The sequence below is a fragment of the Pseudomonas sp. CCC4.1 genome (genome assembly GCF_035019225.1).
Taxonomy (GTDB): domain Bacteria; phylum Pseudomonadota; class Gammaproteobacteria; order Pseudomonadales; family Pseudomonadaceae; genus Aquipseudomonas; species Aquipseudomonas bubulae.
The window spans coordinates 1-41,811 of sequence record NZ_JASJWL010000039.1; the positions used below are offsets into that span (position 1 = coordinate 1).

The window sequence follows — 41,811 nt, forward strand, 5'->3', positions numbered from 1 at the left end:
CCACACGAATTGCTTGATTCAATTGTTAAAGAGCGGTTGGTCAGCTATTCGCTGTACCGAGGCGCGCATTCTACAGCAGCCTCTGTTGCTGTCAAGCGGTTATTTTAAGATGTTTTCAAAGTTTCCTCTGTAACATCAACCACTTGCGCTTTCGATCTCTCGTTAGCGGGAGGCGAATTCTACAGCGTTACACACTGCTGTCAACACCTCATTTCCTGCTTCGATGACTTGAAGCTGACACCGCCGAAAACCATCCAACTCATTGAAACTCAAGGAGTTTTCCGTTTCGACTGCGCCGGAAGTGGGGCGAATTATAGACAGTTACAAAACTGAGTCAAGGACTAATTGAGCGACTCTATCACTTAATCCAGAAACACCCGTAATACAGCTATATAGAGGGGGCTAACGCCCCCTCTATATAGCTACACAACACCCGACCGCCTTAAAGCCTCCACCGCTGCTGCCTTCAACCCCAGTACCTGCTCCAGCACCTGCCGGGTATGCTCACCCAGCAAAGGAGGAGCATTACGATACTCCACCGGGGTTTTGGACAACCGGATAGGGCTCGCCACTTGGGGTACCAGCCCCGCCAGCGCATGGGGCAACTGCATCGCCAACCCTCTGGCCTGAACCTGAGGATCAGCAAACACCTGCGCCAGGTCATTGATGGGCCCACAAGGCACGCCGACAGCCTCCAACTGTGCAACCCACTGAGCGGTGGTTTTAAACACCGTTGCCTGCCTGATAAGCGGTACCAGCTCCGACCGGTTCGCCACACGCAACTTGTTGGTAGCAAAACGTGGATCATCGACCCACTCGGGTCGGCCAGCTACTTCAGCAAACTTGCGGAATTGACTGTCATTTCCCACAGTAAGAATGAAGTCACCATCTGCCGTCGGAAAATCCTGATAAGGCACGATGTTCGGATGGGCATTACCCAGGCGTTGCGGAGCCACACCTGTAGTCAAATAGTTCATCGCCTGATTAGCCAAACAAGCGACCTGCACGTCCAGCAACGCCATATCTATATGCTGCCCGCCACCATCATGCTGACGATGGGCAAGGGCTGCCAGGATCGCAACCGTCGAGTAGAGCCCGGTCAAAATATCTGTCAGCGCAACACCCACCTTCACCGGCCCCGCACCCTCCTCACCCTCAGGCCGCCCGGTCAGGCTCATCAACCCACCCAGCCCCTGAACCATAAAGTCATAGCCGGCCCGCTTGGCATAAGGGCCAGTCTGACCGAACCCCGTAATCGAGCAGTAGATCAAGTCCGGATTCAATACCTTGAGCGACGCGTAGTCCAAGCCATACGCCTCCAGGCCACCCACCTTGAAGTTCTCGATCAGGATGTCGGATTTGGCTGCCAGCTCGCGAACCAGTTGCTGGCCTTGCGGCTTGGTGAAGTCAATAGTTACCGATTGCTTGTTGCGGTTGGCTGACAAGTAATAGGCAGCCTCCCCCGTACTCTCACCATAAGCATCTTTAAGGAAGGGGGGCCCCCAGGCCCGGGTGTCATCACCATTGCCCGGGCGCTCAACCTTGATTACCTCAGCCCCCAGGTCAGCCAGTATCTGCCCCGCCCACGGTCCCGCCAGCACACGAGACAAATCCAACACCCGCAAATGCGATAAAGCACCCATGAGCCGAGCTCCTGTTAATAGAACGCCTGAAGACCGGTCTGCGCACGCCCAAGAATCAAGGCATGCACATCATGCGTGCCTTCATAGGTGTTCACGACTTCCAGGTTGACCAGATGGCGCGCCACGCCGAACTCATCGGAGATTCCGTTGCCACCCAGCATGTCGCGAGCCATGCGTGCGATATCCAGGGATTTGCCACACGAGTTGCGCTTCATGATCGAAGTGATCTCAACCGCCGCGGTACCCTCATCCTTCATCCGCCCCAGACGCAGGCAACCCTGCAGGGCCAGCGTAATCTCGGTCTGCATGTCAGCCAGCTTTTTCTGGATCAGCTGGGTCGCAGCCAAAGGCCGGCCAAACTGATGACGGTCAAGGGTGTACTGGCGCGCGGTGTGCCAGCAGAACTCGGCTGCGCCCAGCGCCCCCCAGGAGATGCCGTAACGAGCCGAATTAAGACAAGTAAAAGGACCTTTCAGGCCGCGCACATCCGGAAAGATGTTCTCTTGCGGCACAAATACGTTGTCCATGACGATTTCGCCGGTAATGGACGCACGCAAACCGACCTTGCCGTGAATCGCAGGTGTAGTCAGACCCTTCCAGCCTTTTTCAAGAACAAAGCCACGAATGTCGCCTTCATCGTCCTTCGCCCACACTACAAACACATCGGCGATAGGGCTGTTGGTGATCCACATCTTGCTGCCCGTCAGGCTGTAGCCACCCTCTACCGAACGCGCACGGGTAATCATCGCACCAGGGTCAGAGCCGTGGTTTGGCTCAGTCAGACCGAAGCAGCCAATCCACTCGCCAGATGCCAGCTTGGGCAGGTACTTCTGCTTCTGCGCTTCGGTACCGAACTCATTGATCGGCACCATTACCAGGGAGGACTGCACGCTCATCATTGAACGGTAGCCCGAGTCGACACGCTCCACTTCGCGGGCAATCAGGCCGTAGCTGACGTAGTTAAGGCCACTGCCGCCGTACTGCTCAGGGATCATCGCGCCCAGCAAACCGGTCTCACCCATCTCACGGAAAATTGCAGGGTCGGTCTTCTCATTGCGGAAAGCCTCAAGTACACGCGGCGCCAGTTTGTCCCGAGCAAACTGCTCGGCACTGTCGCGCACCATGCGCTCTTCTTCAGTGAGCTGCTGATCCAGCAACAGTGGATCAATCCAGTTGAAGCTTGCTTTACCCGCCATGAGAGAACCCTCGCGTAATAGATCAAATATCGTGCACTGATCCTAGGCTCCCTCTATATAGAAGGACAAACGAGGATTCGACACGATGCTGTGATAATTTCTCACTCCGTGAACCACATGAAAGCCATTTCTGACTGTATTTAGTGAGGAAGCCGTACATGCGCCGCAAGATCCCCAGCACAACCGCCCTGATCAGCTTCGAAGCGGCTGCGCGCCATGAAAGCTTTACCAAGGCCGCACAAGAGCTTTCCATCACTCAAGGGGCTATTTGCCGACAGATCGCCAGCCTGGAAGAGTTTCTGAGTGTAGAACTGTTCCGACGCTCCAAGCGTGGCGTAAAACTGACAGAAGCCGGCATCTCCTACAGTAGGCGCATTGCAATCCAACTGGATGCTGTAGAACGGGACACGCTGTCCGTCATGGGCCAACAAGGCGCCAACGTGATCGAACTGGCCGTGGTGCCCACCTTCGGCACGCAATGGCTGCTGCCCCGGCTCAAGGACTTCCAGCAACAGCACCCGGATGTCACGGTCAACCTGACCAACCGCACACGCCCTTTTCTGTTCGCAGATACCGACTTCGATGCTGCCATCTACTTCGGTGATGCTGACTGGTCCGGCACTTCGTCCTACCGCCTGATGGGAGAAAACCCGGTACCCGTGTGTAGTCCTAACCTGCTGGGCCCGCATAAGAGCCTCTCCCCGCACACCCTCGCCGAACTCCCCCTACTGCAGCAAACCACCCGCCCCTACGCCTGGCGCCAATGGTTCAACGCCCAGGACATAAATGTGCCACGCGACATGAGCGGCCCACGTTATGAGCTCTTTTCAATGCTGGCTCAGGCGGCCATGCATGAAATGGGGGTCGCCCTGATTCCGCCCTTTTTGATTCAGCGCGAATTGGCCGAAAAACGCCTGGTGATTGCCAATGACAGCAGCCTGCCCAGCACCAGGGCTTACTACCTGATGATCCCCGAACGCAAAATTGAGTCGGCTTCATTGCAGGCCTTTCGAGACTGGCTGATCAAGCAGGCCGAGGGCTACAGCCTGATTTAAAGGATCGCATCGTCCGCACGAACTATGTAGCGCAGCATAAAAAGTCACTACATATATAAGTAAATGTCGCGTTTTGACACTCGGGACTTTGGTCTAACTGGACAAACCTGCAGGCCAGTAACCACGCGGCCTACAGGGTATTTCTCAAAGTTATGCAGCGATAACCAAAAGAAATCTGAAAAAAACTCAAAAAAACGTCAAATCTTCTGTAAGCCACGTATTTAAAGGCATGCAGCCGACCATTGCGACATTCGGTCACTGCATGACTTGTAGTTTGTATCTCGTCATCCTCCATAAGTCCTTGAAGGGTAAAAAAATTGCCAGCAGAATGCCCCGCCCCACCCATACTTTTGGTGGGATCGTGCTGATCGGCCGCCCCAGTCGCACCATCCGTAGTGCGCTGGCTTTCTTATAAAAGATCACGCAGGAGATATGACGTGCACATTGGTGTTCCTCTCGAAACCCATACGGGTGAAACGCGGGTTGCTGCAACCCCGGAAACCATCAAGAAGCTGATCGGCCAAGGCCATAAAGTGACTGTTCAAAGCGGCGCCGGCGTTAATGCCAGCGTTATCGACAGTGCTTATGAAGCCGCCGGCGCAACTATTGGCAACGCTACAGATGCTTTCGGCGCAGAGCTGATTCTCAAGGTTGTCGCCCCCAGCGACAGCGAACTGGCCCTGATCAAAACCGGCACCGTGCTGATTGGCATGCTTAACCCGTTCAGCAATGAAACCATTGCCAAACTGGCCGAGCGCGGGATCACCGCCTTCTCTCTCGAAGCTGCTCCACGAACCTCTCGTGCGCAAAGTCTTGATGTGCTGTCATCCCAAGCCAATATCGCCGGCTATAAAGCCGTCCTGATCGCCGCTCACCACTATCCGCGATTTATGCCGATGCTGATGACCGCCGCCGGTACCGTCAAAGCCGCTCGCGTGCTTATTTTGGGTGCCGGTGTTGCAGGTTTGCAGGCCATTGCCACCGCCAAGCGCCTGGGTGCCGTAATCGAAGCCAGCGATGTGCGACCTGCGGTTAAAGAGCAGATCGAATCGCTTGGAGCCAAGTTTGTCGACGTGCCTTATGAGACCGACGAAGAACGCGAGTGCGCCGTTGGCGTAGGCGGCTACGCCCGCCCGATGCCTGCCAGCTGGATGCAGCGCCAGGCACTGGCCGTGCATGAGCGCGCCAAGCAGGCTGACATCGTGATCACCACAGCCCTGATCCCGGGCCGTAAAGCCCCGGTGCTGCTAAGCGCAGAAACCGTAGCCCAGATGAAGCCGGGCTCAGTGGTCATCGATCTGGCTGCAGCCCAGGGCGGTAACTGCCCGCTGACCGTCGCCGATCAGGTCGTGGTTGAACACGGCGTAACCATCGTCGGCCACACCAACCTGCCCGCCATGGTTGCTGCGGACGCCTCGGCACTCTACGCCCGCAACCTGCTGGACTTCCTCAAGCTGGTCTTCACCTCCGAAGGGCAGTTCCAGATCAACCTTGAAGACGACATCGTCGCCGCGTGCCTGATGTGCCGCGACGGTCAAGTCGTGCGCAAAAACGGCTGAGGACAATAATAATGGAAGAGCTCATCTCCCCCGGTATCTACAACCTGATCATCTTCGTGCTGGCCATCTATGTGGGCTATCACGTGGTCTGGAACGTTACACCTGCGCTGCACACCCCGCTGATGGCCGTTACCAACGCCATCTCGGCGATCGTGATTGTAGGCGCCATGCTCGCCGCCGCGCTGACCGTTACCCCCCTGGGTAAAACCATGGGCACCCTGGCAGTCGCGCTGGCTGCCGTAAACGTATTCGGTGGATTTTTGGTCACCCGGCGCATGCTGGAAATGTTCAAGAAGAAAGCACCTAAAGCCAAAGAAGAGGTGCGCAAGCCATGAGCATGAACCTGGTTACTGTTCTGTATCTGGTTGCGTCGATCTGCTTCATTCAGGCCCTCAAAGGCCTGTCGCACCCCACCACCTCTCGTCGCGGGAACCTGTTCGGCATGCTCGGCATGGGTCTGGCGATCATTACCACGGTTGGCCTGATCTACAAGCTGGGCGCCGAGATTGCCACCGCTGGTATCGGCTACGTCATTGTTGGCCTGTTGGTCGGCGGTACAGCAGGCTCGATCATGGCCAAGCGTGTCGAGATGACCAAAATGCCTGAGCTGGTTGCCTTCATGCACAGCATGATCGGCCTCGCGGCGGTATTTATTGCCATTGCAGCCGTGGTCGAACCGCAATCGCTGGGCATCGTCAAACACCTGGGCGACGCCATCCCGGCGGGCAACCGTCTGGAGCTGTTCCTGGGCGCGGCCATTGGTGCAATCACCTTCTCCGGTTCGGTGATCGCTTTCGGCAAACTCTCGGGCAAGTACAAGTTCCGCCTGTTCCAGGGTGCACCGGTACAATTCGGCGGCCAGCACAAGCTCAATCTGGTACTGGGCCTGGCCACGCTGGGCCTGGGCATCACGTTTATGCTGACCGGCAACCTCAATGCTTTCGCGCTGATGCTGGCTCTGGCGTTCGTGCTGGGTGTGCTGATCATTATCCCGATTGGCGGCGCCGACATGCCGGTGGTGGTGTCGATGCTTAATAGCTACTCGGGGTGGGCGGCTGCCGGTATCGGTTTCTCGCTGAACAACTCGATGCTGATCATTGCCGGTTCGCTGGTAGGTTCTTCGGGCGCGATCCTGTCGTACATCATGTGCAAGGCGATGAACCGTTCGTTCTTCAACGTGATCCTCGGCGGCTTTGGCGGTGCAACCGACGTCGGTGGCCCGGCCGGTGCGCAAGAAGCCCGCCCGGTGAAATCCGGCTCGGCGGACGACGCCACCTTCCTGTTGACCAACGCCGACACCGTGATCATCGTCCCGGGTTACGGCCTGGCCGTGGCACGGGCACAACACGCACTTAAAGAGCTGACGGAAAAGCTGACTCACCGCGGCGTGACCGTGAAGTACGCGATTCACCCGGTTGCGGGCCGCATGCCAGGCCATATGAACGTACTGCTGGCCGAGGCCGAAGTGCCTTACGACCAGGTGTTCGAGATGGAAGATATCAACTCCGAGTTCGGCCAGGCCGACGTGGTGCTCGTACTGGGCGCCAACGACGTGGTCAACCCGGCGGCCAAGAACGATCCAAAATCGCCGATTGCCGGCATGCCGATCCTCGAAGCCTATAAAGCCAAGACTGTCATCGTGAACAAGCGCTCAATGGCCAGCGGCTATGCCGGTCTGGATAACGAGTTGTTTTACCTGGATAAAACCATGATGGTCTTCGGTGACGCCAAGAAAGTTATTGAAGATATGGTTAAAGCTGTCGAGTAACATCGCGCACCAACGCAACATCGAGAACCCCGGCGCTCTATTGGCCGGGGTTTTTCTTTTTCCAAGGAACCCGACCAAAGGCTCTAAATCGGCCGCTGGCATTCGACCATGGTAGCGGGACGCAAGGCTCTGAAAATGAATAGACTGCGCCTCTTGCTTCCGTTGCCCGAGATAACAATCCATGTACCGTGAACGTATTCGCCTGAACTCCCTGCACGATAAGGTCATGAGCGCCGAAGAAGCCGCCGCCCTTATCCAAGACGGCATGACTGTCGGCATGAGCGGTTTTACCCGTGCCGGCGAAGCCAAAGCCGTCCCCCAGGCCCTGGCCGAGCGGGCCAAGAAGTCGCCGCTGAAAATCACCCTGATGACCGGCGCCAGCCTGGGCAACGACCTCGACAAGCAACTGACGGAAGCCGGCGTATTGGCCCGGCGCATGCCGTTCCAGGTAGACAGCACTCTGCGCAAGGCGATCAACGCCGGTGAAGTGATGTTTATCGACCAGCATTTGTCCGAAACCGTTGAGCAGTTGCGCAACAATCAGCTCAAGCTGCCGGACATTGCAGTTATTGAAGCAGTGGCCATTACCGAACAAGGTCATATTGTTCCGACGACATCCGTGGGCAACTCCGCCAGCTTCGCGATTTTCGCCAAGCAAGTGATCGTCGAGATCAACCTGGCGCATAACCCGAACCTGGAAGGTCTGCACGACATCTATATTCCGACCTACCGTCCGACGCGCACACCGATCCCGCTGGTGAAGGTCGACGACCGTATCGGCAGCACCGCAATCCCGATCCCGGCGGAAAAAATCGTCGCCATCGTGATCACCAACAAGCCGGACTCGCCATCCACCGTGTCCGAGCCGGACAGCGAAACCGACGGTATCGCCTTTCATCTGATCAACTTCCTTAAAGCCGAAGTTGAAGCCGGGCGCATGACCAACAAGCTCGGCCCGCTGCAAGCCGGTATCGGCAACATCGCCAACGCGGTGATGTGCGGCCTGATTGACTCGCCGTTCGAAGACCTGACCATGTACTCCGAAGTACTGCAGGATTCGACCTTCGACCTGATCGACGCGGGCAAGATGAGCTTCGCTTCGGGCAGCTCCATCACCCTGTCGGAGCGTCGCAACTCGGACGTATTTGGCAATCTGGAGCGCTACAAGGACAAACTGGTCCTGCGCCCGCAGGAGATTTCCAACCACCCTGAAGTGGTTCGTCGCCTGGGTATCATAGGCATCAACACCGCCCTGGAGTTCGACATCTACGGCAACGTCAACTCCACTCACGTGTGCGGCACGCGGATGATGAACGGCATTGGCGGTTCGGGTGACTTTGCCCGCAACGCGCACCTGGCGATCTTCGTGACCAAATCCATTGCCAAGGCGGGTGCGATCTCCAGCGTGGTGCCAATGGTCAGCCACGTTGACCACACCGAACATGACGTCGACATCCTGGTTACCGAACAGGGTCTGGCCGACCTGCGTGGCCTGGCGCCGCGTGAGCGCGCACGGGTCATTATCGACAACTGTGTGCACCCGGACTTCCGTGAAGCTCTCAATGACTACTTCGCCAAGGCCTGTGCGATTGGCGGCCACACCCCGCACATCCTGCGCGAAGCCCTGAGCTGGCATATCAACCTGGAAGAAACCGGGAAAATGCTGCCGTAACCCGCGAGCTAGACAGCCGCTGACGTAAACACTGTTACGTCAGCGGCTTTTTTATGCCTTATATTTCAAAAACTGTACTGCTGTACTGGTCATTTCCCACCCGTAACACTCACTTTGACTCACCTTCGGGCCAATTTCGCACCACTTAGGTGCGGACAGGTACAGTTGAGTCTATTTGTGCCCGTACAGCGTGCATAAACAGTTAACTGGCCCATCGCAATACAGCCGAACTGTATCTAGAGACCCTGGACAAAGAGGAGGATCATTGGCATCAGTTAAACCACTAGCCAATGCCGCCACAAGCGGAAGGATGTCACCATGGAACGTACACTCAGTTCCGAACTGTTCAGCGAAAGCAGCACTGTAAACTCCCAGGCTTCCATGCCTTTGCGCGCACTTGCCAACCTGATGTTGTGGCAGCGCCGCATCTCCAGCCGCCATCAACTGGCTCGCCTGGACTCGCGTCTTCTGGCTGATGCCGGGATTAGCGAAGCACAGCGTTACGAAGAGCTGAGCAAGCCGTTCTGGCGCTGATTAGCGCTCGCTGGCCCTGACCACCGGTCCACCGCCAGCAACCTGAATTGAAAAAACAAAGCCCGTCGCGGATTACCGCTGACGGGTTTTGTCGTTTTAGGGCCGAGTTTTGCCCACTTGCAAAGTGACAAGTACAGTTTTAAATTAATTGAAATACCACAGGTACAGTTTGCTTGATACCTGATTCAGAGCACCCTGATACGCGCTTCGGACAAAACAACCTTTGCCTGAAGCAACCCTGAGCCTACTATTCGGCCCATAACCGTCTATTTTCATTAGTTCATGTTCAGGAGTATTACCATGCCCACTCTTCGCCTACTTAGTGCCGCAGTTCTGCTGGCTGTTGCTGCAAGCGCCAACGCCACGAGCTTCATCGCCACCACCGATGGCATCGTGGGTACGCTCAAAGCCACCACCGACCTGACATCGGATGCTACCGGCTCGTTTCGTGACAACAAGATCGTGCGCGCAGCCCGTGACGACGCTGCCAGCTTTGTGGCCAGCGAAGGCGCCATCCGTGGCGTGAAACTGGAAAGCGCCTTCGATGCCATCCGCCAGCAAGCACCACAGCTGCAGGCCACCGATGCACAGCTGGCCCAGGCGATCCTGACGATCTGATCGGGGTCAGCACTCTGTGAGAGCGGGCTTGCTCGCGATTCAGGCGCCCTGATTTCTCAGGTAAACCGCGCCGATACAATCGCGAGCAAGCCCGCTCCCACATATACCGTGCAGGCATGAAAAAAATTTCAACAACACCCCCACGCTGGCCCTGCCCCGGCCATTACGCTAGCCTTGGCGCTCATTCAAACAGCCTCGAGACCCATGCGTTTTTCCTTATTAGCTCTGCTTGCACTCTGCTGGACTCAATCAGCCAACGCCTTCGACCTGACCACGCAAAATGTGGTGCTCAGTGGTTATGTCACCAGTAAAGTGACGTCCGCGCCTTTTGATCACAAACTGATACGTGCCGCCCAGGATGATGCCGCCGTCTTTATTGCCAGTGATGGCCAGACGCGAGGCGCACAGCTGGAGTCTGCCCTGCGTTATCTGCGCCAGAACCAGCCAAAATTGAGTGCCAGCGACCTTGAACTGGCACAGACAATTCTCGTCCAATAAATACCCGCTTTTTCTGGAGAAAATTCATGCGTAGCCCTTTGATTGTCGCCACTCTTGGCCTTTTGCTGCTTGCCGATGTGGCACAGGCACAGACCGTCGTGCAGACCAGTAACATCATCGTGCGTGCTTTTGGCCGCACCATCGATTTTACGTCCGATACAACTACCTCCATCCGTGACTCTAAAGTAGTGCGCGAAGCCCACGACGACGCCGCCACTTTCGTTGCCAGCCAAGGCGATATTCGCGGCGTACAACTGGAAGCGGCCTTCAGCACCTTGCGCGACCGCGTGCCTGAAGCCCGTAACGCCAGCGATCACGACCTCGCCGAAGCCATACTCGCACTGTGAGGCCGTTAACGCGCTGGCTCGCCGCCTGTGGCCTGCTGCTGATTGCCAGCAGCGCCCAGGCCGCGCTGCATCTGCAACTCAAGACCGAGGGCCTGAGCCCGGCCGAGCAACAGGCCAGCCAAGCCCTGCTTGATGAAGCCATGCAGAGACTGCCACCGCGTTTTATCGAACAACTGGACCGGCAAGTCCTGGTGGGGTGGACCGATGACATGCCCGCCAACGCTTACGGCCAGGCTTCGCTGACCTCCGAGCTGGACCTTAATCGCAAGCTGCTGGCCGGGCTGACCGATGGTTCCGCTGCCCGCCTGCAGACCAACCGCCCCCACGGCACTGTGCGCCGGGAGATGCTCGCCACCGTCTTGCACGAACTGACACACCTATATGACCGTGCCCGCCTCTGGCCCACGGACGAGCGCACGCTGATACGCCGCTGCACCCGCCAAAACAGCAACACGGGGCTGATTGGCCTGCCCGACCAATGCCGCGGGCAAGCCGGACGCCGCTTCACCCTCAGCGATGACCCGCGTCTGCTTGATCTGGCCGGCTGGCAGCAATACGTGGGGCGCCGGGGCGAGCGCGAGCAAGACAATCATCAGGTGGTGCGCAGCCCGGACCTGTACGAAGTCAGCAGCCCCAAGGAATTTGTCGCAGTCAACATGGAGTATTTCCTCCTCGACCCGGCTTACGCCTGCCGCCGCCCGGCACTGTATCGCTACTACCAGCAGCATTTCGGCTGGGCGCCTGCCGCCAGAGACGAATGCCCGAAGGGTTTTGCCTTCCTCAATGCCGGCAACGATTTCGCCAAACAGCCACTGGGTACCGTCGATCCCGAGCGGGTCTACGCCGTCGATTACCTGCTGGCTGAGGCCAATCAGGAATGGGCCAGCCGCTGGGGCCATAGCATGTTGCGCCTGGTGATCTGTGCCCCGGGCCGCCCACGCGGGCCGGACTGCCGACTCGACCTGCAAGAACACTTAGTGTTGTCCTACCGGGCATTCGTCAATGACGTACAGCTCTCAAGCTGGGACGGCCTGACAGGCGCTTACCCATCGCGCCTTTTCGTTTTGCCGCTGGCCCAGGTAATTGACGAATACACCAAGACCGAACTGCGCAGCCTGGCTTCCGTGCCGCTCAAACTGAGCCGCCCTGAAATCGAAGAAGTGGTTGAACACGCCGCCGAGATGCACTGGAGCTATGACGGCGACTACTACTTCATCTCCAATAACTGTGCGGTTGAAACCCTCAAACTGCTGCGCAGCGGCAGCGACAATGCCCGGCTCAAAGGCCTAGACAGCATTGTGCCCAATGGTTTGCTCGAAGTGCTCAAGGCTCGCGGTCTGGCCGATACCAGCGTGCTGGAGGATCCCAAAGAGGCGTTGCGCCTGGGTTATCGCTTCGACTCCTACCGTGATCGCTACCAGGCGATGTTTGATGTTCTCAAAACCCGCTTGCCGATCAAGCAAACCACAGTCGAAGACTGGCTGGCCCTTGATGCAGCAGAACGCCGCCCATGGCTTGAGCAAGCCGATCTGCGCGCCAGTGCGGCATTGTTGCTGCTGGAACAAGCCAGCTTTCGTCGGCAACTGCTGTTGGCACAGGATGAGGTCAAGCAAAAGTACCTGGGCGCACGCCAGCTCAAGGATGGCGGTATGGACAAAGCCAACAAGACCCTGCAGGAAATTCTTGCCAGCAGCGGTTTTCTCAGTCGCCCGGCAGAGTTGCTCGGCAGCGACGGCTACGGCTTGCCGCAAACCAGAGAGTGGGAAAAGCTCGAATCAGAAAGCAGCCAGCGCCAGCAGCAGCTACTGCGTCTGACCACTGATCTGGACAAGGAGGTGCGCAGCCTGCTGGAGCCTGCCCGTGCAGCCGAAATTGCAGCCACCGAAGCCAACGTCAAACTGATCGGCGAACATCTACGGACAATCCACAAGGCATCCGGCGGTTTGCAGCTGCCCTGACCGAACTAAAGTTCGGTTGACAAGCCCTATCATTCTGCCACTATTCCGCGATGGAAAGTGGCACCGCGCCATTATTCGGCACTGATCAATGCCGTTGGCCACACCATCGTTTGAGTCACACCCTCTCATTTGTGAAGTGCTTGCCATAACCCCGGCAGGGACTGGCATGCACCGTTTACAGGTATCGGCAGGATTATATGGAGATAGCCAGAAACGACCGCACCTCTGTCTGGACGCTAGGCGACCAGGAGTGGCTGCAAGCAGATGACGGTACATTCTCTCTGCACCAGGTCGCTGGTACCAAGCCCCCGGCCGAGCTGGTTGATCTGGATTATCTGGTCGGGGCAACACCCGCGCCTGATACCTCTCCCGGCAACTACCTGCCTGCTGCGTTCGCGTTTTGCCCCAGCACAGGCAAAGAACTGCCGAAGGTCGCCTACCAGACAACTACCCGCTGGCTACCGCCTTATGGCGATGGCAGTGGCTCTCGCGTGATCAATGAGCGCTGCAAACTGTCCTCGTCCGAGGAGATCAGCTCGCGCTTGTACAGCCAGTTGCTCGATACCCGCCAGGGTGACCTGAACAGTCGCAAGCTGATTATTGAGTTGCCTCGCAAGAACGGCCTCAACTTCCTCGCCGCCAACCTCGGCGGGCATCGCGAAGCCCTGTACGCACTAAGCCGCGAAGGCAGCTTGTTCCTGTGGCAAAGAGGCTCGGGCAAGTGGCTTGAGTTACTGCCAAAGAGCGAACCCATCGGTCGCTCTCGCCTGGAAAGCTGGGCCTGGTCAGTCGCCCTTCACGTGGACGAAAACCAGCAGCACCTGTTGCTCTCCAGCGATAGCGGAGCGACGTTAGTCAGTGTCGACCCACTCACACTGCGTTACCAAACCTTGCGCGACGACGGCAGCCCGCTGGCCGGCCCTGGCACACTGGAAGGCCAGTCTTATTTGCCTCAGCTCAAGAGCGGCCACGTTTGCATCGTCAACCCTGCCAGCCTCTACGGGTGGGACCGTTGCCTGGTTGAAGGCGCTGACCATGAGCGCATGACCCGGCTCTCGGCGCCGATTCTCGACGCAGCCTCCCGCCGCCTGTTGTGGATCGGTGAACACGGCTACCTCAGCCTGACCCAAGGCAGCGAACTCAAGGCCCAATGGCATCCGTGGCCCAACAACGCCACCGCCCATCCCGAGCAAGGGCCACCGTTTCTGGACGGCAGGGGCCTGTGGCAGCTGATCTTCGATGCCGACGGTCAGCATTACCTGCAACTGGATCCGGGTGCTACCGACCTGCCGATGCCCATCAAGGGGTATCGCCTGAGCACCGGTCATTTGAGCTTTAAATACAACATCCGGCTTGAGTTGCCCTGGGGCGAACACGACGAAAACATCGAGCCCACCACCCGTGAAGTGGTGCAGCCCTTCATCGAATTCGCCACGCAAAAGCGACTTCTCTCAATGCGGGCCCAGCAGTCCAGTACGCTGGAAACCTTTTTCGACAGCCGCCAGCCAATGGACGTTGATTATTGCTTCGAGCAGATTGGTGATCAGCGCTTTTCGATCAGTGCCCGCGCCAGCGAACCCTGGAATGCCCAGTGGTTCTTTTTTGATAACGCAATGTGGCTGTATATCGACTCATGCGGAGCGCTTTACCGATGGAATGCTTGACCTTCTGGCTGCGCCGCTGCCTGTTGCTCTCCCTCGTACTTGCCAGCAGCGTGGCCAGCGCAGAGCCTCTGCGCCAGGTATTCCTGGTACAAAATTCAGGTTGGATGGAGCCGTTCTACAGCGACCCGTCATCGCCGTTCAAGTCGATGGTCACCCAACTGGTGGGCACTGCTGCCGGCAGCGCAGAAGTCGTCATTGGCGGGTTCAACCAGGCTGACAGTCAGCACCCTTCGCCCGAGTGGATCTATCGCGGCCCGGCCAACCACGCTGCACTGCCCAACTACGTCAATGGCTTGAAGCTGGAGCGCAAAGCCAGCGGTGCCTATGCCGACACGGACTTCAAAGAGGCTTTGCTGGCCTCAATCACTACCGGGCTGGAAGGTCGCGAGGGTATTGTCTGGATCATCACCAACAATAAAAACAGCCCGAACAACAGCAGCGAAACCCAGGCCAAAAACCGCGAATTCTACGACCTGTTGCATAGCGAAGCAGCTATCACCCGGATTGCCGCCTTCCCGCAGAAAATGCCGGTCAAAGGCCCCAACTACGAAGCCAACGGGTTGATGATCTACGCTCTGGCCTATGGTCAAAAAGCCGGTGTCGCACTGGAGCAGGTGCTCAATCAGCCTGCCCTCGCCAGCTTGCTTAAAGATGACCGGGTACGGCTAAAGCCGTTGACCCAGGCTGCCGTGCGCTTTATTCCTACCGGTGTTGAAGACACTCAGGACGTGAGTGCCGAACTGGCCCCCGACCAGCAAACGGTCATCCTCAATATCAACGTCGACAGCTCGCCGAAAACGGCAGTGCTGCTGGGCAAATTCGAAAACCAGTTCAACCCTTACCAGATTCATGACGCGAAAATAGGCATGACCCTGGACATGCCGGGCGAAGCCCTGAACTCGAATATATCGCTGGATCGCCTGACAGACCTCGAGCCAGGCGCCCGCTCCGACGAGCTGAAGATCAGCCTGCAACTGCCGCCCCTGCCATCGCAATGGTCCAGCGATGTGATCTTTTCCAGCGGTTACCAACGCGCCGGCAGCATCAGCATCAACCTCAGCGAGCAACAACTGCGTATCTCCCAGGGGTTCATTGCGCGCATGAATGAACTGTTCCCCGGTGACGCCCTGCCTGACGTATTTATCCCCTCCGGTGAAGCCACTACTTCCGAGACCCGTCTGCCGGTTGTGCTGAAAATCAGCTACCCGCTCGGTCCGGTACTCATGCTGCTGGGGCTGTTTGTTCTGCTCTTGATTGGCGCCCTGCTGGCTGCCTTGCTGATTGCAGGCAAAAAGACCCTGACCGTGATCGTCGAAGGTGTGCCCCAGTCTTATCCGCTCAAGCCCTTCAGCAGTGCCGGCGTATACGATTCAAACCAGAACAGGGTCGCGACCCTCAAGCGCGGTCTGTTTGGTGCCCGCCTGGAAAATATCCAGCCCGATACCGCCGTACGACTCAAGTAACCCCACACGCATAGCAAGGAAGTTTTATACATGGCACAGACCAGCACATTGCCAGCACCTATCGAAAGCGAAAGCCCTGCACCTGCGCCGTCGCCCACGACCACGACCACCACTCTGGCCGCGCCGCAACCGCTGGGTCTTGACCTCGGGGCGAAGAAAGTCGACAGCCGCGATGCCCTGATTGGCGTCGCCGTGCTGGTGGTACTGGCCATCCTGTTTTTCGTGATCAAAAACGCCTATGCCAACTGGCGCGTACGTGAGCGTGTCGCACCGAGCCGGGCAAACGCCTCGGGCTGGTTCCTGTTTCTGGGCCTGTTGATGATCGCCATCATGGCCGTGCTCGCCGTACTCAACTCGGGGCAGTTCCTTGCGCCGCTCTACATCGCACCGTTGGGTGGCGTAGCTGCCATCTCGCTGGTGGCATGGCTGATGACGTTTTCGGCCAAACGCTAAACCCTAACGCCGGGGGGAACAACCCGCCCCTGGCCCGCTTTACCTGATTTGTGGATCAACACGCCGAGATCATCGGTTAGCCCCAAGGGCTCATGGAGTTTTAGATGGACAAGAGTGCACAACCTTCCGGCCCGGCAACCCCTCCGGTCAGTGAAAAGATTCACCCCACCTTGTTTATCGCCCTGGGCGGCACCGGCATGAAGGTCAACATCCGCCTGCGCCGGCGCATCCTCAATGCCATTTGGGGAGGAAACAATCAGGTACAGCACATTTCGGATTTTCCGCTGGTGCAGTTCATCAACTTCGACCTCGACTCCGGCGAAGTGACCCAGGATGGCAAATCGGTCAAAACTGACGTACTTGCCGAGCAGGTGGCCTTCACCTCCGAAGAAAAAGTCATTGAACCTCTGCACCTGAGCAAGTACACCCACTCCATTGATGAGCTCAATCGTCACCGTGAGGTGGCCGAGTGGTTCCCGTTGACGCCGGACAAGATCAAATCCCTGGGGATTGACCCTTCCAAAGGGGCCGGACAGATTCGCGCGTTGTCCCGCCTGTATTTTTTCGACAAATACCCCACCATTCGCGACAAATTGCGCGACAAGGTCGGGCGCTTGCTCAACAACATCGGCACTCAGGCTGACAAGCTGAAAAAACTCGGCCTGGAAATTGACCCCGGCAAAATCCGTATCGTCATCACCGGCTCTGCAGCGGGCGGCACAGGTTCAGGGTCATTTCTGGACATGGGCTACCTGGCCAAGGCAATCCTTAAAGAAAACAATATCTCCGGCAAGGTCGACCTGTTTTTTGTTTTGCCAGGCGGCTTCAATGCCTTCAATACCGAGCGGGTACAGGCAAACGGCTACGCCGCCTTGATGGAACTGGAAACCTGCATGCGCGGCAACCCGTTGCTCAAGCACTGGGACGCCACCGACAACCTGTTTATCGAATCACGTCCCTACGATGATGTGTTCATCCTCGACAACGGCAATGTCGCGCAAGCCAGAACCGAAAACCAGGAAGACATCTACGAGATGGTCTCCGATGTGTTGTTCACCGACTTCACCTCGCAAGACTTCGCGAACAAAAAACGCTCGGTGGCCGTCAACCAGAACCAGTTCAAGATCCGTAGCTTTGACGTCAGCCTGCCGCAAGATTACGGCAGCGACACCAAGCTGCGCTTCCCGCGCGCTTACTCCTCCGTAGGGCAGGCGGTGCTCGACACCCAGATCGATGCCCGCCAGAACGTACGCCTTAACCAGCAAGTGCAACACATGCTCAAGGCATTCTTTGGTGTGGCCAACGCGGAAGTCACGGGCAATCGCCCGACCGATAAAGAGCGCGACGAGTTCCTCAAGGAACAGCTGACAATCACTGCGCGCACGTTCACAGATCTACCCGAGTTTCTGTCTCGCGTAGAGCTGACCCAGGCTACGGGTGAGTTCACTCACTACCAGATTGCCGATGACCTGCTACAGGTCGAGGGTGACAACAGCGTCATTGCCCAGATCGAACAAAAGGTCGAGGTCTTGTTCGAGCGCCTGCAGAACGGCGGCGCCGATAAGGATCAATGGCTGACACTGGTACGCGAAATTCAGCAGCAACTGGAACGTGATACCAAAGGCAGTTCCATCGACAGCGCCGAGCGCAACCATGAGGTGCGCATCAAGGAAAACCGGCTCAAGCGTTTCGCTCAATGGACACGTGAAGACAGCTTGCCCGAGCAGCTGTTCCGTCGTCTCGACGACGACGAGCGCGGTGGGCTGGATTACACCCTGGCGCTGGTCGAAATGATCAAGGACCGTCTTGAAAACGATAACGGCATCATTCCCGCACTGGAAAAAAACGCCGGGCGTTTCAAGGAACTGTCTGAAAAGCTCGAGTCGTCAGAGCTTGCCCGGGAATTCGAGCGTCTGAAAGAAACCACGGGCAAAGGCCTGCTGGCCCGCCTGAGCGGTAAAGAAAAACAAGCCGACACCGTGATCAGCCAAGTCAAAGACACACTGCGCGACAGCCTGCTGTTCTATGTGCGCTCGGTCGCTGCCCGCGAGGCTGCACAATTGCTGCGCGACATTTCCGAATGGTTGGGGCGCAAGGAATCGGTCGACAACAACGGCCGCCCACTCTGGAGTGGCTTTGTCGGCCGCCTGCAGGATGGCCGCAACGCAGTCGATAACTTGCTCAAAGGTATCGATGCCAATATCGCCAAAATCAAGGCGAGCATCCACACCCAACACGCCACGCTGATCCCGCTGCAACTGGTGAAAAACGACGACGAACAACCCGTCGACAGCCAGCAAGTACGTGAGTGGGCCAAGGATGCATTCAAGGACTTCGGCGGCTCGAAAACCTTGTTTGGCAAACTGCAGACTCAAGAAGGCCAGGAAGAGTTGCTGCTCAAGCTACGCAACAAGGCCGTACAGCAGTTGCCGAAGAATCTGCCGGGCGTCGACCCGTTGATGACGGCCCTGGCTGCGCTGACCCCGGATGAACAGCGCGAGAAATTCCGCCTGCTGCTGCAGCGGGCCATGCCCTGGGTGCCACTGAACCTCAATGGCGACTTTGATATTCACAAAGACCTTTACACCTGTCTGATTGGCGTACAAAACGCCAGTGAGTTCAGCCGCACTTATGGCGCCCAACTGGCCCAGTGTCTGCCGCAAGGCACGGGGATGACCGCCGGGCAAATTCAGTTTGTGGAGTCCGGTATGCCCGGCAAACTGATTTGCTACACCGAATTAAGCGGTTTCCCGATCCCGGCGTTGACCCAGCTGTCGACTTACCTGGCCAGCTATCGCAAAGAAAGTGCAATCATCCCGTTGCATGTGCACAAACGCATCAGCCAGTTCGTGCAGCCCATCCAGTTCAACCAGGAGCAATACCGCCAGTTTGCCGAAGACTTCAAACTCTTTCTGCACGCTATTGCACTGGGCATCCTGGAGCGTCTGAACAACGGCTTGTACGAGTTCCTCATCGCCAAGGACAACTTCACCATTGGTGATGAGTTCTCCATTCGTCAAAGCGGCTTCCACAGTATTCATCGCACCGACATTACTGCGCAGGTCAAGGAGAAGTCCTTGCGCCTGGATAACGCTCAAGTGGCGGCGCTGGTAGAAGTGTTCGAAGATTTAAGTACCAGCGCCTACAAAGCGCAGAAACGCACGAACGAGAAAGGTGTATCCAGCAATTTTGAAGCATTTCCGTTCAAGATCGCCGAGTTGTTGAAGAACGAATATCTGGCTCGACTGAACCGTCAGGCTCCAGCTGACGCGAAAAATCTGCGTACGCTTGCCGAGCAATACAAAGGGCAATGGGGCCGTCATATCGAAGGCTCCCTGGCTGATGTGTACAAAGAAGAAGTGGATGCCCTCCACGGCGAAAAACTCACCGTGGTTAAAGAGTTCTTTAACGAAGGCTGGCTGGAAAATCTGTTCAACCAGGCCAGTGCAGCCCCGCCAGCAGGTATGGCTCCACCACCGCCAGCAGCAGGTAACGGCGCACCACCACCGTTCGCCGCACCACAGCACAGCTACCACCTGAGTGTCAGCGGGACCAATTACGGCCCTTACAACACCCAGCAATTGCAGCAATATGTGCAATCCGGGCAAATCACCCGCGACAGCCTGCTGTGGCGTGAAGGCATGCCTGCCTGGCAGACGGCCGGGCAAATCATGGAGCTTGCGCACCTGTTTGCGCCAGCCGTGGGCGGCCCTCCTCTGACAGCCCCGGCTCCACCGCCAGCACCTTGAGCGCACACGAGAAGACCATGTCCGCATCGTCAGCCAAAGCCTCTGCATTCCCGACCTCATGCGCCAACAGCGCCTGCGGTCAGGGGCTCTGCGGCCCAGTTAAATACTGCCCGTTCTGCGGCGCCCCGCTTCAGCAGGCGCCCGCAGCGGTTACCCCGGTACCGGCAGCTGAACCCAAGGCTCGGCCAGCCACCCCTGCACCCAAAGCAACCGTCACACCTGCCAGTGCTCCACCACCCCGGGACATACCTGCTGCAGCGCCAACACCTGTACCAGGTCCGGCGGCTCCCCCACCTGCGCCGCCTGCCGCAACACCAGCGCCCACCAACAGAAAACCGGTCCTGATAATGGCAGTTGTAACTCTGGCAGTGGTGGTGGGCGGCTACGTTGCAATCAAGATGATGGCCGGGCAAAGCCAGCAAAAGCTCGATGCTTTTTTGCAAACCGGTCAGAGCTGTTTTGACACCAGGGACTTTGCTTGCGCGCTGGACAATGCCGGGCTCGCCTTGCAACAGGACAGCAATGACCCTCGCGCCTTGAGTCTGCTGCAGCGTGCGCAGGCCGCCCAGGCGCGCCAGCAACAATTGCAGGATGCGGCGCAAAAACAGCAGTTGCTCAAAGCCCAGGCCGCCGAGGCGACGCGACAAGCCGATGCCCTGCGCGAACAGCAAGCTCTTGAGCGCCAACGCCAGGAAGCGGCCGATCGCCAGGTGCGTGACCAACAGCAGCAACAGGCTGCCAAAGCTGTTAATGCCTCCCTGCAACAAGCGCAAAACGCGCTCAATGCCGGGGAGTACCAGTCTGCAATTGCCGTGGCCAGGGTCGTGCTGGGTATGGATCCAAACAATAGTCGGGCGCGCAACATCATCCGCCAGGCTGAACAACAACTCAAAGAAGCACTGAATCGAACCCGGATCGAATAATCAGGGTGTATGAGTTTTCCCCTCTCTTACTTGGAAGTTACTGATGAAATTGCCCTCCAACTCTTTGGATAAACGCTTGCTGGCCTTGGGCCTGGCTTCGCTACTGGGTCTGCAAGGCTGCGCCAATATCGACTCTGCCAGCATCAACCCGACCAACTGGAGTGGCAGCGACTGGATGAAGTGCGGGCTGGCAATTGCAGCAGGTGCGGCAGCGGGTGCTGCTGTGAGCGGTGCCAACGATAAAGGCGCAGGCGTATTGATTGGCGGGGTTGCCGGCATGGCCGCCTGTTTCGCGATCAATGCCAAGTCGGTACAGACCAAAACCGCTCAAGAAGTTGAACAACAATATAAAACTTCGGGCAAGAAACAACCGGCACAGCCAGAACTGGTTAGCTACGACACCAGTATCCAGCCCGGTATGACCATCAAACGGGGTCAACCGATTACCGTGGTTTCCAATATTGTTGCGATCAACGGTGCGACCCAGCCGATCAGCGAAATCAAGGAAGAGATCCGCCTGTTTGCCCCCAACGAGGCCAAGCCGTTGAAAGAAGGCAGCAAGATCGCGAACACCAAAGGCGGCAGTGGCGGTTACGAGAACACCTTCACCATCACCCTCGATGAGCGTGCGCCGCAGGGGATCTACCGGATCGAAACATCGGTGGCCGTCAACGGCAAGCCGGCCAACACCCGAATCAACAATGTGCAGTTGGTGATGATTGATCGCGAGACCTATCAGCTGGCATTTCTGGATCGATAGCTGGCGGGTTGCAATCGCCCTGTAGCCGCTGCCGAAGGAACGAGGCCGCGGCTACACAGGCTCCTGTCATCACGCACCCGGCACAAAATGCTTCTGCGCCGTGCCGTGGGCGATCAGCCGCGAGAGATAGTTCATTTTGTCGGCGTCCTGATCGACAAAGCGAAAGGTCAGTTGCAACCACGCACTGTCCGGTTTTGGCTCGAATGCCACGATGGCATGCAGATAACCGTTCAAACGCGCCACCTCGGCGTTCTCGCCCTGCTCAAGGTCGAGTACGGCACTGTCCAGTACCTGAGGCAGCACTTCGCCACGACGCACCACCAGCAGCGCCTCCTTGAGGCTCAACGCCTTGATCACGCAGGTTTGGGTACCGCTGGGCAAACGCAGTTGCCCCTGACCACGGCTGGTCAGCGCCGGTGCCGCGACAGGTGCCGGCCGTGGTGCCGGGGCAACCGGGGCAGATGTCACCGAAGTCGGGGTCACGACCTGCGCCTTGCCACCGGTCAATGCATTCAGCGAGTCATTGCCAAAGGCCGAATTAACCCGCGTCGGGGTGCTGGCCATCACGGCGCTCAGCAATCCCGCCTTGGTGAACGCCTTCTTCACCTTCGAGAGTAACTGCTCATTGGTGAAGGGTTTGCTGACGAAATCCGAAACTCCGGCCTGAATGGCCTGGATCACGTTCTCTTTGTCACCACGGCTGGTGACCATGATAAAGGGCAGCGTTTTCAGACGGTCTTGCTCGCGGCACCAGGTCAACAGCTCAAGGCCGGACATCTCCGGCATTTCCCAGTCGCACAGCACCAGATCGAAGGCTTCACGGGACAGCAAGGCCTGGGCTTTGCGGCCGTTGACCGCGTCTTCGATCCTGATGCCCGGGAAGTAGTTACGCAGGCAATTTTTAACCAGATCACGAATAAACGACGCGTCATCTACCACCAGCACACTAACCTTGCTCATCGACTGCTCCTTGGATATGAACGCCCGAAAACCAAAACGCCCGGCATTGAGCCGGGCGTTTTTTAGATCGGGCTGCCTTATTTATCGTCAGGCGACGACGCAACATTAGCGTTATCGGCACCCGTGCCCTGAACTTCTTCGCGCATGCGCTTGAGACCCATGTGCCGCACGTCTGTACCGCGTACCAGATAAATCACCAGTTCCGAGATATTGCGGGCGTGGTCGCCGATACGTTCCAGTGAGCGCAGCACCCAGATGATGCTCAACACACGCGTGATCGAACGCGGATCTTCCATCATGTAAGTGGCCAGCTCACGCAGCGCGGTCTTGTACTCACGGTCGATGATTTTGTCGTACTGCGCCACAGACAGGGCAAGATCGGCGTCAAAGCGGGCAAACGCATCCAGTGCATCACGCACCATATTGCGCACCTGGTCACCGATATGGCGCACTTCAACGTATCCGCGCGGCGCCTCACCTTCTTCGCACAACTGAATGGCCCGACGGGCGATCTTGGTCGCTTCGTCACCAATGCGTTCCAGGTCGATCACCGACTTGGAAATGCTGATGATCAATCGCAAGTCAGACGCCGCAGGCTGACGACGGGCCAGAATACGCAGGCACTCCTCGTCGATATTGCGCTCCATCTGGTTGATCTGTTCATCGATCTCACGCACCTGTTGCGCCAGGCCCGAGTCGGCCTCGATCAGTGCGGTCACCGCATCGTTGACCTGCTTCTCGACCAGGCCGCCCATCGCCAGCAGGTGGCTGCGCACGTCTTCGAGTTCCGCGTTGAACTGCGCGGAAATGTGATGGGTGAGGCCATCCTTTGAAATCATGGTTCTGCTCCGCAAAAGCTGTGAGCTGCACGCGGTTAGCGGCCAGCCGAATTATCGTGACATAGAACGGGCAATGCCGCTCAAACTAGCCATAGCGCCCGGTAATGTAGTCTTCGGTCTGCTTTTTGGCCGGGTTGGTGAACAGCGTGTCAGTGTCACCATATTCAACCATCTTGCCCATGTACATGAACGCTGTGTAATCCGAGACACGGGCTGCCTGTTGCATGTTGTGGGTTACGATCACGATGGTGAACTTGGACTTGAGCTCGTAGATCAGTTCTTCGACTTTCAACGTCGAGATCGGGTCGAGTGCCGAGCATGGCTCATCGAGCAGCAACACTTCGGGCTCTACCGCGATGGTACGGGCAATCACCAGACGCTGTTGCTGGCCACCGGACAAACCCAGTGCCGAGTCGTGCAGGCGGTCTTTGACTTCGTCCCACAACGCCGCGCCCTTGAGGGCCCATTCGACGGCTTCATCGAGCACACGCTTTTTATTGATGCCCTGGATGCGCAGGCCGTAAACCACGTTCTCGTAAATGGTTTTGGGGAACGGATTGGGCTTCTGGAATACCATGCCGACGCGGCGACGCAGTTCGGCTACATCCTCACCCTTGCGGTAGATGTTGTTGCCGTACAGGTTGATCTCGCCTTCTACGCGGCAACCGTCCACCAGGTCGTTCATGCGGTTGAAGGTACGCAGCAGCGTCGACTTGCCACAGCCGGACGGGCCGATAAACGCCGTGACCCGTTGTTTCGGGATATTCAGGCTGACGTCGTACAGGGCCTGTTTTTCACCGTAGTAAAGATTCAGGCCCGGGACTTCAATAGCGACTTCTTCGTTTGCCAGGTTCAAGCTTTGTTTGGTGCGACCCAAGGCGGACATGTTGATGCCGTGGGTTGAGGATTCATGCTGCATGGGTTGCTCCATACGCTAAAAATTCGTTTCGGTTTTTCAGTAACCGGGTTTCTTCTGGGGGAGCGGGTTTGCTCGCGATTCAGGCACCTCGGTTTCACGCTGAAACCTTACCGATACCATCGCGGGCAAGCCCGCTCCCACAGGTCATGTGTCTATCAGCTATCCAGCGCCTTGTACTTCTCGCGCAGGTGGTTACGAATCCACACGGCGGACAGGTTCAGGGTCGCGATCACCAGCACCAGCAGCAGCGCCGTGGCGTATACCAGCGGTCGGGCGGCTTCGACGTTCGGGCTCTGGAAGCCGACGTCATAAATATGGAAGCCCAGGTGCATGATCTTCTGGTCAAGGTGCAGGTACGGGTAGTTGCCGTCCAGCGGCAGCGACGGCGCCAGTTTGACCACGCCCACCAGCATCAGCGGTGCCACTTCACCGGCGGCACGGGCCACGGCGAGGATCATGCCGGTCATCATGGCCGGGCTGGCCATCGGCAGCACGATTTTCCACAGGGTTTCCGATTTGGTTGCACCCAGCGCCAGCGAGCCTTCGCGCACTGTACGCGGAATCCGCGCCAGCCCTTCTTCGGTGGCCACGATCACTACCGGCACGGCCAGCAGCGCCAGGGTCAGCGAAGCCCACATCAGGCCAGGTGTACCAAAGGTCGGCGCAGGCAATGCTTCTGCGAAGAACAGGCGGTCAACCGAGCCGCCCAGCACGTACACAAAGAAGCCCAGGCCGAATACGCCGTAAACGATGGCCGGTACGCCTGCCAGGTTGTTCACCGCGATACGGATAATCCGGGTCAGGGTGTTTTGCTTGGCATATTCACGCAGGTAAACCGCCGCCAGTACGCCAAACGGCGTCACAATCACCGCCATGATCAGGGTCATCATTACCGTGCCGAAAATGGCCGGGAAGATCCCGCCCTCGGTGTTGGCTTCACGTGGATCCTGGCTCAGGAATTCCCAGATATTGCTGAAGTACATGGCCAGTTTCTGCCAGCTGTTCATCGCGTTCGGCTGGTACACCTTGACCACCTTGCCGATACCGATTTCCAGCTCTTTGCCGTTGGCATCCCGGGCCGTGAGGCTGTCGCGGTTGAACTGTGCATGCAACTCGCCCAAGCGGTCCTCGATGGCCTTGTAGCGTGCATTCAGCTCGGCGCGCTCGGTTTCCATGTCAGCCTGCGCCTGCGGTGTCAGCTTGCCTTCCAGCTCCAGCTTGCGACCGTGCAGGCGGATGCGCTCCAGACCGTAGTTGATCGCGCCGATATCTTTCTTCTCAAGCTGGCTCAGTTGCGCGGCCAGGTCATTGACACGCTTGACCCGCGCTTGCAGCTCCGGCCAGGCCGCGGCACCTTCTGCCACCACTTTGCCGTTTTCCTTGACGTTAACCAGGTAGCCGTAGAAGTTGCCCCACTCGCGACGCTCGATGGCCATCAACTCGGGCGGCGTGCTCTGGTTCGTCAACCACTCGCCGACCACCCAGGTAAAATCATTGCCGTTCAGGTCACGGTTGCCGACCTTGATCAGCTCCCGGGTCATGAACTCCGGGCCTTGTTCCGGCACCGGCAGGCCCGCACTTTTCAGGCGCTCGCGGGGCACTTCTTCCTTTTGCACCACTTCGCCGATCACCAGGTGATTGGCATCACCCGGCACGTTGTATTCAGCGTGGATCAGGTCGGCCGGCCAGAAGTGGCCCAGGCCACGCACGGCAATCACCGAGAGCAGGCCGATGGTCATGATGACGGCGATGGACACTGCGCCACCGCTGATCCAGACGCCTGGAGCGCCGCTCTTGAACCAGCCTTTGAGGGAGTTCTGTTTCACAGACTTCTACCTTCCTTAAAGCGACGAATATTTCTTGCGCAGACGCTGACGAATCAGTTCGGCAAGAGTGTTCATGATGAAGGTGAACAACAGCAGCACCAGCGCCGAGAGGAACAGCACGCGGTAATGGCTACCGCCCACTTCCGACTCCGGCATTTCCACCGCCACGTTCGCCGCCAGGGTACGCAGGCCTTCGAACAGGTTCATTTCCATGACCGGGGTGTTACCGGTGGCCATCAACACAATCATCGTCTCGCCGACCGCACGGCCCATACCGATCATCAGTGCCGAGAAGATCCCCGGGCTGGCCGTCAGGATGACCACGCGGGTCATGGTTTGCCACGGTGTGGCACCCAGCGCCAGCGAACCCAGGGTCAGACCGCGAGGCACACTGAACACGGCATCTTCAGCAATCGAGTAGATGTTGGGGATCACCGCGAAGCCCATTGCCAGACCCACAACCAGAGCATTGCGCTGGTCGTAAGTAATGCCCAGGTCGTGGGAGATCCACAGGCGCATATCGCCACCGAAGAACCAGGCTTCCATGAACGGGCTCATATACAGCGACAGGCCGCATACAAACAGAATCACCGGGATCAGGATCAGGCTTTCCCAACCGTCAGGCACACGCAGGCGGATCGACTCGGGCAGGCGGCTCCAGGTGAAGCCCGCCACCAGAATGCCGATCGGCATCAGCACCAGCAGGCTGAAAATCCCCGGCAAGTGGCCTTCCACATACGGCGCCAGGAACAGACCGGCGAAGAAACCCAGAATCACCGTCGGCATCGCTTCCATCAGCTCGATCACCGGCTTGACCTTGCGGCGCAGGCTTGGAGCCATGAAGTAAGCGGTGTAGATGGCTGCGGCAACGGCCAGAGGTGCCGCCAGCAACATCGCGTAGAACGCTGCTTTCAAGGTACCGAAGGTCAATGGCGCCAGGCTCATTTTCGGTTCGAAGTCAGTGTTGGCGGCTGTCGATTGCCAGACGTATTTAGGCTCGTCGTAGTTCTCGTACCAGACCTTGCTCCACAGCGCGCTCCAGGACACTTCCGGGTGCGGGTTCTTCAGGGTCAGTGGCAGCAGCTTGCCGCCCTCTTCCACGATGATGCGGTTGGCACGCGGCGACAACGCCATGACGCCCGGACCTTCTGCCACTTTCTCGACCAGCAGGGTGCGATGCGCGGTGCTGTGGAACACACCGATCTCGCCGGCCGCGTCCAGAGCCAGGAAGCCCTTGCGGCGTTGCTCGGCAGTGATTTCAACAATCGGCGACGTGCCCATCTGGAAGCTGCGGATATGTTTGAAGCGCTGCTCGCCATCCGGGTCGCGAGCCATGAACCACTGGCTCAGGCCGCCCTTGGAATCACCAAAAATCAGCGAGATACCGCCCACCAGTTGTGTGCTGGCGGTGATCTCGGTGGTTGCGTCATCCACCAGCTTGTAGCGACCGTTGAGGCTTTTGTCGCGCAGGCTGAAGACATCGGCCTGGGCGCGATCATTGATCACATACAACCACTGCTGACGCGGGTCGATATACAGCGCTTTGACCTTCGCGGTCATCTGCGGCAGGTCGATACGGGTCTCGGTGTTGGTGACCTCGTCGGTCATCATGTTTTCTTCGCGGGCCAGTGACAGCACGTTCAGTTGCGCGCCCGAGGAACCGGCCAGCACCAGCGTTGAATCGTTGACGCTGAGGTTGACGTGATCCAGTGCACCACCCTGCGGGTCGAGGACGATTGGCGTTTCGCCATACGGGTATTCGATTGCCGGGGTGATGGTCTTCTTGCCATCCGGGTAGCTGACTTTATAGCTGTGCCGGAACACCAGCGCCTGACCGTTGGACAGGCCCAGCACCGCCACCGGATTACCCGGCTGGTCTTCACCCAGAGAAGTCACTTGAGTGCCGGCCGGCAACGGCAGGTTGACCCGCGACAGCTCTTCGCCGTTCTTCGCATTGAAGAACAACACCATGCCCTTGTCGGACACCCGCATACCGACCTGATTCTGCTCTTCGATGGAGATCATCAGCGGCTTGCCGGCGTCCTGCATCCACACCGGCGTAATCGCCTGTTTGGCGTTCAGGTCGGCACCCTGGAACAGTGGATAAACCACATAGCCCAGGAAGAAGAAGATCAGAGTGATTGCGCCAAGCACGGCAAGACCGCCGATAAATACATACCAGCGGGTCAGGTGATCTTTAAACGCGCGGATACGGCGCTTGCGTTGCAGTTCAGGCGTATTGAAATCAATGCGCTTGGGAGCGGATGTCGTAGTCATTGGGGAATTGGCCAGATCATTCATGCGCACACCCTAGCGGTCCTGTATGACAGAAAGATGACAAAGCAGTGACGCAAAAAATCCGCCGCCCAACGGTGCTGGCAGCGGAATGGAAAATTTGGTGAAGCGGTTGCGAGGCAGACCTGCAGGAGCGGGCTCGCTCGCGATGGCGTCAACTCAATAGGTCTGATGTACCAAGTTGCCTGCATCGCGAGCAAGCCCGCTCCCACATGGCGTCTGCTTATGCGCCTTCTTTCAGGCCCAGGTCAGCCAATGCTTTGGCAGCGACTTTGGCTGGCAGAGGGATATAGCCATCCTTCACGACCACTTCCTGACCTTGCTTGGACAGGACCAGCTTGATGAACTCGGCTTCCAGCGGGTTCAGCGGCTTGTTCGGCGCCTTGTTCACGTACACGTAGAGGAAACGCGACAGCGGGTATTTGCCGTTCAGTGCGTTTTCTTCGGTATCTTCGACAAACTCGGTGCTGCCTTTTTTAGCCAAAGGCACGGTCTTCACGCTGGCGGTTTTGTAACCGATGCCCGAGTAACCGACGCCGTTCAGCGAGCTGCTGATCGACTGCACAACCGAAGCCGAGCCCGGCTGTTCGTTCACGTTAGGCTTGTAGTCGCCTTTGCACAGGGCTTCTTCCTTGAAGTAGCCGTAAGTGCCGGATACCGAGTTACGACCGAACAGTTGAACCGGCTTGTTGGCCAGGTCGCCGGTCACACCCAGGTCGCCCCAGGTTTTAACGTCGGCTTTGGCGCCGCACAGGCGGGTCGAAGAGAAGATCGCATCAACCTGTTCCATGGTCAGGTGCTTGATCGGGTTGTCCTTGTGCACGAACACGGCCAGGGCATCCACTGCCACCGGGATGGCGGTAGGCTTGTAGCCGTACTTCTGCTCGAAGGCAGCCAGTTCGTTGTCTTTCATTTTGCGGCTCATCGGGCCCAGGTTAGCGGTGCCTTCAGTAATCGCAGGCGGCGCGGTCGAAGAACCGGCAGCTTGAATCTGGATGTTTACGTTCGGGTATTCTTTTTTGTACGCCTCAGCCCACAAGGTCATCAAGTTCGCCAGGGTGTCGGAACCAACGCTGGACAGGTTGCCCGACACACCAGTGGTCTTCACGTAGGGCTGAATAGCCGGGTCAACACCAGCGGCAACCGCATTGGCAGTTGCAACGCCTGCGGCGACAAAAGTCAGGGCCGCCATCACACGCTTCAGTTTCATGCCTTACTCCTAGCAAACGGGGTTAGATGAATCGGGGGCCAGTATCTGCAGGCCATGTGACTACTCTATGAACCGATTGTGACAATTAGATGAAAGGCCATCATTCGTTACAAATGATGGCCTTCGGGGAGAGGCTAGCGAAGTGTCATGGCCACTGAGCGATGTCTCAGCGGCCCTTTTTCCACAAATAAGCACCGACCACCAGGCCCATCGTGCAGATAATGGCCACGTAATACGCCGGCCCCATCGGGCTTTCCTTGAGCAACAGGGTCACGGCCATTGGGGTCAGACCGCCAAAGATGGCGTAGGCCAGGTTGTAGGAAAACGACAGGCCACTGAAACGCACCACTGGCGGAAAAGCTTTAACCATCACATAAGGGACGGCACCGATGGTGCCGACAAACAGACCGCTCAGGGAATACAGCGGGAACAGCCAGTCCGGATGCTGCAGCAGGCTGTGATAGAAGGTCCACGACGTGATCAGCAACCCGGCGCAACCCACCACAAACACCTTGCCCGCACCAAAGCGGTCAGCCAGGGCGCCCGAAGCGATGCAACCCAAACTCAAAAAGACGATCGCCAGGCTATTGGCTTGCAACGAGGTGGTCGCTGAAAAACCATAAATGGTTTGCAGCACCGTGGGCGTCATCAGAATGACCACGATGATCCCGGCAGACAGTAACCAGGTCAGCAGCATCGAGACCACAATCGCCCCGCGATGGTCGCGCAGCACGGTCTTGAGCGGGACTTCCGCAGCCAGCGCCTTGCGCAGCTGCAACTCGGCAAATACCGGTGTCTCGTGCAACCAGCGACGCAGGTACACCGAGAACAGGCCGAACACGCCGCCCATCAGGAATGGAATCCGCCAGGCAAAGTCAGACACTTCAGCCGGCGTATAGATCGTATTGATCGCCGTGGCCATCAGGGAACCCAGCAAGATGCCCGCGGTCAACCCGCAGGTCAGGGTGCCGCAGGCGTAGCCCACATGCCGTGGCGGCACATGCTCGGCCACGAACACCCAGGCCCCGGGCACTTCACCACCAATGGCCGCGCCCTGGATCACGCGCATCAGCAGCAACAGAATCGGTGCCCACATGCCAATCTGCGCATAGGTCGGCAGCAAGCCCATGATCAAAGTCGGTACAGCCATCATGAAGATGCTCAACGTGAACATCTTTTTGCGCCCCAGCAAATCACCAAAGTGCGCCATGACAATGCCGCCCAAAGGACGCGCCAGATAACCCGCAGCGAAAATACCGAAGGTTTGCATCAGACGTAGCCACTCGGGCATGTCCGCCGGAAAGAACAGTTTCCCGACCACGGTGGCAAAAAATACAAAAATAATGAAATCGTAAAACTCCAGCGCACCACCCAAGGCAGACAGCGACAAGGTTTTATAGTCATTACGGGTTAACGGCCGCGAAGGCGGTGCAGCACTGGAAGGCTCTGTGATCATGGGGTATTGCTTCTCTTATTAGGCACGGCAAAAAGCTGCAACTTCGCCGGCAGGGGCTGGGCAGGTTTTGAAAGATAACAAATTGTTTACAAAAGCACAGAGCTAGACGTGCAGCGCACCCAAAAAGCAGAATCAGGAGGTCGTCGGCCAGGCTGTCCCCCGATATACTCATGCTGTAAGAAACACTTGGTAACTTCTGAGGTTGCTGTGCGAAAACGTCCGCTGGCCACTTCAGCCGATTTCGCAGAGTTTCCCCTTGGTGCGGCTTATGAAGAACGTGACGAACGTAGTATGTTCGGGCTGAATCGTTTTTCTAAAGACGCTTTTTCACCCGCAGTACTTATGATGAATCACGGGTCAGAGGCCCTTAGGCATGCTAGAGCTCGAACAAGAAGATCCAATTCCGCAAGGCGATCTGGCCTTGCAAATCACCGCCCTGCCGCGCGAGACCAATGGTTTCGGCGATATTTTTGGCGGCTGGCTGGTCTCTCAAATGGACCTGGCCGGTACCGCAATGGCCAGCAAGGTTGCCGGTGGCCGTGTAGCCACTGTCGCTATTGATCGTATGGCATTTCTGGTACCCGTGGCCGTGGGCGCACAATTGTCGTTCTACACCCAGGCACTTGAGATCGGCCGCAGCTCGATCCAGATGATGGTTGAAGTGTGGAGTGACGACCCGTTGTCCAGCGAATGGCGTAAAGTGACCGAAGCGGTCTTTGTCTTTGTCGCCATCGATGGCAGCGGCCGCACCCGCTCCGTTCCGCCACGTCGTTAAACCTATAAATAGAGAACCTGCCATGCACCACATTGAGTCAGTCACCCTGGATGAACTGGAGTGCTGGCACTTCCAGCATGGCCAGGCCCAACTGCTGGTCGCCAAACAGGGCGCGCAGGTTCTCAGTTATCAGGTAGGTGATGAGCCGCCGATCATCTGGCTCAACGAAAAAGCCCAATTCAAGCAAGGCCATGGCATCCGCACGGGCGTGCCGGTGTGCTGGCCCTGGTTTGGCAACCTGGCACTCAACCCGCAAAGCGTGCAGGCCATGCGCCACAGCGATGAACCCGCCACGGCCCACGGCCTGGTACGTACGCGCGAATGGGAAGTGCTGGAGATCGATGACGCCGGTGAGGCGCTGCATATAGCGCTGGGCTTGCCCCACATCGAAGGCGGCCTGCCCGGCTGGCCCCACGACGTGGCGCTGACCCTGAACATCCGCCTCGACAGCCAACTGCATATCAGCCTCACCAGCCATAACCGCAGCAGCATCCCGGTGAGCATCAGCCAGGCCCTGCACAGCTACTTTGCGGTCAGCGACGTGCGCAAGGTTGAGGTCAAAGGAGTCGACGGCCTGACCTACATCGACACACTCGACGACTGGAAACGTGTTGCGCAAGCGGGCGATTTGACCTTCAGCGGCGAAACCGATCGTATCTACCTCGATACCCCGCAGCAGTTGAGCATCGTCGACCCGGACTGGTCGCGCACGCTCGAGCTGACCAGCCGCGGCTCGCGCTCGGCGGTAATCTGGAATCCCTGGATCGACAAGACCGCCACGCTCGGCGATATGGCCGCAGATGGCTGGCAGCGCATGCTGTGCATCGAAACCGCCAATGTGATGGATGACATCATCACCCTGGAGCCGGGCGCCAGCCATACGCTGAGTGTGAGTATTGGCAGCGAGCGCCTGAAAACCTGATACAACCAAAACCTGTGGGAGCGAGCCTGCTCGCGAAGTGTGTTTTCGCGAGCAGGCTCGCTCCCACAATTGGTCTGATCCCTACAAGTCTTCCTCAACCACTACCCGCACCTTGCTCGCATCCAGCGCATAGGCCGCATCGGCCAGGTCATTGCTGACCTTCTCGACCTTCAGCGAGCCCATCACCCACAACGGCGTGTAGATGTCATCCAGCTTCAAGCCTTTTGGATAGCGCACCAACACCAACTGATTGGGCGGCGGAGGCGGCACATGAATGCAGGCGCCCGGGTACGGCACCAGGAAAAACAGCGTGCTGCGACCCTTGGCGTCTGTTTCCAGAGGCACGGGGTAGCCACCCAAACGGATATTTTTGCCGTTCATGCTGGCCACTGTCTTGCTGGAGTACATCACCGCGGGCAGGCCCTTGCTCTGCTTCAAACCACCCTTGTCGGTAAACGTACCATTGGCCTCGGGCGAGTCATGGTCAATTTCGGGCATTTGCTCAAGGGCTATTTGATCCGACTTGGGCATCAGTTCAAGCCAGTCGGTTTCGGGCAACTCTGCCGCATGTGCCAGGCCTGAACCCAGCAAAAGAAAAGTCAGTAGAAGACGGCGCATGCAAGGCTCGATAAAAGAAGGATTGAACGCGCGCAGTTTAACCCTCTCTGCGGCTGGCGCAGAGAGAGCCAAAGCGTTTAATCAGGACTTTTTCGACACCAGGCCGTAGATCACCAGCAAGATCACGGCACCCACCACGGCACCTATAAAGCCGGCACCCTCGCCTGCCTTGTAGATACCAATCGCCTGACCACCATAGGTAGCCGCCAGCGAGCCGCCGATACCCAGCAGGATGGTCATGATCCAGCCCATGCTGTCGTCACCCGGTTTCAGGAAACGAGCCAGCAGGCCAACGATCAAGCCGATAAAAATGGTTCCGATGATGCCCATGGACGCTCCCTCAAAGTTAAATGGCGTTACAACCAAAGCCTAGTCAGCACTTTGGCATCACGCCATCAGAGAGCAGCGACAACCCAATGGTTCCGTACAAAGCGATTTACGCTTCGTCGATCAGGGCTTCAACCTTGAGGATTTGCGCTTGCAACGTCGCCATGTCAGCGCAGCGCAGGTTGGCGTGACCGACTTTGCGGCCGACCTTGAACGCCTTGCCATAGTGATGCAGATGGCAATCAGCAATCGCAATCACCTTCTCAACCGGCGGCACGCTGCCGATGAAGTTGAGCATGGCGCTTTCACCCACTTTGGCTGTCGAACCCAGCGGCAGGCCGGCGATGGCGCGCAAGTGGTTTTCGAACTGGCTGCACTCGGCACCTTCGGTGGTCCAATGCCCGGAGTTATGGACACGCGGGGCGATTTCGTTGGCCTTGAGGCCACCGTCGACTTCAAAGAATTCGAATGCCATCACCCCAACGTAATCCAGCTGCTTGAGCACACGGCTGGAGTAGTCTTCAGCCAGGGCTTGCAACGGGTGATCGGTACTGGCAACCGACAGCTTGAGAATGCCGCTGTCGTGAGTGTTGTGTACCAATGGGTAGAACTTCGTTTCACCATCACGGCCGCGTACGGCAATCAGCGATACTTCGCCGGTGAACGGTACAAACCCTTCCAGCAGGCACGCCACACTGCCCAGTTCAGCAAACGTATCCACGACATCGGCAGGGGTGCGCAGCACTTTCTGGCCCTTGCCGTCATAACCCAGGGTGCGGGTCTTGAGCACGGCAGGCAGGCCAATGGTGGCCACTGCTGCGTCCAGATCAGCCTGGGACTGGATGTCGGCAAATGCCGGCGTCGGAATGCCCAGATCCTTGAACATGCTCTTTTCGAACCAGCGATCGCGGGCAATGCGCAACGCTTCGGCGCTCGGGTATACCGGGACGAATTGCGACAGGAAAGCCACGGTTTCAGCGGGAACGCTTTCGAACTCGAACGTCACCAGGTCGACTTCGTCAGCCAACTGGCGCAAATGGTCCGGGTCGCTGTAGTCCGCACGCAGGTGTTCACCCAGCGAGGCGGCACAGGCATCAGGAGCCGGATCCAGGAAAGCGAAGTTCATCCCCAGCGGAGTGCCCGCCAGAGCCAGCATGCGGCCCAATTGACCGCCACCGATTACACCGATTTTCATCGTCAGAAACCTCAGGCTACGCGCGGGTCTGGATTGTCCAGCACGCTGTCTGTCTGTTCAGCACGGAATGCTTTCAAAACGGTATGGAACTGCGGATGCTTGGCGCCCAGGATGCTCGCCGACAACAGGGCAGCGTTGATCGCGCCCGCTTTGCCGATGGCCAGGGTTGCAACCGGGATGCCCGCCGGCATTTGCACGATCGACAGCAGCGAGTCTACGCCCGACAGCATGGCCGACTGGACCGGTACACCGAGTACTGGCAAATGGGTTTTGGCTGCACACATGCCTGGCAGGTGGGCTGCGCCACCGGCACCCGCGATGATGACCTCGATCCCGCGGCCTTCGGCCTCTTCGGCATACTGGAACAGCAGATCCGGAGTGCGGTGGGCAGAGACCACTTTCACTTCGTAAGGAATGCCGAGTTTTTCCAGCATATCGGCGGTGTGGCTGAGGGTGGACCAATCGGACTTGGAGCCCATGATCACGCCTACCAGTGCACTCATCGTCGCGCCTCTTCTCTTGGGCGCCCGCAGGCGCGTCAAAAAACAACAAGCCACGTGGAGGATCCGACGTGGCTTGTTATAGGAATTAAGGCCGGTCAAGCCAGCCGAAGGCCGCGCAGTATACCCCAAACATGTGCCTTGAAAGCACCTTTGACGACCATCTGTCTTGCACATCGGACAATCCCGAATACCCCGGTTTTATTGACCTTCAGGTCAAAACACGCCTCCTCGGCTACGGCCTCTGATCATCAGGTGCCACGCCTACATTGCACAGAGATAGAAACGACATAACTCGACGAATTCCAGCCACGGCGAAACCTGGAATTAACGTCTTCACTTAAATTCAAACCGGTAACAGCAAAAACGTAAACAGTCCTGCAAGGATTGCAGGCTCTTTATTAAAAGGATATTTCCCATGCAACCGATCACACTTTATATTTTTATCCACAACGATGTCCCGCACCGCGCCATCAACACATTGGGGCGTGCATACTTCAAAGAGTTTACCGACGAAATCACGGCAATTACAAAGCGATCTTTTATATTCAAGGACATACGTAACGTGCAGGGCATGACTGACTTCAACTATAAAAGCCAGTCCATAGACGACGTTCTTCATAGATGGGAATTGGCGGCCATCCGATACAAAAACCAACACGGGTTAAAGTGGGGTAAAACCGAACGCTACATTCTGGTTACGCACTCCCCGCTCAACGAAACCACCCTGGGTTGCGCCTACCCCGGGCAACCCGCCGTCATTGCCAGCCTTAAACACTATCAAGTGATCGCCCATGAAGTAGGCCACAGTTTCAATGCATCCCACAACAATGCAGCACTCGGCCACAATCCATGGGGAAGCGTATGTGAAACGTTCATGTTTCCCAACGCTTCAACTTTTCGAAGTAATTGTTACCGTTTCACGCCGGAAAACAGAAACAACATAAGCGCATTCTTAAGTGATGCCCCCTAAGACCGGAATTTCTAACAGACTTATCAGTCATCACCTGAATGAAGGCTAAAAATGCGACCGATCAATATATATACATTTGTTCATGACACTGTTCTTCAGAAAAACGATCGCCACCTAAAATATTTATTTTTCGATATTTTTACGCCCCAGCTATCAACGATGACTGGCCGTTCGGTTAACGTTGTATTTCTGCGGGATATTCCCGACATCACAAATTTTGACTACCTGTCCTTCTCAGATAACCGTCTGGATATTGAGCCGGTTATTGAAGCACTGAGCACGGCCATTAAAGCCGTCTTTGCTGCATACATGGCTGAACATCGGCGGGCCGGAAAACCTGCCGATTTATACCTGATCCTGATTGATGGACTCCTCATGCCCTCAATGGGGGTGGAGGGCATGGCTATTCCAGAGGCCAACATCGCTATCGCCACGACACTTGGACGAACGGTGGTGGCCCATGAAATAGGGCACTGCCTCGGCGCTACCCATGAAGATGTTGCCTTGTATCGTGAGCCCGAACGTAATGATCCTTCTCACTGTGCAACCTTTATGGCAACGGGCCGCGTGGAGGGTGCTTGCTCTATCTTCAGCTTTAGCAGTGAAAATTACGCCAACATAAAGCAGCACCTAAAAAAAGCCCCTTAAAACCCATAACAAAAATAACAAAAAACGCATTCACTCGGGTTGAGTTCCACTTTCCAGTTTTCGCCACAACAACCGTACGTTGGCCTTGCGCACCAGGGCACAGCGGTATAGGCGAATCTCCAGCGGCACATGCCATTGAGGGCCTCCACACACCACCAGCTCGCCCCGCGCCAGCTCGGCGCGCACGCTCAAATGCGGCACCCAGGCAATGCCCAACCCTTCGAGCGCCATGCTTTTAAGGCTGTCGGCCATCGCGGTCTCATAAATAGTGGTAAAGCGCAGGCTGCGCTGGCGCAGCAGCAAATTCACCGAGCGGCCCAGAAATGCGCCAGCGCTATAGGCCAGTAGCGGCACGCTGACATCGCCCTCCAGATCGAACAACGGCTTGCCGTCGGCATCGGCCGCGCATACCGGCAGCATTTCGGTATTACCCAGGTGCAGGGACGGGAAAATTTCCGGATCCATCTGCAAGGCCGCATCCGGATCGTAAAAAGCCAGCATCAAATCGCAGCCGCCTTCGCGCAAAGCATGCACCGCGTCTCCGACGTTAGTCGCAACCAGTCGTGTCGCGATGTTCAGCCCTTCATTGCGCAACTGGGCGATCCAGCGCGGGAAAAAACCCAGGGCCAGGGAGTGAGCGGCAGCCACTTGCATGACCTCACCCTGCCCGCCTTCGAGGTGATGAAGGTGACGCAGCACCTCACCCAACTGTTCGACGACCGTACGTGCGGTAACCAAAAACAGCTGACCGGCCGCAGTCAACTCCACCGGGGTGCGGGAACGATTCACCAAGGTCAGCCCAAGCGCCGCTTCAAGGCTGCGAATTCGCCGACTAAAGGCCGGCTGAGTGACGAAACGGCGCTCTGCTGCCTGGGAAAAACTGCGGGTAGCAGCCAGGGCACTGAAGTCCTCTAACCATTTACTTTCGAGATTCATCGAGTCCTCCCGGACGCGCACCAAAATGGGTCACACGCTCGACGCGCCTGCCGCGTCACGTCGCTATTATGCCGTTTATGCATAGGTTAGTGTTTAAAGGCATTGGCCCAAAATAGTCTGCAGGCCTAGGATTCGCAGCGTTCCGGCCCAGACCGGGTTCATATCGAGATGATTTCTATCATGTCCTCCGCTGCATCTTTCCGTACCGAAAAAGACCTGCTTGGCGTACTCGAAGTACCCGCTCAAGCGTATTACGGCATCCAGACCCTGCGAGCGGTGAACAACTTCCGTCTCTCCGGCGTTCCGATCTCGCATTACCCGAAGCTGGTTGTGGGCCTGGCCATGGTTAAACAAGCCGCTGCTGACGCCAACCGCGAGTTGGGTCATCTGAGCGACGCCAAGCACGCTGCCATCAGCGAAGCGTGTGCACGTCTGATCCGCGGCGATTTCCACGAAGAGTTCGTGGTGGACATGATTCAAGGCGGCGCTGGCACTTCAACCAACATGAATGCCAACGAAGTGATCGCCAACATCGCGCTGGAGGCCATGGGCCATCAGAAAGGCGAATACCAATACCTGCACCCGAACAACGACGTCAACATGGCGCAGTCGACCAACGACGCCTACCCGACGGCCATTCGTCTGGGCCTGTTGTTGGGTCACGACGCGCTGCTGGCCAGCCTCGACAGCCTGATCCAGTCGTTTGCAGCCAAAGGCGCCGAGTTCAGCCACGTCCTGAAAATGGGCCGTACCCAGCTGCAAGACGCCGTGCCAATGACCCTGGGTCAAGAGTTCCGCGCTTTCGCCACTACATTGAGTGAAGACCTGGCTCGCCTGAAAACCCTGGCGCCAGAGCTGCTGACTGAAGTGAACCTGGGTGGCACCGCCATCGGTACCGGCATCAACGCCGACCCGCGTTACCAGATGCTGGCCGTGAACCGCCTGGCCACCATCAGCGGTCACCCGCTGGTACCGGCGGCCGACCTGATCGAAGCCACCTCCGACATGGGCGCCTTCGTACTGTTCTCCGGCATGCTCAAGCGTACCGCGGTCAAGCTGTCGAAGATCTGCAACGACTTGCGCCTGCTGTCCAGCGGCCCACGTACCGGCATCAACGAAATCAACCTGCCAGCACGTCAGCCAGGCAGTTCGATCATGCCAGGCAAGGTCAACCCGGTTATCCCGGAAGCCGTGAACCAGGTGGCATTCCAGATCATCGGTAACGACCTGGCCCTGACCATCGCTGCCGAAGGTGGCCAGCTGCAACTGAACGTTATGGAGCCGCTGATCGCGTTCAAGATCTTCGACTCGATTCGTCTGCTGCAACGCGCCATGGACATGCTGCGCGAACACTGCATCACCGGCATCACGGCCAACGAAGCGCGCTGCCGTGAACTGGTCGAGCACTCGATTGGTCTGGTGACTGCACTTAACCCGTACATCGGTTATGAAAACGCCACCCGTATCGCCCGTATCGCTCTTGAAAGCGGCCGCGGCGTACTGGAACTGGTGCGAGAAGAAGGCTTGCTCGACGACGCCATGCTCGACGACATCCTGCGCCCGGAAAACATGATTGCTCCGCGTCTGGTGCCACTCAAGGCCTGATGCTGTAACACGCTCAACGCTCACCAGGTCGAGGGACTAGACACCTCTCACCTTTTGAGGGCTTGCAGATACGTCTGCAGGCCCTTTTTTTTGGCCCTGGGATTTTGAAACCCCTCCCCCCTCTCCCAGAGGGAGAGAAGACTAAAGGCAAAAGCAGATCAGATTAACGCCACAAATCGAGCCCTTTGACCCTCAGGGAGAGGGCTGGGGTGAGGGCAATTTGACAATAAACAAAGCCATATCGGACAACTCACACATGAAAATTCAGTCACTTATGCAGACGCTTCCTGCGCTCCTAGGTATAGTGCCGCCCCTCTTCCTGTGCCCGGCCCCAGCACCAGCGGCCATCGTCAGCACGGAAACAGCATCGTAAACCAAGCAGCAACATGGCCAGGGTCACACTGATCGCCTACGTTTATGCCTTGCTCAAGCAGGTGTAACGCGATATTTCGATCCGGCCGTGTTGCCATCAGATAAAAACAGCGAGGAATAATCCATGCTTGAAGTCATCAATGACTTCCTCTCAGGGAAAGTGCTAATCGTGCTCATGGTCGGGCTCGGTGGCTACTTCACGATCCGCTCGCGTTTCGTTCAGTTTCGTTACTTTCTGCACATGTTTTCGGTTTTCAAGGACAGCCTGCGCAGCAGCGCCGGTGAGCTGAGCTCATTTCAGGCATTGATGCTGAGCCTGGCCGGCCGTGTCGGCGCGGGCAACATTGCCGGCGTCGGTATTGCCGTTACCCTGGGTGGCCCCGGTGCCGTGTTCTGGATGTGGGTGACCGCCCTGGTCGGCATGTCCAGCAGCCTGATCGAATGCTCCCTGGGCCAGCTGTACAAGCGTCGTGATTCGGAAGGCCAACTGCGCGGCGGCCCGTCCTTCTATATGAAGTACGGCCTGGGCAAAGTGTGGATGGGCAAACTGATGGCCGTGCTGTTGCTGATCACCTTCGGTTTTGCCTTCATGGGCCTGCAAGCCCATGCCGTGACCCACTCGCTGCAAGACGCCTTCGGCTTCAAGGTCAACTACTCGGGGCTGGCCATCGCCATCCTGCTGGGCCTGGTGTTTATCGGCGGGATCAAGCGTATCGCTTCGGTAGCCGACCTGCTGGTACCGGTCAAGACCCTGGCCTATATTGCGGTCACCCTGTATGTGATCGTACTGCAGTTCGACCACGTACCCGCCATGCTGGGCCATATCGTCAAGAGCGCCTTCGGCCTGGACCCTGTGTTCGGTGGCCTGATCGGCAGTGCAATCGTGATGGGCGTCAAACGTGGCGTCTTCGCCAACGAAGCCGGTCTGGGCAGCGCCCCGAACGTGGCTGCCGTGGCCGATGTTGAGCACCCGATCGCCCAAGGCGTGGTGCAGGCATTCAGCGTATTCCTCGACACCTTTGTGATCTGCACCTGTACGGCTTTGCTGATTCTGTTGTCGGGCTTCTACACCCCAGGTTTTGAAGGCGACGGCATTGCCCTGACCCAGAACTCCCTGGCAGCCGTGGTCGGCGAATGGGGTCGTGTCTTTATCAGCGTGGCCCTGGCGCTGTTCGTATTCACCTCGATGCTCTACAACTACTACCTGGGCGAGAACAACCTGCGCTTTTTGGTTGGAGAGAGCCGCAAAGCACTGATGGGTTATCGCGCACTGGTACTGGTGCTGATCTTTTGGGGGTCGATCGAAAACCTGCAAACGGTTTTCGCTTTCGCCGACATTGCCATGACCATGCTCGCCTTCGTTAACCTGGTTGCGCTGGCGATGCTGTTCAAGATCTGCATGCGCGTGCTCAAGGACTACGATGACCAGCGCCGCGCGGGGATCAAGACACCTGTCTTCGATTCCAGTAAATTCCCGGATCTGGATCTCGATCTAAAGGCCTGGCCGCCAAAGCCGGCCGCCCAGGTCGACGAAACAAAACGCTGATACTTGACGCGGCGGTTCTCCAGAACCGC

Annotated in this window: 36 protein-coding genes; 22 read left to right on the forward strand and 14 right to left on the reverse strand. The window is 57.6% G+C overall.

Translation table 11 applies throughout. The features are described from left to right. Nucleotides 1-422: 422 nt before the first annotated feature. Both QN377_RS15440 and QN377_RS15445 read right to left on the reverse strand, forming a co-directional pair. Nucleotides 423-1,643, reverse strand: a complete 1,221-nt coding sequence (locus QN377_RS15440; RefSeq protein WP_322213925.1) for a CaiB/BaiF CoA-transferase family protein — start codon at nt 1,641-1,643, stop codon at nt 423-425. A 14-nt stretch (nt 1,644-1,657) separates the two neighbouring features. Beyond that, complete coding sequence (locus tag QN377_RS15445; protein WP_094999506.1) at nt 1,658-2,839, reverse strand: acyl-CoA dehydrogenase; 1,182 nt, start codon at nt 2,837-2,839, stop codon at nt 1,658-1,660. Nucleotides 2,840-2,997: 158 nt separating this feature from the next. On the opposite strand from QN377_RS15445, the gene QN377_RS15450 reads away from it, so the two are divergent. From QN377_RS15450 to QN377_RS15525, 16 genes are all read left to right on the forward strand, one after another. Then, entirely contained in the window at nt 2,998-3,894 is an 897-nt protein-coding gene (locus QN377_RS15450; protein WP_095017960.1) for a LysR family transcriptional regulator, read from the forward strand. A 437-nt stretch (nt 3,895-4,331) separates the two neighbouring features. Then, nucleotides 4,332-5,453 (forward strand): Re/Si-specific NAD(P)(+) transhydrogenase subunit alpha, encoded by a 1,122-nt coding sequence (locus QN377_RS15455; protein WP_094999508.1) that lies wholly within the window; start codon nt 4,332-4,334, stop codon nt 5,451-5,453. An 11-nt stretch (nt 5,454-5,464) separates the two neighbouring features. Continuing rightward, nucleotides 5,465-5,788: an NAD(P) transhydrogenase subunit alpha gene (locus QN377_RS15460; RefSeq protein ID WP_003438157.1), complete on the forward strand. Its 324-nt coding sequence runs from the start codon at nt 5,465-5,467 to the stop codon at nt 5,786-5,788. Further along, entirely contained in the window at nt 5,785-7,221 is a 1,437-nt protein-coding gene (locus tag QN377_RS15465; protein WP_094999509.1) for an NAD(P)(+) transhydrogenase (Re/Si-specific) subunit beta, read from the forward strand. Before QN377_RS15460 ends, QN377_RS15465 begins: the two co-directional genes overlap by 4 nt. Before the next feature lie 181 nt (nt 7,222-7,402). After that, complete coding sequence (locus QN377_RS15470) at nt 7,403-8,893, forward strand: acetyl-CoA hydrolase/transferase family protein (protein WP_094999510.1); 1,491 nt, start codon at nt 7,403-7,405, stop codon at nt 8,891-8,893. Nucleotides 8,894-9,211: 318 nt separating this feature from the next. Beyond that, entirely contained in the window at nt 9,212-9,427 is a 216-nt protein-coding gene (locus QN377_RS15475) for a DUF1127 domain-containing protein (protein ID WP_095017959.1), read from the forward strand. Between the two features lie 300 nt (nt 9,428-9,727). Beyond that, the gene (locus QN377_RS15480) at nt 9,728-10,045 is read left to right on the forward strand and encodes a DUF2388 domain-containing protein (RefSeq protein WP_094999512.1); all 318 of its coding nucleotides are present in this window, start codon (nt 9,728-9,730) and stop codon (nt 10,043-10,045) included. Nucleotides 10,046-10,249: 204 nt separating this feature from the next. Continuing rightward, the gene (locus tag QN377_RS15485; protein WP_094999513.1) at nt 10,250-10,543 is read left to right on the forward strand and encodes a DUF2388 domain-containing protein; all 294 of its coding nucleotides are present in this window, start codon (nt 10,250-10,252) and stop codon (nt 10,541-10,543) included. A gap of 26 nt (nt 10,544-10,569) precedes the next feature. Then, entirely contained in the window at nt 10,570-10,890 is a 321-nt protein-coding gene (locus tag QN377_RS15490) for a DUF2388 domain-containing protein (protein WP_016782951.1), read from the forward strand. Further along, entirely contained in the window at nt 10,887-12,848 is a 1,962-nt protein-coding gene (locus QN377_RS15495) for a DUF4105 domain-containing protein (RefSeq protein WP_095017958.1), read from the forward strand. The genes QN377_RS15490 and QN377_RS15495 overlap by 4 nt, the downstream gene beginning before the upstream one ends. 197 nt (nt 12,849-13,045) lie before the next feature. After that, nucleotides 13,046-14,512: a hypothetical protein gene (locus QN377_RS15500; protein WP_095017957.1), complete on the forward strand. Its 1,467-nt coding sequence runs from the start codon at nt 13,046-13,048 to the stop codon at nt 14,510-14,512. After that, on the forward strand, nt 14,500-15,975 hold the full coding sequence (locus QN377_RS15505) for a hypothetical protein (RefSeq protein WP_095017956.1): 1,476 nt from the start codon (nt 14,500-14,502) through the stop codon (nt 15,973-15,975). Before QN377_RS15500 ends, QN377_RS15505 begins: the two co-directional genes overlap by 13 nt. A gap of 30 nt (nt 15,976-16,005) precedes the next feature. Further along, a complete protein-coding gene (locus tag QN377_RS15510) occupies nt 16,006-16,428 on the forward strand; it encodes a hypothetical protein (RefSeq protein ID WP_095017955.1) in 423 nt (140 codons plus the stop codon). A 104-nt stretch (nt 16,429-16,532) separates the two neighbouring features. Continuing rightward, entirely contained in the window at nt 16,533-20,177 is a 3,645-nt protein-coding gene (locus QN377_RS15515) for a tubulin-like doman-containing protein (RefSeq protein WP_322213917.1), read from the forward strand. A 347-nt stretch (nt 20,178-20,524) separates the two neighbouring features. Then, on the forward strand, nt 20,525-21,100 hold the full coding sequence (locus QN377_RS15520) for a hypothetical protein (RefSeq protein ID WP_095017953.1): 576 nt from the start codon (nt 20,525-20,527) through the stop codon (nt 21,098-21,100). A 43-nt stretch (nt 21,101-21,143) separates the two neighbouring features. Continuing rightward, nucleotides 21,144-21,860, forward strand: a complete 717-nt coding sequence (locus QN377_RS15525) for a hypothetical protein (protein WP_095017952.1) — start codon at nt 21,144-21,146, stop codon at nt 21,858-21,860. 69 nt (nt 21,861-21,929) lie between these two features. On the opposite strand, the gene QN377_RS15530 is transcribed toward QN377_RS15525, so the two are convergent. The 7 genes from QN377_RS15530 to QN377_RS15560 form a co-directional block, all read right to left on the reverse strand. Continuing rightward, nucleotides 21,930-22,820: a response regulator gene (locus QN377_RS15530; RefSeq protein ID WP_094999521.1), complete on the reverse strand. Its 891-nt coding sequence runs from the start codon at nt 22,818-22,820 to the stop codon at nt 21,930-21,932. 77 nt (nt 22,821-22,897) lie between these two features. Further along, nucleotides 22,898-23,659, reverse strand: a complete 762-nt coding sequence (gene phoU, locus QN377_RS15535; RefSeq protein WP_094999522.1) for a phosphate signaling complex protein PhoU — start codon at nt 23,657-23,659, stop codon at nt 22,898-22,900. Between the two features lie 85 nt (nt 23,660-23,744). Then, nucleotides 23,745-24,578, reverse strand: a complete 834-nt coding sequence (pstB, locus tag QN377_RS15540) for a phosphate ABC transporter ATP-binding protein PstB (protein ID WP_094999523.1) — start codon at nt 24,576-24,578, stop codon at nt 23,745-23,747. A gap of 155 nt (nt 24,579-24,733) precedes the next feature. After that, nucleotides 24,734-26,404: a phosphate ABC transporter permease PstA gene (gene pstA, locus QN377_RS15545; RefSeq protein WP_095017950.1), complete on the reverse strand. Its 1,671-nt coding sequence runs from the start codon at nt 26,402-26,404 to the stop codon at nt 24,734-24,736. Between the two features lie 15 nt (nt 26,405-26,419). Continuing rightward, on the reverse strand, nt 26,420-28,705 hold the full coding sequence (locus QN377_RS15550) for an ABC transporter permease subunit (protein WP_094999525.1): 2,286 nt from the start codon (nt 28,703-28,705) through the stop codon (nt 26,420-26,422). A 217-nt stretch (nt 28,706-28,922) separates the two neighbouring features. After that, a complete protein-coding gene (locus tag QN377_RS15555) occupies nt 28,923-29,909 on the reverse strand; it encodes a phosphate ABC transporter substrate-binding protein PstS (RefSeq protein ID WP_094999526.1) in 987 nt (328 codons plus the stop codon). A gap of 166 nt (nt 29,910-30,075) precedes the next feature. Continuing rightward, nucleotides 30,076-31,365 carry an MFS transporter gene (locus QN377_RS15560; protein WP_094999527.1) on the reverse strand — a complete coding sequence of 430 codons (1,290 nt, stop codon included), beginning with the start codon at nt 31,363-31,365 and terminating at the stop codon, nt 30,076-30,078. Nucleotides 31,366-31,738: 373 nt separating this feature from the next. On the opposite strand from QN377_RS15560, the gene QN377_RS15565 reads away from it, so the two are divergent. Together QN377_RS15565 and QN377_RS15570 are read left to right on the forward strand one after the other, a co-directional pair. Then, a complete protein-coding gene (locus QN377_RS15565; RefSeq protein ID WP_003438129.1) occupies nt 31,739-32,140 on the forward strand; it encodes an acyl-CoA thioesterase in 402 nt (133 codons plus the stop codon). Nucleotides 32,141-32,162: 22 nt separating this feature from the next. After that, the gene (locus tag QN377_RS15570) at nt 32,163-33,062 is read left to right on the forward strand and encodes a D-hexose-6-phosphate mutarotase (RefSeq protein WP_095017948.1); all 900 of its coding nucleotides are present in this window, start codon (nt 32,163-32,165) and stop codon (nt 33,060-33,062) included. A gap of 81 nt (nt 33,063-33,143) precedes the next feature. Here QN377_RS15570 and QN377_RS15575 read toward each other — a convergent pair whose 3' ends face one another. The 4 genes from QN377_RS15575 to purE all read right to left on the reverse strand — a co-directional run bounded on the left by QN377_RS15575 (nt 33,144) and on the right by purE (nt 35,705). Beyond that, on the reverse strand, nt 33,144-33,680 hold the full coding sequence (locus tag QN377_RS15575; protein WP_094999529.1) for a DUF3299 domain-containing protein: 537 nt from the start codon (nt 33,678-33,680) through the stop codon (nt 33,144-33,146). Nucleotides 33,681-33,761: 81 nt separating this feature from the next. Next, entirely contained in the window at nt 33,762-34,010 is a 249-nt protein-coding gene (locus QN377_RS15580) for a GlsB/YeaQ/YmgE family stress response membrane protein (protein ID WP_016782939.1), read from the reverse strand. Nucleotides 34,011-34,116: 106 nt separating this feature from the next. Then, nucleotides 34,117-35,202 (reverse strand): 5-(carboxyamino)imidazole ribonucleotide synthase, encoded by a 1,086-nt coding sequence (locus QN377_RS15585; RefSeq protein WP_094999530.1) that lies wholly within the window; start codon nt 35,200-35,202, stop codon nt 34,117-34,119. A gap of 11 nt (nt 35,203-35,213) precedes the next feature. After that, a complete protein-coding gene (gene purE, locus QN377_RS15590) occupies nt 35,214-35,705 on the reverse strand; it encodes a 5-(carboxyamino)imidazole ribonucleotide mutase (RefSeq protein WP_016782937.1) in 492 nt (163 codons plus the stop codon). Between the two features lie 415 nt (nt 35,706-36,120). Between purE and QN377_RS15595 the strand changes: the two genes are divergently transcribed. Both QN377_RS15595 and QN377_RS15600 read left to right on the forward strand, forming a co-directional pair. Continuing rightward, nucleotides 36,121-36,675: a reprolysin-like metallopeptidase gene (locus QN377_RS15595; protein ID WP_095017947.1), complete on the forward strand. Its 555-nt coding sequence runs from the start codon at nt 36,121-36,123 to the stop codon at nt 36,673-36,675. A 51-nt stretch (nt 36,676-36,726) separates the two neighbouring features. Further along, entirely contained in the window at nt 36,727-37,323 is a 597-nt protein-coding gene (locus tag QN377_RS15600; protein ID WP_095017946.1) for a hypothetical protein, read from the forward strand. A gap of 30 nt (nt 37,324-37,353) precedes the next feature. Here QN377_RS15600 and QN377_RS15605 read toward each other — a convergent pair whose 3' ends face one another. Then, nucleotides 37,354-38,259 carry a LysR substrate-binding domain-containing protein gene (locus QN377_RS15605; RefSeq protein WP_095017945.1) on the reverse strand — a complete coding sequence of 302 codons (906 nt, stop codon included), beginning with the start codon at nt 38,257-38,259 and terminating at the stop codon, nt 37,354-37,356. Between the two features lie 180 nt (nt 38,260-38,439). Between QN377_RS15605 and aspA the strand changes: the two genes are divergently transcribed. Together aspA and QN377_RS15615 are read left to right on the forward strand one after the other, a co-directional pair. After that, a complete protein-coding gene (gene aspA, locus QN377_RS15610) occupies nt 38,440-39,864 on the forward strand; it encodes an aspartate ammonia-lyase (protein ID WP_094999533.1) in 1,425 nt (474 codons plus the stop codon). Between the two features lie 496 nt (nt 39,865-40,360). Then, on the forward strand, nt 40,361-41,782 hold the full coding sequence (locus QN377_RS15615) for an alanine/glycine:cation symporter family protein (protein WP_094999534.1): 1,422 nt from the start codon (nt 40,361-40,363) through the stop codon (nt 41,780-41,782). Nucleotides 41,783-41,811: the final 29 nt, after the last annotated feature.

Coding starts and splice junctions, on each gene's coding strand:
- QN377_RS15440 (WP_322213925.1), bottom strand. CDS start 1,643: ATGGGTGCTTTATCGCATTTGCGGGTGTTGGATTTGTCTCGTGTGCTG.
- QN377_RS15445 (WP_094999506.1), bottom strand. CDS start 2,839: ATGGCGGGTAAAGCAAGCTTCAACTGGATTGATCCACTGTTGCTGGAT.
- QN377_RS15450 (WP_095017960.1), top strand. CDS start 2,998: ATGCGCCGCAAGATCCCCAGCACAACCGCCCTGATCAGCTTCGAAGCG.
- QN377_RS15460 (WP_003438157.1), top strand. CDS start 5,465: ATGGAAGAGCTCATCTCCCCCGGTATCTACAACCTGATCATCTTCGTG.
- QN377_RS15465 (WP_094999509.1), top strand. CDS start 5,785: ATGAGCATGAACCTGGTTACTGTTCTGTATCTGGTTGCGTCGATCTGC.
- QN377_RS15470 (WP_094999510.1), top strand. CDS start 7,403: ATGTACCGTGAACGTATTCGCCTGAACTCCCTGCACGATAAGGTCATG.
- QN377_RS15475 (WP_095017959.1), top strand. CDS start 9,212: ATGGAACGTACACTCAGTTCCGAACTGTTCAGCGAAAGCAGCACTGTA.
- QN377_RS15480 (WP_094999512.1), top strand. CDS start 9,728: ATGCCCACTCTTCGCCTACTTAGTGCCGCAGTTCTGCTGGCTGTTGCT.
- QN377_RS15485 (WP_094999513.1), top strand. CDS start 10,250: ATGCGTTTTTCCTTATTAGCTCTGCTTGCACTCTGCTGGACTCAATCA.
- QN377_RS15490 (WP_016782951.1), top strand. CDS start 10,570: ATGCGTAGCCCTTTGATTGTCGCCACTCTTGGCCTTTTGCTGCTTGCC.
- QN377_RS15500 (WP_095017957.1), top strand. CDS start 13,046: ATGGAGATAGCCAGAAACGACCGCACCTCTGTCTGGACGCTAGGCGAC.
- QN377_RS15505 (WP_095017956.1), top strand. CDS start 14,500: ATGGAATGCTTGACCTTCTGGCTGCGCCGCTGCCTGTTGCTCTCCCTC.
- QN377_RS15510 (WP_095017955.1), top strand. CDS start 16,006: ATGGCACAGACCAGCACATTGCCAGCACCTATCGAAAGCGAAAGCCCT.
- QN377_RS15515 (WP_322213917.1), top strand. CDS start 16,533: ATGGACAAGAGTGCACAACCTTCCGGCCCGGCAACCCCTCCGGTCAGT.
- QN377_RS15520 (WP_095017953.1), top strand. CDS start 20,525: ATGGCAGTTGTAACTCTGGCAGTGGTGGTGGGCGGCTACGTTGCAATC.
- QN377_RS15525 (WP_095017952.1), top strand. CDS start 21,144: ATGAAATTGCCCTCCAACTCTTTGGATAAACGCTTGCTGGCCTTGGGC.
- QN377_RS15530 (WP_094999521.1), bottom strand. CDS start 22,820: ATGAGCAAGGTTAGTGTGCTGGTGGTAGATGACGCGTCGTTTATTCGT.
- phoU (WP_094999522.1), bottom strand. CDS start 23,659: ATGATTTCAAAGGATGGCCTCACCCATCACATTTCCGCGCAGTTCAAC.
- pstB (WP_094999523.1), bottom strand. CDS start 24,578: ATGCAGCATGAATCCTCAACCCACGGCATCAACATGTCCGCCTTGGGT.
- QN377_RS15550 (WP_094999525.1), bottom strand. CDS start 28,705: ATGAATGATCTGGCCAATTCCCCAATGACTACGACATCCGCTCCCAAG.
- QN377_RS15555 (WP_094999526.1), bottom strand. CDS start 29,909: ATGAAACTGAAGCGTGTGATGGCGGCCCTGACTTTTGTCGCCGCAGGC.
- QN377_RS15560 (WP_094999527.1), bottom strand. CDS start 31,365: ATGATCACAGAGCCTTCCAGTGCTGCACCGCCTTCGCGGCCGTTAACC.
- QN377_RS15565 (WP_003438129.1), top strand. CDS start 31,739: ATGCTAGAGCTCGAACAAGAAGATCCAATTCCGCAAGGCGATCTGGCC.
- QN377_RS15570 (WP_095017948.1), top strand. CDS start 32,163: ATGCACCACATTGAGTCAGTCACCCTGGATGAACTGGAGTGCTGGCAC.
- QN377_RS15575 (WP_094999529.1), bottom strand. CDS start 33,680: ATGCGCCGTCTTCTACTGACTTTTCTTTTGCTGGGTTCAGGCCTGGCA.
- QN377_RS15580 (WP_016782939.1), bottom strand. CDS start 34,010: ATGGGCATCATCGGAACCATTTTTATCGGCTTGATCGTTGGCCTGCTG.
- QN377_RS15585 (WP_094999530.1), bottom strand. CDS start 35,202: ATGAAAATCGGTGTAATCGGTGGCGGTCAATTGGGCCGCATGCTGGCT.
- purE (WP_016782937.1), bottom strand. CDS start 35,705: ATGAGTGCACTGGTAGGCGTGATCATGGGCTCCAAGTCCGATTGGTCC.
- QN377_RS15595 (WP_095017947.1), top strand. CDS start 36,121: ATGCAACCGATCACACTTTATATTTTTATCCACAACGATGTCCCGCAC.
- QN377_RS15600 (WP_095017946.1), top strand. CDS start 36,727: ATGCGACCGATCAATATATATACATTTGTTCATGACACTGTTCTTCAG.
- QN377_RS15605 (WP_095017945.1), bottom strand. CDS start 38,259: ATGAATCTCGAAAGTAAATGGTTAGAGGACTTCAGTGCCCTGGCTGCT.
- aspA (WP_094999533.1), top strand. CDS start 38,440: ATGTCCTCCGCTGCATCTTTCCGTACCGAAAAAGACCTGCTTGGCGTA.
- QN377_RS15615 (WP_094999534.1), top strand. CDS start 40,361: ATGCTTGAAGTCATCAATGACTTCCTCTCAGGGAAAGTGCTAATCGTG.